Below are 45,315 nucleotides of genomic sequence, written 5' to 3'. Positions count from 1 at the left end.
ACGGCGCTGCTGGCGCTCGCGCTGCCGCTGTCGGCGCCGCCGCCGGCGGCCGCGGCCGTGCGCGCCGCGACCGACGCCGGCGCCGAGCCGTGGAGCGAGCGGCGTCTCGCCGAACTGCGCGCGGCCGGCACGCCGGTGCTGGTCAACATGACCGCGGCGTGGTGCATCACCTGCCTCGCCAACGAACGCGTCGCGCTGTCCAGCGACACGGTGCGCGCGGCGCTGGCCGAACGCGGCGTGGTCTACCTCAAGGGCGACTGGACGCGCCACGACGAGGCGATCACCCGCTACCTGCAGCGCTACGGCCGCAACGGCGTGCCGCTGTACGTGCTGTATCCGCCCGGCGGCGGCGAACCCCGCGTGCTGCCGCAACTGCTGACCACGGACGGCGTCGCCGACGCCATCCGTTCGATGTGACCCCAGGAGACCGACCGATGAAAGCCCCGCTGCTCGCCGTTGCCCTGACCTTCGCCGCCACCGCCCTGACCTCGTGCGGCGCCGCTCCCGACGCGGTCGCCGCCACCGCCGCCGCCGTCGTCGACAAGCCCGCGCCCGCGTTCACCCTGGTCGATTCGACCGGCAAGAAGCGTTCGCTGGCCGAGTTCGCCGGCAAGACCGTCGTGCTCGAGTGGACCAACCACGAGTGCCCGTTCGTGAGGAAGCACTACGGCTCGGGCAACATGCAGAAGCAGCAGCGCGCGGCCACCGCGCAAGGCGTGGTCTGGCTGAGCATCAATTCGTCGGCGCCGGGCCAGCAGGGGCACGTCGACGCCGCCGCCGCCGAACGCGTGCGCGGCCAGGCGCGCGCGGCGCAGACCGCCTACCTGCTCGACCCCGACGGCACCGTCGGCCGCCTGTACGGCGCCAAGACCACGCCGCACATGTACGTGATCGATCCGAAGGGCGTGCTGCGCTACGCCGGCGGCATCGACAGCATCCCCAGCCCCGACCCGGCCGACATCGCGCAGGCCACGCAGTACGTGCCGCAGGTGCTGGCGGAGCTGGCGGCCGGCAAGCCGGTGAGCGTCAAGGTGTCGCGGCCCTACGGCTGCTCGGTGAAGTACGCCGACTGAGCCGCGCGCGCAGCGGGGGCGGCCCCCGCTGCGCGAACGACGCCAGCGCCGGGGCGAGGTTTCGCGCTGCGCGTGCCCGCGATCGGCGACACTGTCGCTCCCTCCCCGGCAGCGATCGCATGTCACGCAATTCCAGACTCAAGCGTCAGGCGCGGCTCAAGCGCGAAGGCGCGCGTCCGATCCGCCGTCCCGTGCGGCCCGTGCAGCCGCACGCGACGCTGACCGACGAAGCCGGTCACGTGGTGGGCGGCGGCGGCCTGCGCGACCGCGAGTGGGTGATGGTGCTCGGCGGTGAGGCGGTGACCTCCACCGAGAGCCCGGCGCTGCTGCTGGCGATGCTGCGGCACACGCAGGCGGTGCTGCGCGAGGAGCGCGCGCTGAAGCTGGAGGTCTCGCCCGAGCTGCTGCGCGTGGCGACCGAGGAAGCGCAGGCGCACGGGCACACGCTCGACGAGCACCTGGCGCTGCTGGAGCAGGAACGCGCCGAACGCGACCCGGACGACGTCGGCGCCGACGGCGCCGCGCCGCGGCACTGAGGCGCGGCGCGGTTCGGCGGACGGGCCGCCGGTCGTGTCGCGACCATGCCCGGGCAGACGGCCACCGCCGCCAGCGCCGCCTTCTCGTGTGTGCCGACCTTCGCGCCGAAGCCGAGAAAGCCGCCCGACGCGCTGGCGATCTCTTGGCCGAGCTGCAGCAGGGCGAGCTTGAACGCACGCGCCGGCTCCGCCGGCAGCCGGGCATCGACGAGGGCGGCCACGCGCCGCAGCTCGCCCGCGAAGTCGGTCTGCGCGGCGGCCATCGACAGGGCGAGCTCGTTCCACAGCCGGCCGCCTGCATCGTCTATTCCATCATGGCTCCCCGCCGCGGCCGGACGGCGCCCGCGCGCTGCTACATCTGCCGGAACAGGTGCAGGTAGCGGCGGCTGACCGGCAGCACCTCGGCGCGGCCCTTGAGGTGGATCTGCGCGGCGTCGTCGACGCGGGTGACGTGGCTGACCGCGCGCAGGTTGACGACCACCGCGCGGTGCACCTGCGCGAAGCGCGCCGGATCGAGCTGCGGCAGCAGATCCTTCAGCGGCGTGGCGATCAGCGCCTCGGCCGGTTTGCCGTCGTCGCGCCAGGCCACGCGCGTGTACTTGCTGTCCGAGCGAAGGTAATCGACGTCCTCCACCGCGATCAGCCGCAGCGTCGCGCCCACCTGCGCGCGCAGCCAGCGCAGTGGCGCCGGAGCGGCGGCGGCATTTAGCCGGGCGGCGAGCGCGGACAGCAGCGCCTCGATGTCGGGCGCCGGGCGCGCGGCGTGCAGGCGTTCCTTGAGGCGGACGACGGTGTCGGCCAGGCGCGCCGGCTCGACCGGCTTCACCAGGTAATCGAGCACGCCCTCGGCGAACGCCTGCACGGCGTACTGGTCGTAGGCGGTGACGAACACGAGGTGGGCGCGGCGGCCGATCGCGTGCGCGGCGTCGATGCCGGACAGGCCGGGCATGTGCACGTCGAGGAAGCACACGTCGGGGCGGTGCGATTCGAACAGGCGGATCGCCTCGCGGCCGTTGCGCGCCTGGGCGACGATCGCCAGCTCCGGCCAGGCGATGGCCAGTTGCCGCGCCAGCGCGTCGCGCAGCAGCGGCTCGTCGTCGGCGATCAGCGCGGTTGGCCGGCTCGCGCTCATGCCGCGGGCTCCCGTCCCGGCAGTTCGAGCTCGACGCACACGCCGCGCGGTGCGTTGCCGCTTACCCGCAGCGGCACTTCGCCGCCGAACGCGAGCGCGAGCCGTTCGCGCAGGGTCGCAAGGCCGGTGCCGAGGCCGCGGCCGGGATCGGACGCGCGCAGGCCGACGCCGGTGTCGGCCACGCGGATGTGCAGGCGCTCGCCGCGGCGCTCGACCTGCAGCTCGATGCGGCCGCCGTCCTCGCTCGGGTCGATGCCGTGCCGCACCGCGTTCTCCACCAGCGTCAGCAGGGTCATCGGCGGGCAGTGCAGGCGAAGCGCGGTGGGGTCGACGTCCAGCGCGTACTGCAGGCGGTCGGGCATGCGCATGTGCATCAGCTCGAGATACGCGCGCACCAGGTGCACTTCCTGCTCCAGCGTGCCGGCGCCGGCGTTCAGGCGCGGCACTGCGGCGCGCAGGTAGGCGATCAGGCTGCGCAGCAGCGGCGCGGCCTGCGGCGAGTTGGATTCGACCAGCGCCTGCACGTTGGCCAGCGTGTTGAACAGGAAGTGCGGCGTCATCTGCGCCTGCAGCAGGTGCAGACGGGCGTCCAGCGCCTGCCGTTCCAGCTCGCTGCGTTCCAGCTCGAACGCCAGCGCCTGGTGGCGCGCCAGCGCGTCCTTCTGCCGCACCAGCGCCGCCAGCGCCACCCACGGCGCCAGCAGCACGCCGAGCACGGTGAGGGTGGCGAAGCCCTCCAGCCGGTCGGGCACCTGCCAGAACGGCGGCGCGCCGGCGTCGGTGGACAGCACGTAGATCGCGAACGTGGACACCGGCATCGCCACCGCCACCCCGAGCACCTGCAGCGCCCAGCGCGCCAGACGCCGCGGCAGCCGTCGCGGCCATTGTTCGAGCACGCCGAACACCACAAGGCCGATCAACCCCAGCGCGACGGTGCGCACCATCACCGACGCCATCCCCGATGTCCAGCCGAGGCCGAGCAGAAAACCGAGCGCCAGCGCGAACAGCAGCGTGAAGCGCACGCGGCTCCACTGCAGCACCAGCGCGAGGCCGCGCGGCTTGGCGGGAGCGGCGGAAGCGGGCATGGCCGCAGGATAGTCCACCCCGCCGGCGCGCATCACATCCGCGGCAGCCACATCAGCGCGGACGCCGCCGCGATCCCGACCGCCATCGCCAGGGTACACGCGCCCAGCGCGCCGGCGGCGGCGAGCTGCGCGCGCGGCGAATGGCCGGCGCGGGCACGCAGGTACGCCTCCAGCAGCGCCAGCGGCAGCAGGAACTGGGCGAACGCCAGCGTGGTCAGCGCCGGCCCGGTGAAGCTCTTCGGGTCGAACCCCACCGGCCCCTGGTTGACCACGATCCAGAACATCAGCCCGATGCGGAAGAACCACACACCGCTGACCGCCATGAACAGACGCAGCGCCCAGCGCCGGTGCGCGTCGTAGCGGCGTGCGCGCGCATGGCGCCAGGCGAGCGCGGCGAAGGCGACGATCAGCAGCGCGTTGAGCGTGATCGCGATGCGTTGCGAGTCGTCGCCGATGGTGCCGCGGCCCCACACCATCACCAGACCGCCGACGCTCAGCACCGCCGCGGTCAGAAGGTAGGCGCGCCCGTTCCAGCGGTGCAGCGCGGGCAGGCCGCGGCGCACGCGCGGGATCAGTTGCAATGCGCCGCCGATCACGATCGTCACCGCGAACAGCAGGTGCAGCCCGACCATCAGGTTGAAGAACGTCTCGCCACGGACGTAGCCGTGCGCGAGCACCTGGTTCCACGCCTCGGGCCGGCCTTCCAGCGCCGCGCGTCCGTAGAAGCCGAGTACGTAGGCGGCGAACACGCCCTGACCGAGCAGAGTCACCGCCAGCCATGCGGCCGCGGCGCGGCCGAGCAGCGCGGACGCGTGGCGCGTTGCCCACGAGGGGCGCGAGGGCCGGGATGCGCTCGCGACGGGCAGGGGTGTGGCGCTCATCGGATGTCACCTCGTCGTGGATCGACCGGGGAGAGCCGGCGGTCGCGCGCGCCGCAGCGCGCCCTCGCGCTTGATCAGCACGCGCGCCAGCCAGTACACGCCGACCGCGATCACCAGCAGCACCGGGACCGGCAGCAGGCCCGACTCGCGCACCGCCTCCGGAAACACCTTGGCCTGGCCGAGGAAGAACGAGGCGGTGGCGACGAACATCGCCAGGCACATGCGCCAGAGATGGCGCAGCAGCCGCGGCACGCCTTCGATCCGGCCGGCGCGCAGCATGCGCGCATCGAGCAGGCCGCCGCCGAGTCCGATCGCGGCGAACAGCAACAACGGCGGGGCGGGGATGCCGTTGACCGTGCCGGTGGCGCTGGTGGCCGCCTGCACGGCGAGCACCAGCGCGAACGAGCCGAGCGCGAGCGCGGCCGCCATCAGCGCCAGACACGGCACGCGGATCCGCGACACCGGCCAGCGCATGGCGAGCACGCCGCTCAGCACCAGATAGACCGTGGTCGCGCCGGCCAGCGCGTTGACCCGGTCGGGCTTGACGAACACCGCCATCAACGCGCCGCTGGAGGCCATCGCCAGCATCGCCACGACGAACACCCGCCCGCTGTGCCGGTGCAGCGGCGAGCCCTTGCGCGCGACCAGCGCCAGCGCCCCGGCCACGAGCGCGATCAGTCCGGCCACGACGTGGAGCGCTTTCATGGACGCCACCGGCGGTGAAGGGGCCTTCAGCATCGCGGGCCCGGCGCGCGCCGTGGCGCGCGATCCGACGGAAGGCGCCCTGCGCGGATCGGAATGCGGCGCTGGCCGACGGATGGCGCGCGAAGCCGCGATGGCCCGGCTGAGGGCGCCGCTGCGCGATGCGCCAGGGCGCCGTGCGGCCGCGGGCCGCACGCATCGTTGCGCGCCCGCGGCCGCCGGCGGTGGGCCGGCCCGCTAGGCTGTGTCCCCGCGACGCGTGTCGGGACCCCGAGGTGAGCGATGAACCTGAGCTTCCTGCTGTCCGCGCTGCTGGTGCTGTTCGCAGGCGGCATGATCGCGCTGCAGGCGCCGACCAACGTGATGTTGGCCCGTGCCGGCGGCTCGCCGGTGCTGGCGGCGCTGATCTCCTTCGCGGTCGGCACGCTGTCGCTGCTTGCGGTGTGGCTGGCGAGCGGCCACCGCCCCGGCGTGACGCCGTTCGCCGCGTTGCCGTGGTATGCGTGGCTCGGCGGTCTGTACGGCGCGGCCTACGTCGCGATCGCCGCCTACGCCGCGCCGCGGCTCGGGCTTGCCACGCTGATCACGATCGGCATCGCCGGCCAGGTGCTGGTGGCGCTGTGGCTGGACCACGTGGGCGCGCTGGGGCTGCCGCGGATGGCGATCAGCCCGGCGCGGGTGGCCGGCGCGGCGCTGGTGATCGTCGGCGTGCTGCTGGTGCGGCGCGGATGATCGAACGACGCGACGGGAGGCGTCAGCGCAACGTCGCCCGCGCGCGCCGCAGCGGATCCTTGATCGGCACCAGCAGCCGCCGGTAGACGAACGACAGCGCACGCCGCGAGCGCGGCACGCGCCGGGCGAGGCCCTCGTCGATGGTGTACGCGCACGGCGCGCAGAATCCGCACGGCCTGCCGCGCACCGGCGTGTGGCAGAACCAGGTCATCTCCATCAGCTCGCGCCAGCCCGCCGCCGCGGCCTGCCGGTCGATCCCGGACTTGTCGATCGCGAACAGCGGGAAGCTGAAATGGCGGAAGAGCGTGTGCTCGGGCGTGCCGGCGTGACGCGCGGCCACGCGCAGGCTGCGGTAGCCGCCGGGATGGTCGAACGGTTCGACGAATTCGCGCAGCAACGCCTGCACCTTGTCGTCCACGTGCACGCCCAGTTCCATGTCGGCGATCGCATGGCGCCTGCAGTACGCCGGAAGCCAGGCGTACTGGCTGCCGATGAACACGCGCTCGCGGACCGCGGCGAGCGCGGCGGCGAGCTCCCCGTCGACCGCGAGCGCGCTCACCGGGGTGACGCGCAGCGGCTGCAGCAGCGCCCGCGTGTGCGGATAGGTCGCGCGCAGGCGCTCGGCGATGCGTGCCATCGTGCGCAGTTCGGTGGCGGTGGACGCGCGCGCCGGATCCTCCAGGTAGTGCGGCACCACCGGCACCCGCAGGTGCAGCAGCAACTGCAGCAGACGGAAGGTGGAATCCCAGCCGCCGGTCCAGAACAGGTCGATGGCGTTGGCCGGCGATGCGGTCGGTTCGGGTGCGTGCGCGAACGGGTGCGTCATCGTGTGTGCGGTCATGCGCGCATTGTGGGCAGCGCAGGCGTTAGGCGCGGGCGAACGCGCCATGCGCGCATCGCGCCGCTGGCTCATGCGATCGCGCGCACATCCGCGGCCGTGGCGAACCGTGGCGCAGGTCGCAATGCGCCGCTTCCTCAGCGTGCGTTTGCCCTGTGCGGCGCACGCTGGGCTACCCTCGCCCGCCGCTCCGTCGCCTGGTCGTGCGCATGTCGATGCCTGTCCACCTGGAAGCGTCCGCGAAACCCCTCGCCGCCGTTGCGCGGCCTGCGCCCGTGCGGGATCGCGATGCGTTCTGGCGTTTCGCCGAGCAGGCCAAGACCGCGACCGAGACGCTGGCGCAGCGTCGGATGGCGGCGCTGCGCGAGGCGCCGGTGGAGGTGCTGCGCGAGGTGTGCACCCAGTACCGCTTCTTCACCCTCGACTACATCGGCGATCTCGCGCTGCTGATCGCGCGGCTGCCGTCCGGGCGCCTGCGCAGCCTGCTGGCGCGCATCCTCAGCGAGGAACTGGGCGAGGGCGATCCGGCGAAGGCGCATCCGGCGGTGTACGACCGCTTCCTGCTCAGCATCGGCGTGGCGCCGGAGCGGCTGGAGCGCTGCCTGCCGGCCAACCGCGCGATCCTCGACGGCCTCACCGCCGACATGACCCGCCGCGGCGCCGCGTTCGGCGTCGGACTGCGCGGCATGGGCGGCGAATGCCTGTGCCAGACGTATCTGGCGGTGATGCACGAGCACCTGCGCGCGCATCCGTACGTGCGCGCCCATGAGGACCGCATCGACTGGGAGTTCTGGACCATTCACACCGGCGAGATCGACATCGAGCACGGCGAGATGACGCGCGCCGCGGTGGACGACTATCTGCGCCAGCAGCCGGACGCGCTGCAGGAGCTGGCGCAGGGCTACGCGCACAGCATCGACGCATGGAACGCGTTCTGGCGGAACATCTTCGACGCGCAGGCCGCGCACAGGGCGCTGTCGTGAGCCGGATCGCGCAGTTCCATCTCGCCTTCCCGGTGCGCGATCTCGACGAGGCGCGCCGCTTCTACGGCGGGATCCTCGGCTGCCCGCTCGGACGCAGCGATGCGACCTACCAGGACTTCGACTTCTTCGGCCACCACCTCGTCGCGCACATCTCCGCCGAGGGCAAGCCGCTGGCCACCGGGCGGTTCGACGGCGAGGCGGTGCCGGTGCCGCACTTCGGCATGAATCTGGACCGCGCGTCGTGGGAAGCGCTGGCGAGACGGCTGAAGGCGGCCAACGTGCGTTTCCACGAGGAGCCGCATCTGCGCCTGAAGGGCAAGCCGGGCCAGCACGTGACGATGTTCCTGTTCGATCCCTCGGGCAACGCGCTGGAGTTCAAGTCCTTCGACGATCCCGAGCAGACGTTCATCCCCTGAGGAGCCGCCATGGACGACGCCCACCCCGACGCCGGCGCGCCTTCCGCGGCGCGGCGCAGCGACCGCGCGCACGTGCTGCATTCCTGGTCGGCGCATGCGACGTTCGAGCCGCTCGTGGTCACCGGCGCGGAAGGCGCGTATTTCGTCGACGAGAGCGGGCGGCGCTGGCTCGACTTCTCCAGCCAGCTGGTCAACGCCAACGTCGGCCACCAGCATCCGAAGCTGATCGCCGCGATCCAGGCGCAGGCGGCGAAGCTGTGCACGATCGCGCCCTACCACGCCAACGAGGCGACCAGCGAGGCGGCGCGGCTGATCGCGGAGGTCGCGCCGGGCGATCTGAACCGCGTGTTCTTCACCAACGGCGGTGCCGAGGCGATCGAGAACGCGATCCGCATCGCCCGCCTGCACACCGGCCGGCACAAGGTGCTGACCGCCTACCGCAGCTACCACGGCGCCACCGCGCTGGCGATCACCGCGACCGGCGACGCCCGGCGCTGGGCGTCCGAACCCGGCGCGCCGGGGATCGCGCGGTTCTGGGGGCCGTACCTGTACCGCTCGCCGTTCCACGCCGGCGACGAGGCGGAGGAATGCCGGCGCGCGCTGGCGCATCTGGCCGACACCCTCGCGGCGGAGGGACCGCACACGATCGCCGCGATCGTGCTGGAGAGCGTGGTCGGCTCCAGCGGCGTGCTGGTGCCGCCGGACGGCTATCTGCGCGGCGTGCGCGAACTGTGCGACGCGCACGGCATCCTGATGATCGCCGACGAGGTGATGGTGGGCTTCGGCCGCTGCGGCGCGTGGTTCGCGATCGACCGCTGGCAGGTGGTGCCCGACCTGATCGCGTTCGCCAAGGGCGTGAACTCCGGCTACGTGCCGCTGGGCGGCGTGATCATGCGCGATGCGGTCGCGGCGACGTTCGCTACGCGGCCGTATCCGGGCGGGCTGACCTACTCCGGTCATCCGCTCGCCTGCGCGGCGGCGGTGGCCTGCATCGGCATCTACCGCGAGGAGAACCTGATCGAACGCGCGCGCCGTCTCGGCGAGACCGTCGTCGGTCCGGCGCTGCGGGCGATGCAGGCCCGGCATCCGTCGGTGGGCGACGTGCGCGGGCTCGGCATGTTCTGGGCGCTGGAACTGGTGCGCGATCGCGCCACGCGCGAGCCGCTGGTGCCGTTCGATGCGTCCGGCGCGGCGTGGGCGCCGATGGCCGCGTTCGCCGACGCCTGCAAGCGGCGCGGCCTGTGGCCGCTGGCGATCGGCAACCGGCTGCACCTCGCGCCGCCGCTCACCATCGACGAGGACGCCCTGCGCGAGGGGCTCGCCATCGTCGACGAGGCGCTCGCCACCGCGGACCGGCATTGCCGCGGGTAGCGCGCCGCGGCTGGCGGGGTTGCGTGTTGAACATCCAGGGACCCCCGCCTGCGCGGGGATGACGACGCGGGACGTGGCCGGTGGTTGCGAACATCGTCGTCCCCGCGCAAGCGGGAAGGCATGGACGTTCGCGCGGCATCGGCAGTGGCGCGGCGCGCGATGGCGGGACAAGTCCCGCCCTACGCTCTCCTACGGAGCAGGCGGTGGCACCGCGTGCGATGGCGGGACGAGTCCCGCCCTACCGGGTCCCCGCTTGCATGACGAGGCGATGGACGTTCGCCGGGCAGCGGCGACCGTCGCGGCTGAAGCCGCGCCTGCAGCGTCAGTGGGTGTTGCGGCTGAAGCCGGCGCCCTTGCCGTGCATGGCGGTCGGCTGGCCTTCGGCCTTGGCGCCTTCGGACTGGTCGCTGACGTTGTCCTTGTGGGCCTTCTGCGCGTGCTTGAGCGTCTGCGTGTTGACCTCGCCCTGGTTGGCGGCGGTGTCGACCTGCGGGTTGCGGGTGTCGGGATTCTTCGGCTTGGTCATGGAACCTCCTGCGTGCGGCGCCGCCGGCAGCGGCGACGATGGCCAGCCTCGCGCGGGCGCCGTCAGGGCGGCGCGAGCGGTGCGTGCACGGCGCGTGGGGCCGCGACGGCGGTCGCAACGCGCCGTCGCGCGTGCGTGTGCGGCGGACGGCCGCGGGCGCGCTACCGTGGGTACGGTCCGCACGGGAGAAGCCGCATGCTGGAGCAGGTGATCGAACAGCGCCGCCGCAGCCTGGGCGGCTTCGAGGTCGGGCGCGTGCTGCCGGTGGTCGGGCGCAGGCACGTGGGGCCGTTCGTGTTCTTCGACCACATGGGCCCGGTCGACTTCCCGCCGGGCATCCCGCGCGAGGTGGACGTGCGCCCGCATCCGCACATCGGCCTGGCGACCGTGAGCTACCTGTTCGCCGGCGAGATGACCCACCGCGACAGCGTGGGCTCGGAACAGGCGATCCGCCCCGGCGAGGTGAACTGGATGACCGCCGGGCGCGGCATCACGCACTCCGAGCGCTTCGAGCGCGCGCGTGCGGAAGGCGGGCCGATGCACGGCATCCAGACCTGGGTGGCGTTGCCGGAGGCGGACGAGGAATGCGCGCCGTCGTTCGCCCATTACGACGCCGGCGCGTTGCCCGAGTTCGACGAGGGCGGCGTGCGGGCGCGGCTGATCGCGGGGCAGGCGTACGGGTTGTGCTCGCCGGTGCGCACGCATTCGCCGCTGTTCTACCTGCATGTCGAGCTGCAGGCGGGCGCGCGGCTGGCGCTGCCGGCCGAGCCCACCGAGCGCGCGGCGTACGTGGTGCGCGGCACGGTGGAAGCGGGCGGCGGGCGGCACGAGGCGGGCCGGCTGCTGGTGTTCGCGCCCGGCCGCCCGGCGGCCATCGCGGCCACCACCGCGGCCTGCGTGATGCTGTTGGGCGGCGAGCCGCTGGGGCCGCGCTTCATCCAGTGGAACTTCGTGTCGTCGCGGCGCGAGCGCATCGAGCAGGCGAAGGCCGACTGGCGCGCCGGGCGCATGAAGCTGCCCGACCTGGACGATCGCGAGTTCATTCCGCTGCCGGACGACCCGCCGCCGGCGCCGAATCCGATGTCGTGAGCGCAGGCGGCGCGCGGGCGCGAAGCGCGGCCGTCACTCCCGCCGCGGCAGACCCGCCATCGCCGCCAGAAGCTGCGCGCAGGAGTAGGGCTGGCGCAGCACCGGGGCGTCGCGCACGAACGCCGGCAGCGGGCCGGCGTCCACGGCGGTCGCGCATACGAACGGGATGCGCCGGCCGCGCAGGTGCTCGGCGATCGCGCCGGTGGCGACGCCGCCCAGGCGCACGCCGAGCAGGGCCATGTCCGGCGTGCAGCTCGCAAGCGTCCGCAGCGCCGCGGCCACGCTGTCGACCGGGCCGAACACGCGCATGCCCGAGTGCTCGAGCACCTCGGCCACCATCAGCCCGAGCCAGCCGCCGTCCTCGGCCACCAGCACGCTGCGGTCGCTCAGGCGGTCGGCCTGCGGCGCGGGCCGGCTTTCGTCGCCGCCGGCGGCCGTCATCGCACCCTCCGGGCCGCATGCGCGGATGCGGGAGGCGACGGCGGACGGCCACGGGCGGCGGGGGCGGTCATGTCAGGCTTGCGGATCCGGCGCGGCGCCGGTCGCCGCCGACGGGGGCGGCGCGGGCGGCGGTGTGGCCGGCGGTGCGGGACCGCCCATCAACTGCCGCAGGCAGCGGCCGATCTCGGCCATGTCCTCGGGGCTGGCGGCCGCCACCAGCGCCATCGCGTCGCGGCCGAAGCGCTCCAGCAGCGCGCCGTCGTCGTCGCCGATCGTCTCGGCGAAGCGCGCCTCCAGCGCGCGCAACGCGGCCTCGAGCTCGGCGCGGTTCACGGTTGCGTCCGGGCATGCGCGCGGGCCGCTCGGGCGCCGCGCGCCGCGGAATGTCGGGGAGCCACCGGGTGTCGCACGCCGCACCTCCCTCAGCGTGGAGCCTCCTTGCGGGCGCGGCGTCGGGCGATCAGACGCCGCTCGGTTCGGGCGCCGGGCCGCGCGCGAGCGGCCCCGCCTCGGGTGCGTCCGGGCACCAGTCGCCGGGCGGCGTGCCCAGCCCCAGCGCATGCGCCCGCTCGACGACCGCGCGGGCCAGCGCGGGGCGGTGCCCGTCGGGGCTGCGCGCCAGCAGCCGGGCGGTCTCGCTCCACCACAGCTCGCGGATCTCCTCGTCCACGCCGAGAACGCGGACCAGTTCGCCGACGTTGCACGTCAGCGCGGCCAGGTTCTCCTCGAGCTGCTCGATTCTCTGCACGGATCGGTGGGTGTCGCCTGCAACGGGTCCCGCGTCGGCATCCGCCGGCGGCGCCGCAGGGTGGGCGCGGCCGGTGTGGCGCGGGCCGCCCGCCGCTCGGGCGACACCGCCGCGTCCCTGCGTTCGAGGGCGTCAGGATCGTGCGCGCGCCGTGAGGGCGGCGCGACAGCAACCGTCAGCGCGGGCGCCCGGGGCGGGCACGCGCGGGCAGCGCGCGCTCGCCGGCGTGCGCGCCGTCCGGCGAGGGCGGCGCGATGTGCTTCAGTGTGCGCGTGGTGCCGAGCACCTCGATGGTGCCGCCCCGGTGCAGGAAGCGGGCGATGTCGTGGGCGATCTGTTCGTGCGTGACCGGGTGGCTGGAGGCGAGTTCGCTTCTGCGCACCAGATGGGGCTTTTCGCTCGGAGGCCGGGACATCGGAAATCTCCACTGATCGCCGCGGGCCACGTTCGAGCCGGATCGGCGCGGCGGCCGGTTCGGGTGGCGGCAGGGCCGTCGGTGCGGCCGGCGCGGCGGCGCATGGGAAGCGGTACGGCGACGGCCGGGCCGATTCCTTACGGCGCATCCGGACGGGCTGCCGGCGTCCGTGCCGTGCGAGGGCGAGCGTACACCCGTGTGAGCGCGGTCACGTTATGTCCGCGTGCAGGCGGCCAGGCGCGGCGGTGGGGCACGGGCGCGGCAGCAGCGGCGGTTGCGCCATGAAGCGCGGCGTCGCGCCGTGGTGGGCCTGCGCGGCATGCACCAGGAACGGGTGGCACAGGTAGACCGTTCCGGCCTCGCCGGTGGCCAGCGCTTGCGGCAGGCCGGTCATGCGCTCCAGATGAGGCGAAAGCTCGCGCAGCGACAGGCCGCGCTCGCCCGCCGGTTCCAGCAGCCGCGCCACGCGACGGTGCGACCCGGCCAGCAACCGCGTGGGCGCGTCGCGCTCGCCGACGTCGGAGAACAGGAACAGCATCAGCAGCGCGCGGCCGGTCGAGTGGCGGTCGATGCGCCAGTCGAGCAACGAGGCGGCGCCGTCGTACAGGCTCATGTCCACGTGCCAGCCGGTGTCCTGCGGCGGCGTGGCGCAGGGGAAGCGGACCGCGAACGTGCCCATCGCCCGGCAGGGCTGCCAGCGGCCGGAGCCGACGAGCTGGTCGAAGGCGCGGTAGAGCCGCGGCGTGTTGGCGGCGGCCACGAACGGCGGCTCGGCGAACATGCCGAGGCGGACGACCGGCTGGCGCCAGCTCGCCGGATCGCGCCGGCGCAGGCCCATCGCCTCCAGCCGGCGCCACAGGACGGCGCAGGCGGCGCGGGCGGTGGCGCGCGGGAACGCGCCCTCGACGCGGCAGTAGCCGTCGCGCGCGAACTGCGCGAGCTGGGCCTCGTCGAGCGGACGGGTGCGCGGTCTCATCGTCGGTACACGCTGGCGGCGCCGGCGAGCGCCGGCAGGTCGGGGACGGCGATGCAGGGGCGCGCGGCGGGCCGCCCACCCGCGCGTTCAGTGCGGCAGCGCGCGGGCGTCGGCGCTGCGCGCGCGCCGGCCGGCGACGATCAGCGCGATCGGGATGCCGACCAGGAACACGTGCGCGCCGAGGTTCGCCCACGCGATCGGCCACGGCGCGCCGGTCAGCGGCGCGCGCGAAAGCGGCACCACCACGCCGTTCATCAGCACGTACAGCAGCACGCCGTAGCCCGCGCCGGCCAGCAGCGGCGCGCGCGACAGCCACGCCAGCCGGCCGGCCGCGAACGCGAACGCCGCCGCCATCGCCAGCGTCATCGCGAAATGCAGCGCCAGCCCGAGCGCGACCGAAGTGCCGCCGAGCCCGAACGCCGCCCGACCCAGCACGCCGCTGGCGATCGCCTGCACCACCACCGCGGGCGCGACGTCGCGGGTGGACCAGATCGCGATCGCATAGACGATGTCGAGCGCGCCGGCGAGCAGGCCGGCGGCCACCCAGCGGCGGGGCGCGCCGTTCACGGCGCGCCTCCCGCGGCGCGCGCGGGCGGTGCGGCGGCCGCGTCGCAGCAGGTTTCGAGGAACTCCGCGAGCGCGGCGTCGAACTTCGCGGGCTGATCGACGAACACGCCGTGGCCCGCCCCTTCGATCGCCACGAAGCGGCCGTGGCGGAGCTGCCCGGCGAGCTCGCGCTGCGCGTCCAGGTGGCCCGCCGTGGGGGAGGCGACCACCAGCACCGGCACCGTCACCGTCGCGAACGCGGCGCGCCGGTCCTTGCCGTAGAAGCCGAGCGCGAGCGTGGCCACGCCGGTGGGCACCGGCGTGGCCATCGCCACCCGCACCAGACGTTCGATGCGGTCCGGCGGCAGCGGCCTGGCGAAGATCGCGCGCATCATGCCGCGCAGGTAGGGCTCCGGATGCGTCGCGTACACGTGCAGGCGCTCCAGCAGTTGTTCCACCAGCGCCGGCTGCTCGCGCACGCCGCGCGGGCCGGGCGCGATCGGCGCATCGACCAGCACGATGCCGGCCAGATCGGCGCTGCCGTAGCGTTCGACGTAGGCGGCCACGTCCTGCACCGCCAGCGACCACGCCACCACCACCACGCGTTGCAGCCGCAGCGCCTGGATCACCTCGCGCAGGTCGGCGGCCTTGCCGTCGGGGGTGTTGCCCTGCGTGGTCTTGCTCGACCGGCCCTGCGAGCGCGGATCGATCGCGACCACCCGGTAGCGCGCGCCGAAGCGCGCGAGCTGCGCTTCCCAGATGTCCGCGTCCATGCCCCAACCGGGCACGAACAGCAGCGCGAGCGCGGCATCGCGCGGCCCGGCGGCGCGGTAATACAGCTCGGCGCCGTCCGCGGCGACGACCACGCCGGATTCGCCCGGCGGCTGCGTCGGCAGCGGTTCGGCATTGGCGGCCAGCGAAACGGCGGCCAGCGAGAGCGGCAGCAGGGTGCGCAGACGGACGAGCTGGAAGAAGGAGAACATCGGTCGGGCGGCAGGCGGAGAGACCTCATCCTGCGTCAGCGGCGCGCATGCGCCGAGGCCACTTTCGCGGCGCTAGGCGAAGGCCACTCGCCGCGTCCGCGGCGGGCGCACGTGCAGCAGCGCGTCCTCCAGCAGCCGCAGCGCACGCGCGATGTCCGTCGCCGGCAGCGCGCTGAAGCCGAGCATCAGCCCGATCCGCGGCGGCGGCTGCAGGTAGAACGTCTCGACCGTGTACAGCCCCAGCCCGCGCCGCCTGGCCTGCTCGAGCAACTCGCGCTGCCGCGCCGGCGCGAGGCCGCGCACCCAGGCCATCAGATGCATGCCGGCGTGCGCATCCAGCACCTCCAGCGCGCCGATCCGCGCCAGCCCCGCGCGCAGCGCCGCGCGCCGTTCGGCCAGCGTGCGCACCGCCGTGCGCAGGTGGCGGTCGTAGGCGCCCGAACGGATGAAGTGGGCGAGCGCACTCTGCTCCAGCGCGCCGGTGCCGAAGTCCGCCGCCCATTTCGCCGCCCGCACGTCCTCGCGCAGCGCCGGCGGCACGATCAGGTAGGCCAGCCGCAGCGCGGGAAACATCACCTTGGTGAAGGTGCCGACGTAGAGCACGCGGCCGTCGCGGTCCATCGACTGCAGCGACGGCGCGGCCGAGGCGTCGCTGCGGAACTCGCCGTCGTAGTCGTCCTCGACGATCCAGCCGCCGTGCCGCGCCGCGTAGTCGAGCAGACGGCGGCGGCGCTGCGGCGAGAGCACCGCGCCGGTCGGGAACTGGTGGGAGGGCGTGAGATAGATCAGCTTGGCGCCGGCGGCGGGCAGGCGGTCCACGCGCAGTCCGTCGCCGTCGACCGGCACGCCGACCACCTCGGCGCCGTGCATCTGCAGCACCTGGCGCGCGCCGAAGTAGTGCGGTTCCTCCAGCACCACCGTCTCGCCCGGATCGACCAGCACGCGCGCGGCCAACGCGATCGCCTGCTGCGTGCCGTGCACGATGAATACGTCCTCGGCCGAGCAGACCACACCGCGCGACCGCGCCACGTGCTCGGCGACCGCCTCGCGCAGCTCGGCCAGGCCGGCGACCGGCGGGTAGTTCGGCTTCACGTACGGCGCCACCTTCGCGAGCGTGCGCTGCCACGCCGAGGACAGGCGCGGATTGACGTTCGGCAGGCTGTACTGGAAGGCGTAGCGCACGCCCGGGATCGGACGGCCCGGCAGATCGTGCAGCGTGCACACCTGGCGCCCGCGCCGGCTGTAGGCGCTCTGCGCGGGCAGCGCCGCGCTCGCCGCCGGGCGCGGGCGCGGCGGCGGCGGCGAGGCCTCGACGAAGCTTCCCGAACCCACGCAGCCGCGGATGCGGCCGCTGCTGCGCAGGCGTTCGTAGGCCGCGTTCACGGTGCGGCGCGACAGGCCCAGACGCAACGCCAGCTCGCGCGTGGAGGGCAGCCGTTCGCCCGGCCGCAGCCGCCCGCGCGCGATGGCCTCGGCGAGCGCGCGCGCCAGTTGCCCGTACAGCGGGCCGTGCCCGTCCAGAACCAGATCCACACGCATTCTCCGCCGCCCACGCGCGAGCAGTAGCGAAGCCGGCTCCGCCCGCGCATGTGCCGAAGGTCCGGCGCCGCCGTGCGGCGCGCGCGCCGGCTCGGGTTCGGGCTGCCCGGGTGTTTGCGGTTCTGTTACCTTCCACCTCGGCGCCTCATGGACGACGACATGCCGACCCGCGTTCGCCTGCTCCGCATCGCCGGTCTTGCGCTTTCGCTCGCGCTGACCGCCGGCTGCGCCGAAGACGCGCGCCCGCCGGTGCGCAACCACGCACCGAAGCAGGCCTATCTCATCACCTTGACGGTCGAGAACCCGCCGGCGCCGGTGACGGCGATCGAGGGGCATGCCAGCTATCAGGTGATGAATACCGAGTGCCTGCCCAGGGCCTTCTTCTTCGGTTACCCCACCGGCGTACGGGCCATCGCCGAACCCGTGCAGTTCAAGCCGGTGTCTGCGAACGTCTGGCAGGCGGTGGTCTACGCCGATCTGTATCCCGATCAGCCGCAGACGGACGAGCTGGGCGTGTGCGAGTGGAAGTTCATCGCCGCCGGCGCCGACTTCAGCATCGGAAAAATCACTCTTGCGGCCACGCTGAACGACGAAGAGATACGCGCTGGGGAATCCTCGACCCAGTACTACGAGTACGCCTGGCTGAACGACCCGGTCTTCGTCGGCGCGCGGGTCCATGGAAACACCCGCAAACGCGAGGGCAGAGAGACCTTTGTGGCAGTAGTTTCCAGCAAGGAGGTAGGACCATGACGGTCACCACACGAGCCTATGCGGCTCTGGCAGAAGGAACTTATGAAAGGCCGCCGCAGGATGTGGAAGTCGATGGCGTCATTTACGAAGTTGAGAAGACCTATCAGGGACGGCAGGGCTATCAAGCCACTTTGTATGTAAATCGGCAAACCGGCGAGTACGTGCTGGCCCATCGGGGAACGGAAACGCAAGCCGGCTTGGCAGAGCTGGCCCAAGATGCCGTTGCGACCGACTTGGGCATGGTTCGGACCAGTCTGAACCTGCAGACTGACGATGCGTTGAGGGCGACGTACGACGCCATCCGCATCGCCAGCGAAACAGGCGGCTCTTTTTCCACCACCGGCCACTCCCTCGGCGGCTGTCTCGCGCAGATCACCGCCAGCCACTACGGCCTGCGCGGCGAGACGTTCAACGCCTACGGCGCGGCGCGGCTGGCCTACTACCACGACGGGGTGATGCGGATCGTGCCGGAGGGCGGTGCGCAGGTGGTCAACCATGTGCGCGCGACCGACCTCGTCAGCGCCGCCAGCGCGCACTTCGGCACCGTGCGTGTGTACGCGCTGGAGGAGGACATCCAGGCGTTGCGCCGGGCCGGCTACGTCGGCGTGCCGCTGCCGCCGGCGATGCAGGCGGCGCGCGGCGTGCTGGGCGCGGTCGCCACCCTCGACGCGCACACCATCGGCAACTTCACCCGCACGCCGTTGCTCGATGCCGCCAACGAGCAGCGCTACCGCGCGCACCGCGCCACCATCGAGGCCTACCGCGGCGACGTGCTGGCCGTGCGGCTGTCGCAGTCGCCCGCCGAGTGGGTGATCCGCGGCTACGAGGCGGTGCGCGGCGCGGCCGAGGCGGAGGCCGAACGCGCGTTGCGGCAGGCCGAGCAGGCGCGCGGGGCGTCGATGCTGCGGCAGCTCGCGCCCGAGGCGCTGCGGCGCATGCCGCTATTCAACGACGCCGACGGGCCCGCGCGTCCGCTGCGGGAAGTGCCGCAGGCGACGCCGGCCGCCCCGGCGCCCGTGTCGGTGCCCTCGCCCGACGCCGGCCGCGCCGGGGTGCTGGCCGACGTGCGCGATCCCGCGCATCCCGATCACGCGCTCTACCGCCAGGGCCGCGAGGCGCTGGGCCGCATGTGCGCCGCGCGCGGACTCGCGCCGGGCGAAGAGCAGCTCGAGCGCACCGCGCTCAGCCTGGTGGCGGCGGCCAAGCGCGACCCGCTGATCGCGCGCATCGACGACGTGGTGCCGAGCGTGGCCACCGCCGATGCGCCGGCGGCGCAGCGGCTGTTCGCGATCTACAAACCGTTCGGCGAGGCGGCGCCGTACTTCCACATCCACGTCGATGCGCGCACGGCCGCCCACACGCCGGTGGAGGAAAGCCTGCAGCGGATCGAGAGCATGCGCCGCGACACCGCGCCGCCGCCCGCCCGCGCGCAGGAACCGGACACCCCCTCGCACGGCGCCCGGGTGTTGGCCTAACGCCCTCCCCTGCGTGCAGGGGAGGGTTGGGGAGGGGTTGCGTCGGTGGCTCCGCGTCGGTCGGCGACCGCTTCACCCCCTCCCAACCTCCGGCCCGCGCCAGCGGCGCGGGCGTTCGGCGGGCCGCGCGGCAGTGCCGCGCAGGCAGGCCCGCCTCACCCCCCTGCCAGCAGGGGGAGGAGTTCGCGCGGCGCCAGTCACGCGGGCGTTCGGCGGGCCGCGCGGCGGTGCCGCGCAGGCAGGCCCGCCTCACCCCCCTGCCTTGCAGGGGGAGGAGTTCGCGCGGCGCGCGCGCCGGCCGCTGGCGTAGGCTTGGCGGCATCCTCTCCCGAGCCCACGACGATGACCGACAACGCCGATCTTCCGCCCGTCGCGCTGCGCGCGGCCGAGCTTGCGCCGCGCACGCGTTCGCTCTACCCCGAGCCGTTCGCCGCGCGCGTGGCCGGACGCGAGAAACGCGCGCTGGGCGACCCGTTCGGTCTGCGCAACTTCGGCGTCAACCTCACCCGGCTGCCGCCCGGCGCGCAGTCCGCGCTGCGCCACGCGCACAGCCGTCAGGACGAATTCGTCTACGTGCTCGAGGGCCGTCCGACGCTGATCACCGACCGCGGTCGCACCGCGCTCGCGCCGGGCATGTGCGCGGGGTTCCCCGCTGGCAGCGGCGATGCGCACTGCCTGGTCAACGAAACCGATCGCGACGTGCTGTATCTGGAAGTCGGCGATCGCACCGCCGGCGATGCGGTCGAGTACCCCGACGACGACCTGGTCGCGGTGTTCGCCGACGGCCGCTGGTCGTTCGCGCGCAAGGACGGCACGCCCTACTGAGCGTCTTCGGCCGCATCGCGGAACGCGCGCGCGTACAGCGCCCGTCCGCGACGCGCGACCTCGTCCCACTGCGCCGGCGTCAGTGCGGCGTGGCGGTAGGGGCCACGGGCCCATGCGGTTTCGAACTGTCCCATCCGTCGGGCCCGCATCAGCGTGAGCACGTACCTGTGCAGTTCGGCCGCGAACCGATCGCGCGGATACAGCGCGGAGCCGCCGTCCAGCGCCTCGATGTACAGGGACAGCGCCTCTTCGTCGCCGCGCGCAAGCTCGGCCTCGAGCCAGGCGCGCGCGAGCCGGCGGCGGCGCGCGGCCTCCTCGATGTGCGCGGCCAGATGCCCGCCGTCCTTCTCGTACTCGTCCAGCGCGTACCCGACGTAGGCAAGACGGGCGTGGCGATGGCCCGCCAGCCCGGCGCGTTCGAGCCAACGCACGAAGGTGGATACCCGCTGGTCGCCGAGTTTCGCGCAGCTTTGGTAGGCCGCCAGTTCCTCGCGATACTGCCGCGCGAGGTTCTGCCGGCGCGCGACAGAGGGCTCGGGCGCCTTCGCCTCGGCCGCCACCATGTCGCGGTACTCCTCCAGCAGCACCTCGGGCATGCGTTCGCGCAGCAAGCGCGCGCAGTGGGCCAGCCGGCGACCGAGTACGTACATCGCGTCGGCATCGCCGCGCGCGGCCGGCTCGTGCAGCCGGGCGTAGGCTTCATCGGGCGGCAGCAGGTACAGGCGGTCTTCGCCCTGGAACAGCGCTTCCCGGCGCGCGCGCATCGCGCGCTCCTCCGCGCTTTCGGGTCCGAGCAGGGCGGACAGCTCGCGCGCCGCGGCGTGCTCCGGGGATCGACTGGCGGGCGCGAGGGCCGCAGAGGGATCGGGCAGCCAGGCTGCTGCGGTCTGCGGGGCGGGCGGGCGCGGCACCCGCACGCGGCCGGCGAGCAGGGCGGCGATGGCCAACGCCAGCGCGAGCGCGGCCAGCATCGCGTTTCTGCGCCTCATCGCGTCGTCCTCCTCCCGAATGCGATTCCGATATCGCGCGCCAGCGCCTGCGCGCGGCGGAGGCCGGCCTCGTCCAGGCCCTTGCGGTACTGCGCGTCGTAGGCATCCGCCGTCGCCGGCGGCAACGCGCGTCCCGCCGCCGTGGCGCGGTACGCCAGCCAGTAGGCGAGGGCGCGCACGCGATCGCGTGGCAGCACGCCCCACCGGTGCGCCTTCGCGCGCGCCGCCAGTACGCGCGCATCGCCCGCGCGTTCGAGCGCATTGAGCCAGGCGAGCGCGCGGTCGCGCCGGCGCGCGACCTCGTCGGCACGCTCCAGCATCTCGGCGGCGTCGGCGAATTCGCGGAACGCCATGTCGGCATACGCCAGACGCGCTTCGGCACTGCCGCGCCCGGCCGCCAGCGCGATCCAGCGTTCGCCCTGCGCGCGCGCCGTGGGCGGCATGCCTGCCGTGCCCTCGCACAGGGCGTCGATGCGGCGCTTCTCCTGCAGCACCCAGTCCAGCGTGCGCGGGTCGGCGAGCGGCAGGCCGTCGAGTTTCGCGTCCGGCCGATGCGCGAGCAGCCGCGCCAGCGCTTGGTCGAAAACGCCGTCGGGCATCGGCGTCCATCCCGGACAGGTGAGGTGGATCTCGCCGAGCCGGAACGCGGCCGCATCGTCGCCCTGCAGCGCCCGTTGCTCCAGCCGTGCACGCGTTCGAGGGAACGGGCCCTGCGGAAGCGGGCCGAATTCGCGACGCGGCCGCGCGTCCGGCGGCGCGGTCGCGGCGGCGCGCCGCGGACAGGGCGTGGAACCGCATGCCGCCGTGGAGGGCGCCTCGCCGCGCCATGCCAGCGGCACGGCGACGGCGAGGACAAGGGCCAGCGTGGCCAGAGCGAGCGCGAGTGCCCGGTTCATGCCGATTCCTTCCGGTAGGCGGGGTGTTCCGCCCGCCTGCGTCACTGCTGCGGCTTCACACCCAGGTACGCGCCGGCGACGCGCGCGGTGAGGTAGGGATTCTCGCGGTCGATGGCGAAGGCGCGGTCGAACATGCGCTCGGCGGTGGCGCGGTCGCCGGCGAGCAGGTAGTACGCGCCGACCTCGGCGAGGTCGCGCTCCTCTTCCGGATTGGCGGCGAGGTAGCGGTCGAACAGCGGCTTGGCCTTCTGCCACTCGCCGGCTTCCTGGTAGACCCGGGCGATCCGGTAGACGTCGCTGTCGGCGTGCTTGCCGGCGAGGATCTGGTCGAAGATCGCCTGGCCCTCGGCCTTGAAGCCGCCGAGGTAGTACACGCGGGCCACGCCGATGCGTTCCCAGCTCCCCTTGCCGGCCTGCTTGAGCGCCACCTCGAGCAGCGCGCGCGCCGCCTCCTTGTGCGGTTTGCCCTGGTAGAGCGGCGTCAGCGGCGGCAGCTTCTGCGCCGAATAGCCCACGCCGATACCGGCGACGAACAACACGGCGGCCGCGGCCGCCAGCGTGCGGGTCTTCATCGAATGTCCTCTCCGTGTGTGGTTTCCCCGACCGGCCGCGACAGCGCTGCGGCCGTGCCCGAGCGTAGCATCGCCCCGTCATGCGGCGATGCCGTCGGTCGTGCGCGAGGCAATGCGTGCGATGCCGCGCGCGCGAGCGGCGAGGGTTGCAACGGCGGCCGCGAGCGGCCAAGCTCGCCCGATGGCTGAAGTGGTCGTTCCGCCAGAGATCCGGCGTTTCCTGCTCGCGTGCATCCCGTCGGTGCCCCATCTGGAGGCGCTGCTGCTGGCGCATGCGCAACCGCGCGCGTGGTCGGTCGGGGAGATCGCCGCGCGTCTGTACGTGGACGAGAAGACCGCGGCGCAGCTCGTGCGCGATCTGCAGGAGGCCGGCCTGCTCGCGTCGTCCGGCGGCGGGGTGCGGTTCGTCGCCGACGAGGCGCGCACGCAACTGATCGACGCGCTCGCCGCGTTCTACAGCCGGAACGTGGTGGCGGTCTCGAATCTCATCCATTCGGCGATGGAGCGCAAGGCGCACCGGTTCGCCGACGCGTTCCGGCTTCGCAAGGGGGGCTCATGATCCTGGTGATCTATGCGCTGTGCTCGCTCACCGCGCTGGCGTGCGCCACGCTGCTGCTGCTGGGCGCGCGCCGCTCGGGGTCGCGGATGCTGTTCTGGAGCGGCCTGTGCTTCGCGGCGCTGACGGTGTCCAACGCGCTGGTGATCCTCGATCACTACGTGTTCGTGGATCGGAGCCTGCAGTTCTGGCGGCTGGGCACCGGCGTCACCGCGGTCGCGCTGCTGCTGTACGGCCTGATCTTCGAGGAGCGCTGACATGCAGTTGTTCCTGCTCGGCATGATCTCGATGGGCTCGGCGGTGGCGGCACTGCTGTTTCTGCGCTTCTGGAAGAACAGCCGCGACCGCCTGTTCCTGCTGTTCGCGCTCGCGTTCGGGCTGGAGGCGGTCAATCGCGCGCTCTACGCGTACAACGGCGTGCGCAACGAGGACGAGCCGCTGTACTTCGGGTTGCGGCTGGTCTCGTACCTGCTGATCCTGTACGCGATCCTCGACAAGAACGTCTTCCAGAAGCGGCGCGAACGCGCGCGCTGAACGCTGGCGGCCGCGCACCGCCGTGAGTCCGCCGCAGGCGGCTCGATGGCGGGACAAGTCCCGCCCTACACCTGGATCGCCGGACGCGGGGATGACGCCAACGGTGACCGCGCCTGCGAAGCGCGAGGCGCGCAGGCGCCGTCTCATCCGTTGCGACGCCCACGCCCTACAACGGGCGCATCGCCCGATCCGCACGCCGATGGCCTCGCTCCCCGTCTTCGCCCCGCCCACGCCGCCCGCGCCGCGCCTGCGCGACGGCGCCTCGCTCGCCGCGCGCCTGGCGCAGAAGCACGCCGGTCTGGTCACCGGCCACTTCGTGCTGCCGGGACGCGAGGGCCGCTACGCCGACCTGCCCGCCGACCTGCCGCCACGGCTGGCCGCCGCGCTGCGCGCGCGCGGCGTCGAGCGCCTGTACGCGCACCAGGCCGAAGCGTGGGCAGCGACGCGGCGCGGCGAGCACGTGGTGGTGGCCACACCCACCGCCTCGGGCAAGAGCCTGTGCTACACGTTGCCGGTGGTGGCCGCGGCGATGACGCGGCAGGCGAAGGCGCTGTACCTGTTCCCGACCAAGGCGCTGGCGCAGGACCAGGTCGCCGAACTCATCGAGCTCAACCGCGCGGGCGATCTCGGCATCCGCGCGGCGACGTTCGACGGCGATACGCCGGGCGATGTGCGCCAGGCGATCCGCCTCAACGGCGACATCGTGGTCAGCAATCCCGACATGCTGCACCAGGGCATCCTGCCGCACCACACCAAGTGGGCGCAGTTCTTCGAGAACCTGCAGTACGTCGTCATCGACGAGATCCACAGCTACCGCGGCGTGTTCGGCTCGCACCTGGCCAACGTGCTGCGCAGGCTCAGGCGCATATGTGCATTCTACGGCGCGAACCCGCAGTTCATCCTGTGCTCGGCGACGATCGGCAATCCGAAGCAGCATGCCGAGGCGCTGGTCGGGCACGACGTGCACGCCATCACCGAATCCGGCGCGCCGTGCGGCGAGAAGCACGTTCTGCTGTGGAACCCGCCGGTGATCAATCCGGACCTTGGCCTGCGCGCGTCCGCCCGCTCGCAGAGCACCCGCATCGCGCGCACGGCGATCCGCGCGGGGCTCAAGACGCTGGTGTTCGCGCAGTCGCGGACGATGGTCGAGGTGCTGACCAAATACCTCAAGGACGTGTTCGACCACGACCCGCGCAAGCCGGCGCGCATCCGCGCCTACCGCGGCGGCTACCTGCCGACCGAGCGCCGCGAGGCCGAGCGCGCGATGCGCGAGGGCCGCATCGACGGCATCGTCGCCACCTCCGCGCTGGAGCTTGGTGTTGACATCGGCAGCCTCGACGTCGTCGTGCTCAACGGCTACCCGGGTTCGGTGGCGGCGACCTGGCAGCGGTTCGGGCGCGCCGGGCGGCGGCAGCAGGCGGCGGTGGGCGTGATGGTGGCGAGCAGCGATCCGCTCGACCAGTACGTGGTGCGGCATCCGGAGTTCTTCTCCAGCGCGACGCCCGAGCAGGCGCGGATCGCACCCGACCAGCCGGTGATCCTGCTCGACCATGTGCGCTGCGCCGCGTTCGAGCTGCCATTCCTCGGGGGCGAGCGCTTCGGGCCGGTCGACCCGACGGTGTATCTGCAGTTGCTCGCCGAGGACGGCGTGGTGCACGCCGAGGGCGAGCGCTGGGAGTGGATCGCCGACAGCTATCCCGCCAACGCGGTGAGCCTGCGCTCGGTGGCCGACGGCAACTTCGTGGTGGTCGACCGCACCGACGGGCGCCAGACGATCATCGCCGAGGTCGATTACTCGTCGGCGCCGCTGATGCTGTACGAGGGCGCAATCCACATGGTGCAGTCCACGCCCTACCAGGTGGAGAAGCTCGACTGGGACGGCCGCAAGGCGTACGTCACCCGCACCCACGCCGACTACTACACCGACGCGATCGACTATACGAAGCTCAAGGTGCTGGAGCGCTTCGACGGCGCGATCGCCGGGCAGGGCACCTGCCACCACGGCGAGGTGCACGTGGTGCGGCGCGTCGCCGGCTACAAGAAGATCCGCTACTACACCCACGAGAACATCGGCTACGGGCCGGTGAACCTGCCGGACCAGGAGCTGCACACCACCGCGCTGTGGTGGCAGCTGCCGCAGCAGGAGCTGGAGGCACGCTTCGCCTCGCGGCAGGACGCGCTCGACGGCTTCCTCGGCGCCGCGTACGCGCTGCACGTGGTCGCGAAGGTGGCGGTGATGGCGGATGCGGCCGATCTGCAGAAGGCGGTCGGCAGCGGCGACGGCGCGTGGTTCGCGACCGCCGACGGCCGCGGCCGTGGACAACTGCGCGCGCTCGACGGCAGCGCGAGCGATCCCGCGCGCCACGACGAGTTCGTGCCGACCGTGTACCTGTACGACAACTACCCCGGCGGCGTCGGCCAGAGCGAGCCGCTGTGGCGGCGGCAGGGCGAACTGGTGCAGCGCGCGCGCGAACTGGTGCAACGCTGCGACTGCAAGGCCGGCTGTCCGGCCTGCGTGGGCCCGGTGCTGGCCGTGCACGAGGAGGCGGCGACCACGCCGAAGGCGCTGGCGTTGCGGGTGCTGGAGGCGCTGGCGTGAGCGCGGGCGATGACGTATGACCCTCACCCTCGCGAGGCTCCAGCAGCTCAAGCGCCAGGCCGGCGCGACGTCCGCTCGCTCCGGCCGTCCTCCTGCGGCGGGGCAGGAGCCGGCGCACGGCGGCGGGCGGCCCGCATCGCCCGAGCCGCCTGCGCATGCGGACCCGACGTGCGGAGTACCCCCTCTCCCGCTCCTGCGGGAGAGGGGGTGGGGTGAGGGCGCGCGCGCCCCCGCACCCCCGGCGCGCACCTCCATCGAGCAGTTGCGCCGCCTGCTGCGCGTGCGCACGCCGCCGCCGCCGCGTTTCGCTTCGAGCGACCGCGAGCTGCACGGCGAATGCCTCGCGCCGGGCCTGTACCTGCACGAACGCGTCCTCCCGGCGGCCGACGTGCCCGCGCGGCTGGACGGCGCTTTCGCACGCTGCGAACCGCTGCCGGCGGAGCATCTGCTGTTCTTCGACACCGAAACCACCGGCCTGGCCGGCGGCACCGGCACGCGCGCGTTCATGATCGGCGCCGCCGACTGGCACGCGGGTGCGCTGCGCGTGCGCCAGCTCACCATCGTGAGCCTGGCCGCGGAGAGCGCGATGCTCGAGGCGTTCCGCGCCTGGTTGTCGCCCGTCACCGTGCTGGTCAGCTACAACGGCCGCTGCTACGACGCGCCGCTGCTGGCCACGCGCTACCGGCTGGCGCGCATGCGCAATCCGCTGGAAGGGCTCGCGCACGTCGACCTGCTGCATCCCACGCGCCGGCGCTACCGCGGCGTGTACGAGAACTGCCGGCTGGCGACCATCGAGCGCCGCGTGCTCGGCATCGTGCGCGAGGACGACCTGCCCGGCGCGGAAGCGCCCGCCGCCTGGCTCGCCTATCTGCGCGGCGGCAGCGCGCAGCCGTTGCGGCGCGTGCTGGCGCACAACCTGCAGGACGTGGTCACGCTCTCGCGCCTGCTGCGGCACCTCAGCGCGCTGGCGATCGAAGGGGAGGCCGGCGCGCCCTGAGCGATGCGGCCGCGCGCCGCGGTCAGATCCGCTCGTCCTGCAGCATGCGGTCGAATTCGTCGAACGCGTACTGCCGCAGCTGTTCGTGGTCGCCGGTCAGCGAGGCGATGGACTGCCACAGCGTCAGCGCCTGCGCGGTGATCTCCCACTCGTCCGCGCGCCGGCGTCGGAGTTCGACGATCGTCCGGCGGGCGTCGTCGACCGAACGCGCCAGCACGCTCCTGTGGACTCCGGGGTGGGGCATGAACGATGGAACGCAGGGATTCCACCCAAGCTACTCCAACAAGCGGCAGTGCGCCGTGCAGGACGCGTCGAGCCGGCGCGAAGGCCGAAGGCTCAGCCGTGCGTGTCGTCGAGCGAGATGATGGCCGCGTCCACTTGGCGGTAGACGTAGTCGATCAGCGCCTCGTTGCCGTTGGCGCTGTCCAGAAGCTGCTCGAGCGCGGTCTGGAACACGGTGTGCAGCTCGGCCTTCGAGACGCCGCGGGCGAGCAGCTCGGCCAACGTCTGGCGCAGGGCCCGGATCTGGGCGTCGATGACGCGGGATTTTGGAACGGCCGACATTCAGGGCTCCTGGGCCGCGTGGAAGGCTTTCCGTCGCCATCCTCGTGCGGGCGTGTTACAGGGGAGCGCCAATCCGGTACCAAGTCAACGAATCTAGTCGCGAAAATGTCAACGCGTCGGATGGGCTACGTGATCCCGCCGACAAATCCGGCGATCATGAAGATCTTGTGAAGGTCCACACCGGGAGTCGCCCGTGAGCGAAACGATTGCCCCGCCGTCGTCCTGGCGCGCGCGCCTGGGACGGTTCCTCGACCGCCCCGCCGTCGCCAACACCGTGATCGCGCTGATCGTCGTCAACGCCATCGTGCTGGGCATGGAAACGGTGCCCGGACTGCCGGCGACGACGCTGCGCGCGCTGCAGACGCTCGATCACGCGCTGCTGGCCGTGTTCGTGGTCGAGCTCGGCCTGAAGCTGCTGGCGCACGGCCGGCGCTTCTTCCGCGAACCCTGGAACCTGTTCGACTTCGCCGTGATCGCGATCGCCCTGGTGCCCGCGAGCGAAGGCTTCGGCGTGCTGCGGGCGTTGCGGATCCTGCGCGCGCTGCGGCTGATCTCGATGGTGCCGAGCATGCGTAAGGTGGTGACCGCGCTGCTGACCGCATTGCCGGGCATGGGGTCGATCGTGGCGCTGCTCGGGCTGGTGATGTACGTGGCCGCGGTGATGGCGACCAAGCTGTTCCACGACGCCGCGCCGGAGTTCTTCGGCTCGCTCGGCGCGAGCCTGTTCACCCTGTTCCAGATCATGACCGTGGAGGGCTGGCCCGACATCGCGCGGCAGGTGATCGCGGTCAAGCCGTGGGCGTGGGTGTTCTTCGTGGTCTATCTGGTCACCGCCACCTTCACTGTCCTCAACCTGTTCATCGCCGTGATCGTCAACGCGATGCAGGCGCAGGTGGAGCAGGAGCATGCGCACATCGACCGCATCGAAGCCGCCGACCGCGCGCGCGACGATGCCATGCTGATGGAGATCCGCGCGCTGCGCGAGGAGCTGGGCGCGTTGCGCCGGCGGCTGGACGCGCCGGCGACCGCGTAAGGCCGCCGCCGCGAGGTCAGGCCGGTTCCCGCAGCCGATCGAGCGCCGCGCGCAGCGGCGCCTCGTCGTCGGGGCGCACCACCCGCGCGACCTCGACGCCGTCGCGCAGGAACACCAGCGTCGGCCACAGCTTCACCCGGAAGGAGCGGCCGAGCGCGCGGCCCGGTCCGTCCTCGATCTTCAGATGCGCCACCTCGGGGAGGGCGGCCAGCGCGGACTCGATGGCGCGCTGCGCCTGGCGGCAGTAGCCGCACCAGCCGGTGCCGAACTCCAGCACCAGCGCGCCGCGGTGGGCGTCGATCGCCTCGCGGGTGGGGGCATCGGTGGCGTAGGTGGGGGTGTAGGTCATGGAGCGGGGTCCGAAGGGGCGCCTTCGCAGGGGCGCTCACGCCCTCCCCGGTGTGCAGGGAGGGCCGGAGAGGGTGGTCGGGGGCGGGTGTCGCCTCGGTGACCGGAGAACCCCCTCCCGACCCCCTGCTTCCGCAGGGGGAGGAGTGGCTCACGCCCTCGCCGGTGTGCAGGGGAGGGCCGGGGAGGGTGGTCGGGGGCGGGTGTGTCGCCTCGGCGACCGGAGAACCCCCGCCCGACCTCCCCCTGCTCGCTGCGCGAGCAAGGGGAGGAGAGCCTTCCCCTGCCTTCGCAGGAGAACTCCCTCCCTTTCGCCGCAGGCGAAGGGGAGGGTTGGGGAGGGGTGGCGTCGGCGCCCGGGCCGCCGTCCCCTCGGCCCGTCAGTGATGGCCGCGGCCGAAGTTCGGATCCTGGCTGCGGACACGGCCCTGGCCGGCCTGGTCGTGGGCGCGTTCGTCCTGCTCGCGGTGGGCGGACTGCGGCTGACGCTGCTGGTCGAGGTCCTTGGCCTGGTCCTTCGCGCCTTCCTTCCGGGTAGCGTGCCGTTCGGCGGGATCGGGTCGCATGGCGGTCTCCTCAGGATGGATTGCTGTCGCTGCCGCTGCGGTGGTCGTCGCGGCCTTCCTCGCGCGTGCGGTGCTCCTGCGGCTGCACCGACTTGCGCTGCGTCGGTCCGTCCTTGCCGGCGCGCAGCGCATGGGTGCGGCCGCCGAGCCGGTCGGGACCGGCCGGCGGGTTCTGGCGCCCGGCACGGTCGCGATTGCGTTCGTGGGTGTTGGTGCCCATGGTGCCCTCCTCATCGAAGCGTCGGCACCAGCGTAGGGGCGGGCGCGTCAGCGGCTCGGCAGCGCGAGGTGAGGGCGGCGCAAAGCGCCGGCGGAACCGCTGCGCGCGCAGCGATGACAGTTCAAGCGCAGCCGTAGCCGGCACGGTTCAGCCCGCTCAGAAAACGTCGCGCCGACTCACGTACCTTTGACCAATCGCTACGTAGCGTGATCGCACGGCAGCGGGATTCCTTTTTCCTTGACGACGAGCCTTCCGTCATCGGCCTTGTGCCGGTGGCGCGCAGGCGGTCGCGCCGTCGTCCTCTACCCAAGCCAGATCCTCCATGAGCGCCTCGCCCCGACCCGACATCTCCGCCACGGCCGACCCGGCACCCGCTCCGGCGTCGCGGCCGCGTCCGCAGACCGCGATCCGCATCACCCGCCGCCACGGCAGCCAGCGTCGTCCCGCCGGCAGTCCGCGCCGGCGCTGTCTGTTCGTGACCTCGGAGATGGCCGATTTCGTCAAGGCCGGCGGCCTGGGCGACGTGTCCGCGGCACTGCCGCGCGCGCTGCGCGCGCAGGCGGACGTGCGGGTGCTGATTCCGGGATACCCCGCGGTGCTGGCGCAGGCCGGGGACATGCGGCTGGTCGGCCGCGTGCGCGCGCATGCGCAGTTGCCGGAGGCGCTGATCGGTTATGTCGAGCGCCACGACGGGCTGGGCGTGTACGTGCTGCTGTGCCCGCCGTTGTACGAACGCGAAGGCTCGCCCTACGTCGATGCCGAAGGCCGCGAGTGGGAGGACAACGCGATCCGCTTCGCCACCTTCGCGCGCGCGGCGGCGGAGATCGCCGGCGGCCGCGCCGGTCTGTCCTGGCGGCCGCACCTGCTGCACCTCAACGACTGGCCGAGCGCGCTCGCCGCCGGTTACGCGCACTGGGCCGGCGATCGCACGCCGACGCTGCTGACGATCCACAATCTGGCCTACCAGGGGCTGTTCCCGCATGCGATCGCCGACGCCATCGGCGTACCGGCGAACGCGCGCGATGCGCTCGACTTCCACGGCCGGCTGTCGTTCCTGCGCGGCGGCATCGTGCACGCCACCCACATCAGTACGGTCAGCCAGAGCTATGCGCGCCAGATCACCGGCCCGGTGCTCGGCTGCGGGCTCGACGGGCTGCTCGCGGCGCGCGCCGCGCATGGCGCGCTCACCGGCATCCTCAACGGCATCGACGCCAGTTGGGACCCGAGCCGCGACGAACACCTGCTGACGCATTTCGACATCGACCAGTGGCATGGCAAGTGCGCGCACGCGCAGTACGTGCGTTACGAATTCGGCCTGCGCGACAGCGACGGGCCGCTGTTCGCCGTGGTCTCGCGTCTGGTGCACCAGAAGGGCCTCGACCTGATCTGCGAGATCGCGCCGCAGATCGTGCATGCGGGCGGCCAGATCGTGGTGATCGGCCAGGGCGAGCCGGAGGTCGAACGCACCATCGCGCAGCTCGCGCGCCGGTTCCCCGGTCACGTCGGCGCGCGCGTGGGTTTCTGCGAGACGCTGGCGCGGCGCATGTTCGCCGGTTCCGACTTCCTGCTGATGCCGTCGCGCTTCGAGCCCTGCGGCCTGAGCCAGATGTACGCGCAGCGCTTCGGCAGCCTGCCGATCGCGCACGCCACCGGCGGCCTGATCGACACCGTGGACGACGGCGTCACCGGCTTCCTGTTCGACGAGCCCACCGCCGATGCGCTGCGCCGCGCGGTGGTGCGCGCCTTCGCCGTGTACCGCACGCCCGAGCTGCTGAACGCGATGCGCCGTGCGGCGATGCTGACCCCGCGCGGCTGGGAGATCGCCAGCCGCCAGTACGTCGACCTCTACGAGAAGACCGCCCGCCTCGCCGCATGAACGACGCGTCGCCTGCTCCCCGTCCGGCGACGCGCCGCGCCGCCCGTGCGGAGGCGACGGTCGCCTCGCCCGATCCCGCGCTGGAAGCGCGCCTGCGCGCTCTGGTCGAGGGGCGCGCCGACGATCCGTTCGCGTTGCTCGGCCCGCACGGGCAGGCCGACGGCCGCGTGCGCGTGCGCGCCTGCCTGCCGGGCGCGCGCGCGGTCGCGTTGCTGCCCGAGCGCGGCGAGCCGGTGGCGATGACGGCGCGCGAGGGCGGCCTGCCGTTCGACGGTGCGCTGTTCGAGGGCGTGCTCGACGCACCGGCCCGCTACCGCCTGCGCATCGACTGGCCCGGCGGCCGCGAGGAGATCGAGGACCCGTACGCGTTCGGCCCGGTGCTGGAGGAAGCCTGGCTGCACGGCTTCCTCGCCGGCGACGGCGAATGCGCGCGGCGCGCGCTCGGCGCGCACCACACGACGATCGACGGCGTGTCCGGCGTGCGCTTCGCGGTGTGGGCGCCGAACGCGCGGCGGGTGTCGGTGGTCGGCGACTTCAACGGCTGGGACGGCCGCCGCCACCCGATGCGGCTGCGCCACACCGCGGGCGTATGGGAGATCTTCCTGCCGCGCATCGCGCCGGGCGCGCGCTACAAGTACGAGGTGCTGGCGCAGGACGGCACGCTGCTGCCGCTGAAGGCCGATCCGCTCGCGCGCTGGACCGAACTGCCGCCGGCCACCGCCTCGCGCGTGCCCGACCGCGAGGCCTTCGACTGGCACGACGAGGACTGGCTGCGGCGCCGCGTGCGCGAGGCGATGCATCGCGAACCGGTCAGCATCTACGAGGTGCATGCCGGCTCCTGGCGGCGCGGCGCGGGCGGCGAAGCACTCGACTGGGACGCGCTCGCGGCCGAACTGGTGCCGTACGTGCGCGATCTCGGCTTCACCCATATCGAGCTGCTGCCGGTCACCGAGTTCCCGTTCGGCGGCTCCTGGGGCTACCAGCCGCTCGGCATGTACGCGCCGAGCGCGCGCTGGGGCGAGCCGGCCGCGTTCGCGCGCTTCGTCGACGCCTGCCACCGGGCCGGCATCGGCGTCATCCTCGACTGGGTGAGCGCGCACTTCCCGGGCGACGCGCACGGCCTGCAGCGCTTCGACGGCACCGCGCTGTACGAACACGAGGACCCGCGCGAAGGCTTCCACCGCGACTGGCACACGCTGATCTACAACTACGGCCGGCGCGAGGTGGCGGCCTACCTGATCGGCAGCGCGCTGGAGTGGATCGAACGCTTCCACGTCGATGGTCTGCGCGTGGACGCGGTGGCGTCGATGCTCTACCGCGACTACAGCCGTCCCGACGGCGAATGGGTGCCCAACGTCCACGGCGGCCGCGAGAACCTCGAGGCGGTGGACTTCCTGCGCCGGCTCAACGCGCAGATCGCCGAGCGCTTTCCGGGCGTGATGACGATCGCGGAGGAATCCACCGCCTGGGCCGGCGTCACCGCCGAGCCCGCGCATGGCGGCCTCGGCTTCACCCACAAGTGGAACATGGGCTGGATGCACGACACGCTGCGCTACCTGTCGCGCGATCCGATCCACCGCCGCTTCCACCACAGCGACATGACGTTCGGGCTGGTGTACGCCTTCTCCGAGCGCTTCGTGCTGCCGCTCTCACACGACGAGGTGGTGCACGGCAAGGGCTCGCTGCTGTGCAAGATGCCGGGCGACGACTGGCAGCGCTTCGCCAACCTGCGCGCCTACTTCGGCTTCATGTGGGCGCATCCCGGACGCAAGCTGCTGTTCATGGGCGGCGAATTCGCGCAGCGGCGCGAATGGGACCACGACGGCGCGCTCGACTGGCACCTGCTCGAACACGCACCGCACCGCGGCATGCAGGCGCTGGTGCGCGACCTCAACCATCTTCTGCGCGAGCTGCACGCACTGCACCGGCGCGACCACGATCCCGGCGGCTTCCAGTGGAGCGTCGGCGACGATGCGGCCAACAGCGTGCTGGCGTTCCTGCGCTACGACGAGGAGGGCGGCGCGCTGCTGTGCGTGAGCAACTTCACCCCGGTGCCGCGCCACGGCTACCGCGTCGGCGTGCCGCGCGCGGGCTTCTGGCGCGAGGTGCTCAATACCGACAGCGCCTACTACGGCGGTTCCAATCTCGGCAACGGCGGCGGCGTGGAGGCGGAGGCGATCGGCACGCACGGCTTCGCCCATTCGCTGGCGCTGACCGTCCCGCCGCTGGCGACCATCTGGCTGAAGTGCGGGGGCTGAGCATGGCCGCGACGCAGGGATTCGGCGCGGTCCCGCTCGATGCGCGAAACACCCGCTTCCGGCTGTGGGCGCCGGATGCGCGCGCGGTGGCGGTGGAGCTGCCGCATGCGCGGGTGCCGATGACGCGCGGCGCGGACGGCAGTTTCGAGGCCATCGCCGAGGCGCCGCCCGGCACCCGCTACCGCTTCCGCATCGACGATCGCCTGTCGGTGCCGGATCCGGCCTCGCGCTGGCAGCCGGACGGCGTGCACGGCGACAGCGTGGTGCTGGACACCGCGCGCCACCGCTGGCGGTGCGCGCACTGGCGCGGGCGGCCGTGGCGCGAGGCGGTGATCTGCGAACTGCACGTCGGCGCCTGCGGCGGCTACCGCGGGGTGATGGCGCAACTGCCGCAACTGGCGCGCTGGGGCATCACCGCGATCGAGCTGATGCCGCTGGCGCAGTTTCCCGGCACCCGCAACTGGGGCTACGACGGCGTGTACCCGTACGCGCCGGCCGCCGCCTACGGCACGCCGGAGGAGCTGAAGGCGCTGGTCGACGCCGCCCATGCGCACGGGCTGATGGTGCTGCTGGACGTGGTCTACAACCATTTCGGCCCGGACGGGAACTACCTCGGCGAATACGCGAAGGGGTTCTTCCGCGACGACATCGCCACCCCGTGGGGCGCGGCGATCGACTTCCGCCAGCCGGCGGTGAAGCGCTTTTTCATCGACAACGCGCTGATGTGGCTGCGCGACTACCGCTTCGACGGCCTGCGTCTGGACGCCGTGCACGCGATCCGGCCGGGCGCGTTCCTGCGCGAGCTGCGCGAGGCGGTCGAACGCGCCACGCCCGGCCGCCACGTGCATCTGGTGCTGGAGAACGAGGCCAACGAGGCTTCGTTGCTGGCGCACGGCACGCGGCGCGGATTCCGCGCGCAGTGGGCGGACGATTTCCACAACGCGCTGCACGTGCTGCTGACCGGCGAGCACGAGGGCTACTACGGCGACTACGCCGGCGATCCGGCGCGCAAGCTGGCGCGCGCGCTCGGCGAAGGCTTCGCGTTCCAGGGCGAGCGCACCCGCGCCGGCCACCGTCGCGGCGAGCCGAGCGCGATGCTGCCGCCGCACGCGTTCGTGGTGTTCGCGCAGAACCACGACCAGATCGGCAACCGCGCCTTCGGCGAGCGCCTGCGCGCGCTGGTGCCGCCGCGCGCGCTGCGCGCCGCGCTGGCGCTGACCGCGCTGACGCCGATGATCCCGCTGTTCTTCATGGGCGAACCGTGGGGTTGCGCGCGGCCGTTCCTGTTCTTCACCGACCACGCGCCGCCGCTCGACGAGGCGGTGCGCGAGGGCCGGCGGCGCGAGTTCGCCGCGTTCGCCGCGTTCGCCGATCCGCAGCGGCGCGCGCGCATTCCCGACCCCAACGCGGAGGCCACCTTCCGCGCCTCCTGCCCCGACATCGCCGAAGCCGCGCGCGGCGAAGGCGCGGCCTGGGCGGTCTGGTTCGCCTCGCTGCTGGCGAAACGGCGCGAGGCGATCGTGCCGCACCTCGATCGCGCGCGTCCGCTCGGCGCGCGCGCGATCGGCACCCGTGCGGTGCGCGCGTCGTGGTCGCTGGACGCCGGCGGGCGGCTGCACCTCGCCGCCAACTTCGCGCATCGCGCGCTGGCGCTCGATGCGCCGCTGCCGGGCCGCGTGCTGCACGCCGAACCCGCGGACGCGGCCGGATGCGGCGAGGGCCTGCCGCCGCAGAGCCTCCTGGTCACCCTGGAGCAGGCATGAACGGCGCGCAGCTCGAGCAGGTGGCGCGCGAAGCCGGACTGCTGGTCGAGTGGGAAGACGCCGAGGGCCGGATGCGGCGCGTGGCGCCGGAGACGCTGCGCGTCGTGCTCGAGCGGCTCGGCTATCCGGCCGACACCCCGCAGCGCCTGCGCGAGAGCTTGGCGCGGATCGGCCGCGAACGCGAAGCCGCGCCGCCGCTGCGCGTGCTGCAGGCCGGCGCGCGCATCGCGCTGGGGCCGCCGCACGCGGCCTACGAGTGGGAGGACGAATGCGGCGAGCGGCACGGCGGGCGTTTCGATGCCGAGGGCGCGCCGAGCACGGCGCTCGCGCCCGGCTACGGACGGCTGCGGTTCGGCGACACGGAACTTGCGCTGGCGCTGGCGCCCGCGCGTTGTCATGGCCCGGCCGACGCCCTCGGCGCGCCGCGTCCGCGCGCGTGGGGCCTGGCGCTGCAGGTGTACGCGGTGCGCGGGCCGCACGATGCGGGCATCGGCGATGCCGGCGGGGTCGCGGCGTGGGCCGCGCGCGCGGCGCAGGCGGGCGCCGATGCGATCGCGCTCAGCCCGCTGCATGCGCTCGCCGATCCCGCGCGGCAGCCGAGTCCGTACTCGCCGAGCGATCGCCGCTTCCTCAACCCGCTGCACGCCGCGCCCACGCGCGTGCTGGGCGAGACGTTCGCGCTGAACGGGCTGAACCGCGCCGGCCTCGCCGAGACGTTCGCTTCATGCCAGGCGCTCCACCTTGTCGACTGGCCCCGCGCCGCGGAGGCCAAGCTGCGCTGGCTGCGGCAGCTCCACGCCGATTTCGCTTCAGCCGAGGACCGACTCCAATGCGACTTCGCCACGTTCTGCAACGCCAGCGGCGCATCGCTTCGCGCGTTCGCCGGCTTCGCCGCGGCTAGCGACGGCCTCGATGCCGGCTTCCACCGCTTCGCGCAGTGGCTCGCCGCGCGAAGCTGGGCCGATCTGCAGGCCGAATGCCGCGCACGCGGCATGCGCATCGGGCTGATCGCCGATCTCGCGGTCGGTTTCGCGCCCGATGGCGCCGAGGCGCGCGCGCATCGCGACTGCGTGCTCGACGGCCTCACGCTGGGCGCGCCGCCGGACGCGTTCAACGCGCAGGGGCAGGTGTGGGGCATCGCCGCGTTCCACCCGCACGCATTGCGCCGGCACGGCTACGCGCCGTGGATCGAGCTGCTGCGCGCGGCGATGCGCGACCGCGGCGGCGTGCGCATCGACCACATCCTCGGCGTGCTGCGGCTGTGGGTGGTGCCGGAAGGCGGCGCGCCGGGCGAGGGCGTCTATCTGCGCAACGCGTTCGACGACCTGCTGAACCTGCTGGCGCTGGAATCGTGGCGCCATCGCTGCATCGTGATCGGCGAGGACCTCGGCGTGGTCCCCGACGGCCTGCGCGCGGAGCTGGCGAGGCGCGGCGTGCTGGGGCTGGACGTGCTGCCGTTCACCCGCGACGAGCGCGGCGAGTTCCTGCCGCCGGAGCGCTGGCGCCGCGAGGCGGTCGCCACCACCACCACCCACGACCTGCCGCCGCTCGCCGGCTGGCGCGCGGGCCACGATCTGGGTTGGCGCTACCGGCTCGGCCAGCTCGACGACGACGCGCTGGTGACGCAACTGGAGCAGCGCCAGCGCGACATCGAACGGCTGGCGTACAGCGTGGCGACGGCGCTCGGCGGCAGCGGCCACGAGCATGCCGACTGGCTGCGCTTCACCGCGCGCGCGCCGGCGCCGCTGGCGCTGCTGCCGGTGGAGGACGCGCTCGAACTCGACGAGCAGCCGAACCTGCCGGGCACCGTCGACGAGCATCCGAACTGGCGCCGGCGCCTGCCCGGGCTGCCGCCCGAGGCCGCGCTGCGGCGCAATCTGGAGGCGTTCGCCGACGGGCGGCGCCAGACGCCATGACGCCGCTGCGCGCCACCGTGCGCCTGCAGCTTCACCGCGGCTTCGATCTCGACGCCGCCGCCGCGCAGGTGCCGTACTACGCCGCGCTCGGCATCAGCCACTACTACCTCTCGCCGATCGGCGTCGCCATGCCGGGCTCGAGCCACGGTTACGACGTCATCGACCCCACGCGCGTCAACCCGGAGCTGGGCGGCGAGGACGCGCTGCGCCGGCTGGCGGCCGCGCTGCGCGCGCACGGCATGGGGCTGATCCTCGACATCGTGCCCAACCACATGGCCGCGCACGCGGCCAACCCGTGGTGGCGCGACGTGCTGCGCCACGGCCGCGGCAGCCGCTACGCGCGCTTCTTCGACATCGACTGGCACGCACCGGGCTGCGCGGGCCGGCTGATCCTGCCGGTGCTCGACCGCCCCTGCGCGCAGGCGCTGCGCGAGGGCGTGCTCGCGCTCGCGTTCGACGAGGCGACGGGCGAGGCGGTGCTCGACGCCGGCCAGCCGCTGCCGCTGCGCCTGCCCGACGACGCCCCGCGCGAACCGGCGGCGCTGCGCGACTGGATCGCCGCGCTCAACGCCGACGCCGCCGAAGGCGGCACGCGGCTGGCGGCGCTGATCGACGCGCAGGCGTACCGGCCGCTGTGGTGGCGGCTCGGGCACGAGCGCATCAACTACCGCCGCTTCTTCGACATCAGCTCGCTCGCGGCGCTGCGCGTGGAGCGCGAAGACGTGTTCAAGGCCGTGCACGCGCTGCCGCTGCGGCTGATCGCCGAAGGCCTGTGCGACGGCCTGCGAGTGGATCACGTCGACGGCCTGGCCGCGCCGCGCGCCTACTGCCGCCGCCTGCGCGCGCGGATGGACGAGGCCGCGGCGCGGCGCGGCCTGCCGGCGGGCAGCGTGAGCCTGCACGTGGAGAAGATCCTCGCCGCCGACGAACGCCTGCGCCGCGATTGGCGCACCGACGGCACCACCGGCTACGACTTCATGGATCAGGTCGGCGCGCTGCTGCACGATCCCGACGGCGAGGCGGAACTGCGCGCGCTGTGGCAGGCGCATGCCGGCCGCAGCGGCGACTTCCATGCCGAGGAACGCGCGGCGCGGCGCGAGCTGCTGGAGGGCGCGCTGCTCGCCGAGCGCGAGCGCGCGGTGGCGGCGCTGTGCGCGCTCGCCGCGCGCGAGCCCGACACCCGCGAGTTCGGCCGCCACCTGCTCGCGCGCGCACTGTGCGCGGGGCTGGAGCGGTTTCCGGTGTACCGCACCTACGCGCGCGATCGCGGCCTCGACCGCGCCGACGCCAGGGTGCTGGCGCGCGCGTGGTCGCAGGCGCGCGCGCACGCCGATCCCGCGCTCGCCGCCGCGCTCGACGCGATCGAGCGCTGGATGCGCGAGGATGCCCGCGCGGCCGATCCCGCGCGCCGGCGCGCGTTGCGCCGCGCGCGCCGGCGCATCGAGCAGCTCGCCGCGCCGCTCAACGCCAAGGCGGTGGAGGACACCGCGTTCTACCGCCACGGCGTGCTGCTCTCGCGCAACGAGGTCGGCGCCGACCCGTCGCGCTTCGCGCTCGAACCCGCGCGCTTCCACGCGCTCTGCCGCGCCCGCGCGCGCCGCTTCCCGCGCGCGCTGCTGGCCACCGCCACCCACGACCACAAGCGCGGCGAGGACGTGCGCGCGCGGCTGGCGGTGCTGAGCGAGCGGCCGCAGGCGTGGCGCGCGGCGGTGGAACGCTGGCTCGCCGCCGCCGCGCCGCTGCGCACGGGCGATGCGCCGTCCGCCGGCGACCGGCTGATGCTGCTGCAGACGCTGGTCGGCGCCTGGCCGCCGGATTTGCGCGCGGACGACGGCGACGGGTTGCGCGCGTTCGCCGAGCGCATCGTCGGATGGCAACGCAAGGCGCTGCGCGAAGCCAAGCTGCGCAGCGGTTGGACGCATCCGGACGAGGACTACGAAGCGGCCTGCGAGCGTTTCGCCCGCGCGCTGCTGACGCGCGCCGAGGCGCGCGCGCTGCGCGAGGACATCGCCGCGTTCGTCGCGCGCATCGCGCCGGCCGGCGCGGTCAACGGGCTGGCGCAATGTCTGCTGCGCACGACCGTGCCAGGCGTGCCCGACCTGTACCAGGGCGGCGAAGGCTGGGATTTCTCGCTGGTCGATCCCGACAACCGGCGGCCGGTCGATCACGCCCTGCGCCGGCGCTGGCTCGACGCCGGCACTCCGCCCGCGCGCCTGCTGCGCGACTGGCGGACCGGCGCCGTGAAGCAGGCGCTGATCGCCGCCGCGCTGGCGCTGCGTGCGCGCCATCCCGATGTCTTCGCGCACGGGCGCCATCGCCCGCTCGCCGCCGCCGGCGCGCACGCCGGCCGCGTGCTCGCCTTCGTGCGCGCGCACCGGGGCGTGCGCGTCGCGGTCGCGGTGCCGCGCCTGGGCTCACGGTGGTTCGACGGTCGCGATGATCTGCTGGTGCCCGCCGCGCGCTGGGCCGACACCCGCATCGCGCTGCCGGCCGGGCGCTGGCGCGACCCGCTCGCCGCGCGCGAGTTGCGCAGCGACGGCGCCTGCGCCGCGGCCGACCTGTTCGCCAGCTTTCCCGTCGCCCTGCTGATCGCCGACACCGACGCATGAACCCCGCCGACCGCGAAGCCCGCATCCGCGCACTCGCCCAGCGCATCTGGGAAGTGGAGGGCCGTCCCGAGGGCCAGGCGCTGCGCCACTGGACGATGGCCGAGCGGCTGGTCGAGGCCGAACTGCAGATCGAGCAGGCGCGCGCCGCGCCGACCTCGCCCGCGGCCGAACCGCCGGCGCGTCGGCGCGGCACCCGCCGTCCCTCGCCGGATGCGCGCCGATGAGCCCCGACAGCCGACCCGCCCCGATCCGCCGCGTGCATCGGGCGCGCGTGCGCGAGGGCCGCCCGTATCCGCTCGGCGCCACCTGGGACGGCCTGGGCGTCAACTTCGCGCTGTTCTCCGCGCACGCCACCCGGGTGGAGCTGTGCCTGTTCAACGAGCGCGGCATCGAGCTCGAACGCATTCCGCTGCCGGAGTACACCGACGAGATCTGGCACGGCTACCTGCCCGACGCGCGCCCCGGCCAGCTCTACGGCTACCGCGTGCACGGCCCGTACCAGCCGGATGCCGGGCATCGCTTCAATCCGAACAAGCTGCTGCTCGATCCGTACGCGCGCCAGATCGTCGGCGAACTGCGCTGGCACGAGGCGCTGTTCGGCTACCGCATCGGCCATCCCGACGCCGATCTGAGTTTCGACGACCGCGACAGCGCGCCGTACATGCCCAAGTGCCGGGTGATCGATGCCGCGTTCACCTGGGGCCGCGACGCCAGGCCCCAGCACCGCTGGGACCGCACGGTGATCTACGAGATGCACGTGCGCGGCTACACCATGCGCCACCCGGCGGTGCCCGAGCCGATGCGCGGTACCTTCGCCGCGCTCACGGTGGAGGAGGTGCTGGAGCACATCCGCTCGCTCGGCGTCACCGCGGTCGAGCTGATGCCGGTGCATGCGTTCGTGGACGACAAGCACCTGCGGGAGATGGGGCTGCGCAACTACTGGGGCTACAACACCATCGGCTTCTTCGCGCCGCACCCGCGCTATCTCGCCAGCGGCAGCATCGGCGAGTTCAAGGCGATGGTGGCGCATCTGCACGAGGCGGGGCTGGAGGTGCTGCTGGACGTGGTCTACAACCACACCGCCGAGGGCAACGAGCTCGGGCCGACGCTGTCGCTGCGCGGGATCGACAACCGCAGCTACTACCGGCTCACCGACGACGGCCGCCACTACATCAACGATACCGGCACCGGCAACACGCTCAACCTCACCCATCCCAACGTGCTGCGGATGGTGACCGACTCGCTGCGCTACTGGGCCGACGAGATGCACGTCGACGGCTTCCGCTTCGACCTCGCCACCATCCTCGGCCGCGAGCCGTACGGCTTCGACCAGGGCGGCGGCTTCTTCGACGCCTGCCGGCAGGACCCGACGCTGAGCGAGCTGAAGCTGATCGCCGAACCGTGGGACATCGGCCCCGGCGGCTACCAGGTGGGCGGCTTCCCGCCGGGCTGGGCGGAATGGAACGACCGCTACCGCGACAACGTGCGCCGCTTCTGGCGCGGCGACGAGGGCCAGCTCGCCGAGTTCGCCACCCGCATCACCGGCTCGGCCGATCTGTTCCGCAAGCGCGGGCGCAAGCCGCACGCCTCGATCAACTTCGTCACCGCGCACGACGGCTTCACCCTGCACGACCTGGTCACCTACGAGCGCAAGCACAACGAGGCCAACCGCGAGGACAACCAGGACGGCAGCGACCACAACCACGCCTGCAACTACGGCGTCGAGGGCGAGACCGACGACGAGGCGATCCGCGCGCTGCGACGGCGGCAGAAGCGCAACTTCCTCGCCACCCTGCTGCTCTCGCAGGGCACGCCGATGCTGCTGGCCGGCGACGAGTTCTCGCGCACCCAGGGCGGCAACAACAACGCCTACTGCCAGGACAACCGCATCACCTGGGTGGACTGGGAGGCGGCCGCGCGCGAAGCCGATCTCACCGATTTCGTGCGGCAGTTGATCGCGCTGCGCCGGCTGTACCCGCTGCTCGGCCGCGACCGCTTCTTCAGCGGCGAGTACGACGAGGAGCTCGGCGTGCGCGACGTCACCTGGCTCGCTCCCGACGGCAGCGAGATGACCGAGGCGCACTGGCACGACCCGCAGGCGCGCGCGCTGATGATGCTGCTCGACGGCCGCGCGCAGCCGACCGGCGTGCGCCGCCACGGGCGCGAGTCGACCCTGCTGCTGGCGGTCAACGGGCGCGCCGAGGCCACCGGGTTCCGGCTGCCCGCCGCGCCCGACGGAACGCGCTGGCGCGTGGGCATCTCCACCGACGACGCCCATGCGCGCGGCAGCAAGGTCGGGGACGAGGGCGGCGCGTTCCGCCTGTGCGACCGCGCGCTGGCGCTGCTGGTGGCACAGGCCTGAGCGATTGGCCCGCCGCCGGGATACAGCGTCCACCGGCGGCCGGCTGATGCGCGCGCGGCACGCCCGCTAAGCTGCGGCCCTCTCGCAGGGAGGACCGACCGCATGAGTCTTTCGATGTACGACGCGTCCGCGCCGGTGTTCGTGCGTGCGTTGGGCCAGTTGCGCCACGTGCTGCGCAAGGCCGACGAACACGCCCGCGCGCAGGGCTGGGATCCGCAGGTGCTGCTGCAGATGCGTCTGTATCCGGACATGTTCCCGCTGCTGCGGCAGGTGCAGATCGCCACCGACATGGCGAAGAACGCGATGGCCCGTCTGGCGGGCGTGGAGCCGCTGCGCTTCGAGGACGACGAGACCGCCTTCGCGCAACTGGACGCGCGCATCGAGCGCGCGATCGCCTACATCGGCGGCTTCACCCCCGATCAGCTCGAAGGCAGCGCCACGCGGCCGGTGACGGTGCCCACCCGCAGCCGCGGCGACCTGCATTTCCTCGGCCGCGACTACCTGTTCGGCTGGACGATCCCCAACCTCTACTTCCACATCGCCACCGCCTACGGCCTGCTGCGCCACGCCGGAGTGCCGCTCGGCAAGGCCGACTTCCTCGGCCCGGTCGGCACCGGGCCGGTGCGGTAGAGCGACGCGGCGGATCGTCGGCTGCATGCGCGCACTGCGGGGCGGGTCTCGACCCGCCCCGCGCGCTCAGTGCGGCCGCGCCACGCCGCGCACCATGCGGTCCGCGGCGTCGTCCTCGCTGTGCGCGACGTTGGCCAGCGAGACGATGCCCACCAGCCGCTTGTCGCGGTTCACCACCGGCAGGCGGCGGATCTCGAGGTCGGCCATGTTGCGCGAGACCTCGTCGACGTCCTGGTCCTCGTAGCAGTACTTGATGTCGGCGGTCATCGCCTCGCGCACCGGCGTTTCCGGGCCCTGGCCGCGCGCGATCGCGCGCACCACGATGTCGCGGTCGGTCAGCATGCCGACCAGGCGGTCGTTGTCCTGCACCGGCAGGCTGCCGACGTCGTGGCGCTCCATCAGCTCGGCCGCTTCGCGCAGGGTCTGCTGCGGCGTCACCAGGCACACGTCGCGGGTCATGATGTCGCTGACTTTCATCGCAAGCTCCTTGGTCGTACCCGTTCGGCGAACGCGGACCTTGCCAGAGCGGGCTTGCAGGCGAGGTGAAACGCCGGTTCAGGCGTCGTCGTGCGCGCGTGTCGGCGCGTCGCAGGCGGCGGCGCGGCGCAGCAGCAGCTCGCGTTCGCGCGCGTTGCGGGCCAGCGCCGCCGCGCGTTCGAACTCGGTGCGCGCCTCGGCGCGACGGCCGAGGCGGAACAGCAGATCGCCGCGCACGCCCGGCAGCAGGTGGTAATGCCGCAGCGCCGGCAGGTCGCGCAGCGCGTCCACCCGCGCCAGCCCCGCGTCCGGCCCGAACGCCATCGCGTAGGCGACCGCGCGGTTGAGCTCGACCACCGGGCTCGGCATCGCCTGCGCCAGCGCGTCGTACAGCGCGGCGATCCGCGTCCAGTCGGTCGTCTCGGTGCTCGCGGCGCGCGCATGGCATGCGGCGATGGCGGCCTGCAGCGCGTACGGGCCGCGCTCGCCGCCGAGCCGGTGCGCGCGCTCCAGCGCGGCCAGCCCGCGCCGGATCGCGTCGCGGTCCCAGCGCGCGCGGTCCTGGTCGGCGAGCAGCACCGGCGCGCCGTGCGCGTCGACGCGCGCGGCCAGACGCGAGGCCTGCAGCTCCATCAGCGCCAGCAGGCCGTGCACCTCCGGCTCGCGCGGCATCAGGCCGGCGAGCACGCGGCCCAGCCGCAGCGCTTCCTCGCACAGCGCCGGCCGCGTCCAGTGCTCGCCGGAGGTGGCGGCGTAGCCTTCGTTGAAGATCAGGTACACCACCTCCAGCACCGAGCCGAGGCGCTCCTGCAGCGCGCCGCCGCGCGGCACCTCGTACGGCACGCCGGCCTCGGCGAGCGTGCGCTTGGCGCGCACGATGCGCTGCGCGACGGTCGGCTCCGGCGCGAGGTAGGCGCGCGCGATCTCCTCGGTGGTCAAGCCGCCCAGCAGGCGCAGGGTGAGCGCCGCGCGCGCCTCCGGCGAGAGCACCGGATGACACGCGGTGAAGATCAGGCGCAGCAGGTCGTCGCCGATCGCATCGTCGAGCGCGGCCTCGTGCCGGGCGCTGGCGTCGGCGTCGCCGTCCTCGAGCTCGTGCAGAAGCTCGGCGTGCTTGCGCTGCATCAGCGCATGCCGGCGCAGGCGGTCGATCGCGCGGTGGCGGGCGGCGGTCATCAGCCAGGCGCCCGGATTGTCGGGAACGCCGGTCTGCGGCCATTGCTCCAGCGCGCTCACCAGCGCGTCCTGCGCGAACTCCTCCGCCAGGTCCAGATCGCGCACGATCCGCATCAGCGCGCCGATCAGGCGCGGCGCTTCGATGCGCCAGACGGCTTCGACGGCACGGTGGGGATCGCGCGGGGTCATCGGCGGCGATCACAGCATCGGCCGCGCGCGGCCGCAACCGCGACGGCTCATGCGCCGCGGTCGGCCGCCGCGCCGGCGCCGGTGCGCTCCGGCGGCTCGCGGCCGCCGTCGTCCGGCGCGGCC

General features: G+C 73.4%; 50 protein-coding genes. 26 read left to right on the top strand and 24 right to left on the bottom strand.

The genetic code is table 11. The annotated features are described in order from the left end of the window. The 3 genes from FQY64_RS10285 to FQY64_RS10275 all read left to right on the top strand — a co-directional run. Positions 1–417, top strand: a 417-nt coding sequence (locus FQY64_RS10285) for a thioredoxin family protein (RefSeq protein WP_186760929.1), incomplete at its 5' end; no start/stop codon positions are given. Between the two features lie 17 nt (positions 418–434). Next, positions 435–1,073 (top strand): thioredoxin family protein, encoded by a 639-nt coding sequence (locus tag FQY64_RS10280; protein WP_146474181.1) that lies wholly within the window; start codon positions 435–437, stop codon positions 1,071–1,073. A gap of 119 nt (positions 1,074–1,192) precedes the next feature. Continuing rightward, positions 1,193–1,609 carry a hypothetical protein gene (locus tag FQY64_RS10275; protein WP_146474180.1) on the top strand — a complete coding sequence of 139 codons (417 nt, stop codon included), beginning with the start codon at positions 1,193–1,195 and terminating at the stop codon, positions 1,607–1,609. A 352-nt stretch (positions 1,610–1,961) separates the two neighbouring features. Here the strand turns inward: FQY64_RS10275 and FQY64_RS10270 are convergent, their stop codons facing one another. Genes FQY64_RS10270 through FQY64_RS10255 form a run of 4 tightly spaced genes read right to left on the bottom strand, consistent with a single transcriptional unit; the run spans position 1,962 to position 5,412 of the window. After that, positions 1,962–2,741 carry a LytR/AlgR family response regulator transcription factor gene (locus tag FQY64_RS10270; protein WP_146474179.1) on the bottom strand — a complete coding sequence of 260 codons (780 nt, stop codon included), beginning with the start codon at positions 2,739–2,741 and terminating at the stop codon, positions 1,962–1,964. Then, positions 2,738–3,826, bottom strand: coding sequence for a sensor histidine kinase (locus tag FQY64_RS10265; protein ID WP_146474178.1), 1,089 nt, complete (start codon positions 3,824–3,826; stop codon positions 2,738–2,740). Before FQY64_RS10265 ends, FQY64_RS10270 begins: the two co-directional genes overlap by 4 nt. Before the next feature lie 32 nt (positions 3,827–3,858). Further along, the gene (locus tag FQY64_RS10260; protein ID WP_146474177.1) at positions 3,859–4,707 is read right to left on the bottom strand and encodes a DUF2306 domain-containing protein; all 849 of its coding nucleotides are present in this window, start codon (positions 4,705–4,707) and stop codon (positions 3,859–3,861) included. Between the two features lie 6 nt (positions 4,708–4,713). Further along, the gene (locus tag FQY64_RS10255) at positions 4,714–5,412 is read right to left on the bottom strand and encodes a DUF2306 domain-containing protein (RefSeq protein ID WP_186760927.1); all 699 of its coding nucleotides are present in this window, start codon (positions 5,410–5,412) and stop codon (positions 4,714–4,716) included. Between FQY64_RS10255 and FQY64_RS14770 the strand changes: the two genes are divergently transcribed. Together FQY64_RS14770 and FQY64_RS10250 are read left to right on the top strand one after the other, a co-directional pair. Further along, on the top strand, positions 5,411–5,650 hold the full coding sequence (locus tag FQY64_RS14770) for a hypothetical protein (protein ID WP_186760925.1): 240 nt from the start codon (positions 5,411–5,413) through the stop codon (positions 5,648–5,650). The genes FQY64_RS10255 and FQY64_RS14770 overlap by 2 nt on opposite strands. Positions 5,651–5,691: 41 nt before the next feature. Beyond that, positions 5,692–6,141 carry a DMT family transporter gene (locus FQY64_RS10250; RefSeq protein ID WP_146474175.1) on the top strand — a complete coding sequence of 150 codons (450 nt, stop codon included), beginning with the start codon at positions 5,692–5,694 and terminating at the stop codon, positions 6,139–6,141. A gap of 22 nt (positions 6,142–6,163) precedes the next feature. On the opposite strand, the gene FQY64_RS10245 is transcribed toward FQY64_RS10250, so the two are convergent. Next, positions 6,164–6,982: a hypothetical protein gene (locus tag FQY64_RS10245; RefSeq protein WP_146474174.1), complete on the bottom strand. Its 819-nt coding sequence runs from the start codon at positions 6,980–6,982 to the stop codon at positions 6,164–6,166. Between the two features lie 272 nt (positions 6,983–7,254). Here FQY64_RS10245 and FQY64_RS10240 point away from each other — a divergent pair, with 272 nt between their 5' ends. Genes FQY64_RS10240 through FQY64_RS10230 form a run of 3 tightly spaced genes read left to right on the top strand, consistent with a single transcriptional unit; the run spans position 7,255 to position 9,749 of the window. Next, the gene (locus FQY64_RS10240; protein ID WP_186760923.1) at positions 7,255–7,962 is read left to right on the top strand and encodes an iron-containing redox enzyme family protein; all 708 of its coding nucleotides are present in this window, start codon (positions 7,255–7,257) and stop codon (positions 7,960–7,962) included. Further along, on the top strand, positions 7,959–8,378 hold the full coding sequence (locus tag FQY64_RS10235) for a VOC family protein (protein WP_229814938.1): 420 nt from the start codon (positions 7,959–7,961) through the stop codon (positions 8,376–8,378). The genes FQY64_RS10240 and FQY64_RS10235 overlap by 4 nt, the downstream gene beginning before the upstream one ends. Positions 8,379–8,387: 9 nt before the next feature. Next, positions 8,388–9,749, top strand: coding sequence for an aspartate aminotransferase family protein (locus tag FQY64_RS10230; protein ID WP_146474171.1), 1,362 nt, complete (start codon positions 8,388–8,390; stop codon positions 9,747–9,749). Positions 9,750–10,071: 322 nt separating this feature from the next. On the opposite strand, the gene FQY64_RS10225 is transcribed toward FQY64_RS10230, so the two are convergent. Then, positions 10,072–10,275 (bottom strand): hypothetical protein, encoded by a 204-nt coding sequence (locus FQY64_RS10225; RefSeq protein WP_146474170.1) that lies wholly within the window; start codon positions 10,273–10,275, stop codon positions 10,072–10,074. A 198-nt stretch (positions 10,276–10,473) separates the two neighbouring features. Between FQY64_RS10225 and FQY64_RS10220 the strand changes: the two genes are divergently transcribed. Further along, the gene (locus tag FQY64_RS10220) at positions 10,474–11,364 is read left to right on the top strand and encodes a pirin family protein (RefSeq protein WP_386112962.1); all 891 of its coding nucleotides are present in this window, start codon (positions 10,474–10,476) and stop codon (positions 11,362–11,364) included. A gap of 33 nt (positions 11,365–11,397) precedes the next feature. Here the strand turns inward: FQY64_RS10220 and FQY64_RS10215 are convergent, their stop codons facing one another. The 8 genes from FQY64_RS10215 to pdxR form a co-directional block, all read right to left on the bottom strand. Continuing rightward, entirely contained in the window at positions 11,398–11,805 is a 408-nt protein-coding gene (locus tag FQY64_RS10215) for a response regulator (RefSeq protein ID WP_146474168.1), read from the bottom strand. Between the two features lie 72 nt (positions 11,806–11,877). Continuing rightward, positions 11,878–12,138, bottom strand: coding sequence for a hypothetical protein (locus tag FQY64_RS10210; protein WP_146474167.1), 261 nt, complete (start codon positions 12,136–12,138; stop codon positions 11,878–11,880). 127 nt (positions 12,139–12,265) lie between these two features. Further along, positions 12,266–12,553, bottom strand: a complete 288-nt coding sequence (locus FQY64_RS10205; RefSeq protein WP_146474166.1) for a hypothetical protein — start codon at positions 12,551–12,553, stop codon at positions 12,266–12,268. 175 nt (positions 12,554–12,728) lie between these two features. Continuing rightward, complete coding sequence (locus FQY64_RS10200) at positions 12,729–12,968, bottom strand: hypothetical protein (RefSeq protein WP_146474165.1); 240 nt, start codon at positions 12,966–12,968, stop codon at positions 12,729–12,731. A 208-nt stretch (positions 12,969–13,176) separates the two neighbouring features. Continuing rightward, complete coding sequence (locus FQY64_RS10195) at positions 13,177–13,944, bottom strand: phytanoyl-CoA dioxygenase family protein (RefSeq protein WP_146474164.1); 768 nt, start codon at positions 13,942–13,944, stop codon at positions 13,177–13,179. A gap of 87 nt (positions 13,945–14,031) precedes the next feature. Next, positions 14,032–14,511 (bottom strand): hypothetical protein, encoded by a 480-nt coding sequence (locus tag FQY64_RS10190; RefSeq protein WP_146474163.1) that lies wholly within the window; start codon positions 14,509–14,511, stop codon positions 14,032–14,034. Then, on the bottom strand, positions 14,508–15,473 hold the full coding sequence (locus tag FQY64_RS10185; RefSeq protein ID WP_146474162.1) for an alpha/beta fold hydrolase: 966 nt from the start codon (positions 15,471–15,473) through the stop codon (positions 14,508–14,510). The genes FQY64_RS10190 and FQY64_RS10185 overlap by 4 nt, the downstream gene beginning before the upstream one ends. Positions 15,474–15,545: 72 nt before the next feature. Next, positions 15,546–17,006, bottom strand: coding sequence for a MocR-like pyridoxine biosynthesis transcription factor PdxR (gene pdxR, locus FQY64_RS10180; protein WP_146474161.1), 1,461 nt, complete (start codon positions 17,004–17,006; stop codon positions 15,546–15,548). Between the two features lie 153 nt (positions 17,007–17,159). Between pdxR and FQY64_RS10175 the strand changes: the two genes are divergently transcribed. The 3 genes from FQY64_RS10175 (at position 17,160) to FQY64_RS10165 (ending at position 20,062) form a co-directional block, all read left to right on the top strand. Next, on the top strand, positions 17,160–17,762 hold the full coding sequence (locus tag FQY64_RS10175; RefSeq protein WP_146474160.1) for a hypothetical protein: 603 nt from the start codon (positions 17,160–17,162) through the stop codon (positions 17,760–17,762). After that, positions 17,759–19,237, top strand: a complete 1,479-nt coding sequence (locus tag FQY64_RS10170; RefSeq protein WP_484606952.1) for an XVIPCD domain-containing protein — start codon at positions 17,759–17,761, stop codon at positions 19,235–19,237. The genes FQY64_RS10175 and FQY64_RS10170 overlap by 4 nt, the downstream gene beginning before the upstream one ends. A gap of 342 nt (positions 19,238–19,579) precedes the next feature. After that, entirely contained in the window at positions 19,580–20,062 is a 483-nt protein-coding gene (locus tag FQY64_RS10165; RefSeq protein WP_146474158.1) for a cupin domain-containing protein, read from the top strand. Here FQY64_RS10165 and FQY64_RS10160 read toward each other — a convergent pair. Genes FQY64_RS10160 through FQY64_RS10150 form a run of 3 tightly spaced genes read right to left on the bottom strand, consistent with a single transcriptional unit; the run spans position 20,056 to position 22,519 of the window. Beyond that, on the bottom strand, positions 20,056–21,051 hold the full coding sequence (locus tag FQY64_RS10160) for a hypothetical protein (RefSeq protein WP_146474157.1): 996 nt from the start codon (positions 21,049–21,051) through the stop codon (positions 20,056–20,058). The two genes, FQY64_RS10165 and FQY64_RS10160, sit on opposite strands and share 7 nt — an antisense overlap. Continuing rightward, on the bottom strand, positions 21,048–21,947 hold the full coding sequence (locus tag FQY64_RS10155; protein WP_146474156.1) for a hypothetical protein: 900 nt from the start codon (positions 21,945–21,947) through the stop codon (positions 21,048–21,050). The genes FQY64_RS10160 and FQY64_RS10155 overlap by 4 nt, the downstream gene beginning before the upstream one ends. 41 nt (positions 21,948–21,988) lie before the next feature. Continuing rightward, positions 21,989–22,519, bottom strand: a complete 531-nt coding sequence (locus FQY64_RS10150) for a tetratricopeptide repeat protein (RefSeq protein ID WP_146474155.1) — start codon at positions 22,517–22,519, stop codon at positions 21,989–21,991. 181 nt (positions 22,520–22,700) lie between these two features. Between FQY64_RS10150 and FQY64_RS10145 the strand changes: the two genes are divergently transcribed. The 5 genes from FQY64_RS10145 (at position 22,701) to FQY64_RS10125 (ending at position 27,205) form a co-directional block, all read left to right on the top strand. Continuing rightward, positions 22,701–23,078, top strand: coding sequence for a MarR family transcriptional regulator (locus FQY64_RS10145; protein WP_146474154.1), 378 nt, complete (start codon positions 22,701–22,703; stop codon positions 23,076–23,078). Further along, complete coding sequence (locus FQY64_RS10140; RefSeq protein ID WP_146474153.1) at positions 23,075–23,332, top strand: DUF5985 family protein; 258 nt, start codon at positions 23,075–23,077, stop codon at positions 23,330–23,332. The genes FQY64_RS10145 and FQY64_RS10140 overlap by 4 nt, the downstream gene beginning before the upstream one ends. A 1-nt stretch (position 23,333) precedes the next feature. Next, positions 23,334–23,609, top strand: coding sequence for a DUF5985 family protein (locus FQY64_RS10135; RefSeq protein WP_146474152.1), 276 nt, complete (start codon positions 23,334–23,336; stop codon positions 23,607–23,609). 199 nt (positions 23,610–23,808) lie between these two features. Beyond that, positions 23,809–26,208, top strand: coding sequence for a DEAD/DEAH box helicase (locus tag FQY64_RS10130; protein ID WP_146474151.1), 2,400 nt, complete (start codon positions 23,809–23,811; stop codon positions 26,206–26,208). Positions 26,209–26,224: 16 nt separating this feature from the next. After that, positions 26,225–27,205, top strand: coding sequence for a ribonuclease H-like domain-containing protein (locus FQY64_RS10125; RefSeq protein ID WP_146474150.1), 981 nt, complete (start codon positions 26,225–26,227; stop codon positions 27,203–27,205). A gap of 22 nt (positions 27,206–27,227) precedes the next feature. Here FQY64_RS10125 and FQY64_RS10120 read toward each other — a convergent pair whose 3' ends face one another. Then, a complete protein-coding gene (locus tag FQY64_RS10120; protein WP_146474149.1) occupies positions 27,228–27,422 on the bottom strand; it encodes a hypothetical protein in 195 nt (64 codons plus the stop codon). A gap of 119 nt (positions 27,423–27,541) precedes the next feature. Then, positions 27,542–27,769: a hypothetical protein gene (locus tag FQY64_RS10115; protein WP_146474148.1), complete on the bottom strand. Its 228-nt coding sequence runs from the start codon at positions 27,767–27,769 to the stop codon at positions 27,542–27,544. A 193-nt stretch (positions 27,770–27,962) separates the two neighbouring features. On the opposite strand from FQY64_RS10115, the gene FQY64_RS10110 reads away from it, so the two are divergent. Next, complete coding sequence (locus FQY64_RS10110; protein ID WP_146474147.1) at positions 27,963–28,802, top strand: ion transporter; 840 nt, start codon at positions 27,963–27,965, stop codon at positions 28,800–28,802. Positions 28,803–28,818: 16 nt separating this feature from the next. Here FQY64_RS10110 and FQY64_RS10105 read toward each other — a convergent pair whose 3' ends face one another. From FQY64_RS10105 to FQY64_RS10095, 3 genes are all read right to left on the bottom strand, one after another. Further along, complete coding sequence (locus FQY64_RS10105; protein WP_146474146.1) at positions 28,819–29,151, bottom strand: thioredoxin family protein; 333 nt, start codon at positions 29,149–29,151, stop codon at positions 28,819–28,821. Between the two features lie 379 nt (positions 29,152–29,530). Further along, positions 29,531–29,716, bottom strand: coding sequence for a hypothetical protein (locus FQY64_RS10100; RefSeq protein ID WP_146474145.1), 186 nt, complete (start codon positions 29,714–29,716; stop codon positions 29,531–29,533). A gap of 10 nt (positions 29,717–29,726) precedes the next feature. Continuing rightward, positions 29,727–29,936 carry a hypothetical protein gene (locus FQY64_RS10095; RefSeq protein ID WP_146474144.1) on the bottom strand — a complete coding sequence of 70 codons (210 nt, stop codon included), beginning with the start codon at positions 29,934–29,936 and terminating at the stop codon, positions 29,727–29,729. A 322-nt stretch (positions 29,937–30,258) separates the two neighbouring features. Here FQY64_RS10095 and glgA point away from each other — a divergent pair, with 322 nt between their 5' ends. From glgA to FQY64_RS10055, 8 genes are all read left to right on the top strand, one after another. Continuing rightward, complete coding sequence (glgA, locus tag FQY64_RS10090; protein ID WP_146474143.1) at positions 30,259–31,812, top strand: glycogen synthase GlgA; 1,554 nt, start codon at positions 30,259–30,261, stop codon at positions 31,810–31,812. Continuing rightward, positions 31,809–34,070: a 1,4-alpha-glucan branching protein GlgB gene (gene glgB / locus FQY64_RS10085; protein WP_146474142.1), complete on the top strand. Its 2,262-nt coding sequence runs from the start codon at positions 31,809–31,811 to the stop codon at positions 34,068–34,070. Before glgA ends, glgB begins: the two co-directional genes overlap by 4 nt. Before the next feature lie 2 nt (positions 34,071–34,072). Next, positions 34,073–35,833: a malto-oligosyltrehalose trehalohydrolase gene (gene treZ / locus FQY64_RS10080; protein ID WP_146474141.1), complete on the top strand. Its 1,761-nt coding sequence runs from the start codon at positions 34,073–34,075 to the stop codon at positions 35,831–35,833. Beyond that, on the top strand, positions 35,830–37,749 hold the full coding sequence (gene malQ, locus FQY64_RS10075; protein ID WP_146474140.1) for a 4-alpha-glucanotransferase: 1,920 nt from the start codon (positions 35,830–35,832) through the stop codon (positions 37,747–37,749). Before treZ ends, malQ begins: the two co-directional genes overlap by 4 nt. Beyond that, entirely contained in the window at positions 37,746–40,358 is a 2,613-nt protein-coding gene (gene treY / locus FQY64_RS10070) for a malto-oligosyltrehalose synthase (protein WP_146474139.1), read from the top strand. Before malQ ends, treY begins: the two co-directional genes overlap by 4 nt. Beyond that, complete coding sequence (locus tag FQY64_RS10065) at positions 40,355–40,582, top strand: DUF2934 domain-containing protein (protein WP_146474138.1); 228 nt, start codon at positions 40,355–40,357, stop codon at positions 40,580–40,582. The genes treY and FQY64_RS10065 overlap by 4 nt, the downstream gene beginning before the upstream one ends. Continuing rightward, positions 40,579–42,720 (top strand): glycogen debranching protein GlgX, encoded by a 2,142-nt coding sequence (gene glgX, locus FQY64_RS10060; RefSeq protein ID WP_146474137.1) that lies wholly within the window; start codon positions 40,579–40,581, stop codon positions 42,718–42,720. The genes FQY64_RS10065 and glgX overlap by 4 nt, the downstream gene beginning before the upstream one ends. A gap of 102 nt (positions 42,721–42,822) precedes the next feature. After that, complete coding sequence (locus FQY64_RS10055; protein ID WP_146474136.1) at positions 42,823–43,350, top strand: DUF1993 domain-containing protein; 528 nt, start codon at positions 42,823–42,825, stop codon at positions 43,348–43,350. Positions 43,351–43,416: 66 nt separating this feature from the next. On the opposite strand, the gene FQY64_RS10050 is transcribed toward FQY64_RS10055, so the two are convergent. After that, complete coding sequence (locus FQY64_RS10050) at positions 43,417–43,827, bottom strand: CBS domain-containing protein (RefSeq protein WP_146474135.1); 411 nt, start codon at positions 43,825–43,827, stop codon at positions 43,417–43,419. Positions 43,828–43,905: 78 nt separating this feature from the next. Beyond that, a complete protein-coding gene (locus tag FQY64_RS10045) occupies positions 43,906–45,192 on the bottom strand; it encodes an RNA polymerase sigma factor (RefSeq protein WP_146474134.1) in 1,287 nt (428 codons plus the stop codon). Positions 45,193–45,315 lie beyond the last annotated feature (123 nt).

The organism is Vulcaniibacterium thermophilum (assembly GCF_007923255.1).
Taxonomy (GTDB): Bacteria; Pseudomonadota; Gammaproteobacteria; order Xanthomonadales; family Xanthomonadaceae; genus Lysobacter_F; species Lysobacter_F thermophilum.
The sequence above is the reverse complement of the archived record's forward strand: the minus strand, read 5'-3'. Positions and strand labels throughout refer to the sequence as shown.

Excerpts from the sequence above, each read along its gene's own strand:
- FQY64_RS10130 (WP_146474151.1), top strand. The coding sequence starts at position 23,809 with ATGGCCTCGCTCCCCGTCTTCGCCCCGCCCACGCCGCCCGCGCCGCGC.
- FQY64_RS10165 (WP_146474158.1), top strand. The coding sequence starts at position 19,580 with ATGACCGACAACGCCGATCTTCCGCCCGTCGCGCTGCGCGCGGCCGAG.
- FQY64_RS10280 (WP_146474181.1), top strand. The coding sequence starts at position 435 with ATGAAAGCCCCGCTGCTCGCCGTTGCCCTGACCTTCGCCGCCACCGCC.
- FQY64_RS10055 (WP_146474136.1), top strand. The coding sequence starts at position 42,823 with ATGAGTCTTTCGATGTACGACGCGTCCGCGCCGGTGTTCGTGCGTGCG.
- FQY64_RS10265 (WP_146474178.1), bottom strand. The coding sequence starts at position 3,826 with ATGCCCGCTTCCGCCGCTCCCGCCAAGCCGCGCGGCCTCGCGCTGGTG.
- FQY64_RS10045 (WP_146474134.1), bottom strand. The coding sequence starts at position 45,192 with ATGACCCCGCGCGATCCCCACCGTGCCGTCGAAGCCGTCTGGCGCATC.
- FQY64_RS10125 (WP_146474150.1), top strand. The coding sequence starts at position 26,225 with ATGACCCTCACCCTCGCGAGGCTCCAGCAGCTCAAGCGCCAGGCCGGC.
- FQY64_RS10115 (WP_146474148.1), bottom strand. The coding sequence starts at position 27,769 with ATGTCGGCCGTTCCAAAATCCCGCGTCATCGACGCCCAGATCCGGGCC.
- FQY64_RS10225 (WP_146474170.1), bottom strand. The coding sequence starts at position 10,275 with ATGACCAAGCCGAAGAATCCCGACACCCGCAACCCGCAGGTCGACACC.
- FQY64_RS10200 (WP_146474165.1), bottom strand. The coding sequence starts at position 12,968 with ATGTCCCGGCCTCCGAGCGAAAAGCCCCATCTGGTGCGCAGAAGCGAA.
- FQY64_RS10135 (WP_146474152.1), top strand. The coding sequence starts at position 23,334 with ATGCAGTTGTTCCTGCTCGGCATGATCTCGATGGGCTCGGCGGTGGCG.
- FQY64_RS10250 (WP_146474175.1), top strand. The coding sequence starts at position 5,692 with ATGAACCTGAGCTTCCTGCTGTCCGCGCTGCTGGTGCTGTTCGCAGGC.
- malQ (WP_146474140.1), top strand. The coding sequence starts at position 35,830 with ATGAACGGCGCGCAGCTCGAGCAGGTGGCGCGCGAAGCCGGACTGCTG.
- FQY64_RS10215 (WP_146474168.1), bottom strand. The coding sequence starts at position 11,805 with ATGACGGCCGCCGGCGGCGACGAAAGCCGGCCCGCGCCGCAGGCCGAC.
- FQY64_RS10175 (WP_146474160.1), top strand. The coding sequence starts at position 17,160 with ATGGACGACGACATGCCGACCCGCGTTCGCCTGCTCCGCATCGCCGGT.
- FQY64_RS10255 (WP_186760927.1), bottom strand. The coding sequence starts at position 5,412 with ATGAAAGCGCTCCACGTCGTGGCCGGACTGATCGCGCTCGTGGCCGGG.
- FQY64_RS10230 (WP_146474171.1), top strand. The coding sequence starts at position 8,388 with ATGGACGACGCCCACCCCGACGCCGGCGCGCCTTCCGCGGCGCGGCGC.
- FQY64_RS10195 (WP_146474164.1), bottom strand. The coding sequence starts at position 13,944 with ATGAGACCGCGCACCCGTCCGCTCGACGAGGCCCAGCTCGCGCAGTTC.
- FQY64_RS10155 (WP_146474156.1), bottom strand. The coding sequence starts at position 21,947 with ATGAACCGGGCACTCGCGCTCGCTCTGGCCACGCTGGCCCTTGTCCTC.
- FQY64_RS10050 (WP_146474135.1), bottom strand. The coding sequence starts at position 43,827 with ATGAAAGTCAGCGACATCATGACCCGCGACGTGTGCCTGGTGACGCCG.
- FQY64_RS14770 (WP_186760925.1), top strand. The coding sequence starts at position 5,411 with ATGGACGCCACCGGCGGTGAAGGGGCCTTCAGCATCGCGGGCCCGGCG.
- FQY64_RS10150 (WP_146474155.1), bottom strand. The coding sequence starts at position 22,519 with ATGAAGACCCGCACGCTGGCGGCCGCGGCCGCCGTGTTGTTCGTCGCC.
- glgB (WP_146474142.1), top strand. The coding sequence starts at position 31,809 with ATGAACGACGCGTCGCCTGCTCCCCGTCCGGCGACGCGCCGCGCCGCC.
- glgA (WP_146474143.1), top strand. The coding sequence starts at position 30,259 with ATGAGCGCCTCGCCCCGACCCGACATCTCCGCCACGGCCGACCCGGCA.
- FQY64_RS10185 (WP_146474162.1), bottom strand. The coding sequence starts at position 15,473 with ATGTTCTCCTTCTTCCAGCTCGTCCGTCTGCGCACCCTGCTGCCGCTC.
- glgX (WP_146474137.1), top strand. The coding sequence starts at position 40,579 with ATGAGCCCCGACAGCCGACCCGCCCCGATCCGCCGCGTGCATCGGGCG.
- FQY64_RS10245 (WP_146474174.1), bottom strand. The coding sequence starts at position 6,982 with ATGACCGCACACACGATGACGCACCCGTTCGCGCACGCACCCGAACCG.
- FQY64_RS10270 (WP_146474179.1), bottom strand. The coding sequence starts at position 2,741 with ATGAGCGCGAGCCGGCCAACCGCGCTGATCGCCGACGACGAGCCGCTG.
- FQY64_RS10100 (WP_146474145.1), bottom strand. The coding sequence starts at position 29,716 with ATGCGACCCGATCCCGCCGAACGGCACGCTACCCGGAAGGAAGGCGCG.
- FQY64_RS10275 (WP_146474180.1), top strand. The coding sequence starts at position 1,193 with ATGTCACGCAATTCCAGACTCAAGCGTCAGGCGCGGCTCAAGCGCGAA.
- FQY64_RS10105 (WP_146474146.1), bottom strand. The coding sequence starts at position 29,151 with ATGACCTACACCCCCACCTACGCCACCGATGCCCCCACCCGCGAGGCG.
- FQY64_RS10140 (WP_146474153.1), top strand. The coding sequence starts at position 23,075 with ATGATCCTGGTGATCTATGCGCTGTGCTCGCTCACCGCGCTGGCGTGC.
- FQY64_RS10145 (WP_146474154.1), top strand. The coding sequence starts at position 22,701 with ATGGCTGAAGTGGTCGTTCCGCCAGAGATCCGGCGTTTCCTGCTCGCG.
- treY (WP_146474139.1), top strand. The coding sequence starts at position 37,746 with ATGACGCCGCTGCGCGCCACCGTGCGCCTGCAGCTTCACCGCGGCTTC.
- FQY64_RS10095 (WP_146474144.1), bottom strand. The coding sequence starts at position 29,936 with ATGGGCACCAACACCCACGAACGCAATCGCGACCGTGCCGGGCGCCAG.
- treZ (WP_146474141.1), top strand. The coding sequence starts at position 34,073 with ATGGCCGCGACGCAGGGATTCGGCGCGGTCCCGCTCGATGCGCGAAAC.
- FQY64_RS10170 (WP_484606952.1), top strand. The coding sequence starts at position 17,759 with ATGACGGTCACCACACGAGCCTATGCGGCTCTGGCAGAAGGAACTTAT.
- FQY64_RS10260 (WP_146474177.1), bottom strand. The coding sequence starts at position 4,707 with ATGAGCGCCACACCCCTGCCCGTCGCGAGCGCATCCCGGCCCTCGCGC.
- FQY64_RS10160 (WP_146474157.1), bottom strand. The coding sequence starts at position 21,051 with ATGAGGCGCAGAAACGCGATGCTGGCCGCGCTCGCGCTGGCGTTGGCC.
- FQY64_RS10065 (WP_146474138.1), top strand. The coding sequence starts at position 40,355 with ATGAACCCCGCCGACCGCGAAGCCCGCATCCGCGCACTCGCCCAGCGC.